The organism is Burkholderia sp. Nafp2/4-1b, assembly GCF_003635165.1.
Classification (GTDB): Bacteria; Pseudomonadota; Gammaproteobacteria; order Burkholderiales; family Burkholderiaceae; genus Burkholderia.
This window is the reverse complement of sequence record NZ_ML058628.1, coordinates 162975-203863: the sequence shown is the minus strand read 5'-3', so window position 1 is coordinate 203863 and position 40889 is coordinate 162975. Positions and strand designations below refer to the sequence as shown.

The window sequence follows — 40889 nt, the reverse complement described above, 5'->3', positions numbered from 1 at the left end:
AAAATCAAGTCGCCGCTGCGAGCGACGGAACCGTCGTTGTTCACGCCCGCGCCGAGCGTGCCGGTCGAATTGACGCTGCCGGCATTGACTGTCGTATTCTGCTGCGCCGCGAGCGTCCCGCTGTTCGTGAGATCGGCGGTGGTGTTCGCCGACAGCGATTGCTGCGCGTACGTCGTGCCGCTGTTGTGGATGCCGCCGGCCGCCGACAGCGCGAGGTTGCCGCTCGCCGTGGTCTTACCCGTGAGCACAAGTCGGCCGTTCGACTGCAATGTGAGATCACCCGCCTGCGCCGCAATCGTACCGGCGTTGGCCGCCCCCACGCCGTTCTCGTTCGATGCGAGGAAGATCCGATCGCTATACATGCCACCCAACTGGCTTACATCGATAGCAACCGACGGAGCAGGACCGTCACCGGCGATCGGCGTCGCGACAAGCGTGTCGTGATTAACCTGATTCGTACCGGCGATTACATTGAGGTTCTTCGCATAGACCGCCGCGTTCACCTGCACCGCGCGCGCAATCAGATCGACCCGATCGATATTGGCCGCATTCAGGCCTGCGCCTGCGACAGTCACGAGGCCGCGGTTAACGTTGTAGCCGGCAAGCGACCCATCGGTACCATAGAACGGCACGCCGGTTGTCAGGGTCGCGCGACTGGTATTGAGAAAGCCACCGCCGTCGACAAAAATCCCGGACGGATTAGCGATGACAAGCTCGGCCCGAGCGCCCGCGATCTCGACCATGCCGCGGATTTGGGACGCGTTCGGGCTGTTGACCTGGTTGACGATGATCCGCGCGGCCTGCCCGGCTCCGTAGTTCGGGTTGCCGTTGATCCAGCCTGCCTGCTGCGTCTGAACCATCGTGGCCGAATTGTTCAGGATCGCGCCGGCTTTTTGTACGTCGAACTGGTTGTAGGTGTTGACCGATACGCCCGCGCCAGAAGGCTTGGCCACGTTGACCTGAGGCAAGCCGTTCGGCGTCTGGATCACCTGTGTGCTGGTTCCCGGCGTCGGAACAATCTGCGCACCGGACAAAGCGGGCAACATGCCGAGCACGGTCACGCCCGCCGCGACGGCGCGCGTGCCGGACGTTGACGAACGCCGCCGCGTGCGCACCTCGCCCGTTGCCGATTTCCCTTCAGCAGTCGCCGTCTCCGCGACGGCCACTACCATTCCCCGAAGCCTGGAATACACCAGGCGGTGCGTATTCTTGTTCATTCTCGCCGACGCGGCCCGCGTCTATTCGTTAGTTATCGAGCGAGAGATTAACGAAACACCGGAAAACGACTGTCAAAAATTGCCAAGCCGTTGATTGAAAACCACAAATTTCCAATTTCAGATCTGTCTGATTGACATGCTCCGCGAACGCTTCAGTTGAGTCCCTAAGGCGTACTGACAGATAACCCTATCGACTTGTCGCACAGTTTTCGTTTGCCGATTTCTCACGCACGATTCTTGTCCGCAATTAATTGTTTCCGTATGCGGCGAATCAAACCATAGGCATTCGAGATCGATGGAAAGGCGCCGGTCCACTCGGTCACGATGAACCGGCGTATATCGGGGCGCACGTCTTCGCCGCCAAAAGCACGCCGCCGGGCGAGCCCGCGGGTGCAAGCTGCTCCGACTTCCTGACTTCTTCCGGCACGAAATGGCGCGCAATGCTTGCATTGGTTGGGGTAGAGACCTTCAATGCGTTCTCCCCGCCACGCGTCACCCGGCCGCGACCTCGATCACCGCTTCGCACCGGATCGGGAAATTCACCGAATTCGCGACGTAACACTTCGCATGCGCGTCGTGATGCAGCCGCTCGGCGAGCGCGCGATCGTCGCCCGCACGGATCGTCACGCGCGGATGCAGCACGATATCGGTGAAGCGCCCCGGCTCGGCGCTGTCGACCATCGTCCCTTCGGCATCGTCGACATACGCGAGCACGCGGATCCCTGCATCGGAACACAGATGCAGATACCACAGCTTGTGGCACGCCGAGGCCGACGCCAGCAGCAGGTCCTCCGGATTCCAGCGCGCCGCGTCGCCGCGGAACGCCGAGTCCGACGAGCCCGGAATATCGGGCTTCGAACCCGCGCGGATCACATGATCGCGGCTGTATTCGCGATACCCCGACGTGCCGGTTCCCCGATTGCCGATCCACTCCACTGCCACGCGGTACTTGTGTTCGCCATGCGCCATCTCGCTCTCCTTCGATATCGGAACGTGAGGCCGCCATTGTGGCACCGGAATGCCATTTGGTATACCATTATTCCAAAATGAGGGATCAAGGGATGGAAGCCAGACTCGATTCCACGGCGGACGCTGTGGCCGCATCGCTGCGGGAAATGATCATCAACGGCGAGTTGCAGGCCGGCGAGCGGCTCGTCGAGCGCGACCTTGCCGAGCGGTTCGGGATCAGCCGGATTCCGATGCGCGAAGCGATCCAGAGGCTGGAACGCGAAGGGCTGCTGGATATCTTCCGCAATCGCGGCGCGGTCGTGCGGATGCTGAGCGCGGCCGACGTGCAGGAGATCTACGACATGCGCGCGCTGCTCGAAGGCGACGCGATCTATCGCAGCGTGAAGCGGCTCGACGACGAAACGCTGGCACGCGCCGAACTCGTGCATCGGCTGCTCGGCGAATCGAGCGTGCCGCAACGGCAAGGCGAGCTGAACCGTGAATTCCATGCGCTGCTGTATTCGTGCTGCGGCAACGAGCGGCTGTTGAAGGCGATCGCGGAGCTGCGCAGCCAAGTCGAGCGATATGAGCGCCTGCAGGCCACGCTGCTCGCGGACACCCCGTCGTTCCAGGTCGAGCACGAGGAGATCCTGCAAGCATGCCGCGAACGCAATGCACGCGGCGCCCGCGCGATGACCGTCGCGCATCTCGATTCGGCTCGGCGCATCGTGTTGCGGCTTGTCGAAGGCGGGTGACGCAGGCCCGGGCCCAGCCGCAAGCCCCGAGCCCCGAGCCCCGAGCCCCAAGCCCCCAAGCCCCAAGCCCCAAGCCCTTCAGCCTAAACACAACAAGCTCAACTTACGATTGCAAATAGCTCTCATTTGCATTAGATTTCGGCGCGCAAATGTACTGTTTGGAACACGGTTGCCGGGGCAAGACGGCCCGCGGTGCCCGAACGCGGGCCAATCTCTGAAGGACGGGGTATGAGCAGGAAGAACTGGGCGGCCGCACCGATGGCCATCGTCGTCGGCACGGTCGGGCTGAGCGCCGCCGATGCTCAGGAGCTGTCGCTGCCCGCAATCGAAATCTCCGGGCAGCGCACGAAGGCGCCATTTCGCGCGTCCGAATCGACGAGTGCGACGCGCACCGAATCCGACGTGATGGAGATTCCGTTCGCGGTCAGCAGCGTCGATACGAAACTGATCCAGACCGTGGCCGCCACGCGCGGTGAAGACCTGTACGACTGGGTCGCCGGCGTCGCGCGGCAGAACAACTTCGGCGGGCTGTGGGACAACTATGCGGTGCGCGGCTTTGCCGGCGACGGCAACACGTCCGGCACCGACTACCTCGTCAACGGCTTCTCGTGGAACCGCGGCATCAGCGTGCCGCGCGACACCGCGACGCTCGAGCGCATGGAAGTCCTCAAGGGCCCGGCGTCCGCGCTGTACGGCCGCGGCGACCCCGGCGGGCTCATCAGCTACACGACGAAGCAGCCGCAGTTCGCGCGCTCGAACACGATCGGCGTGTCGGCCGGCAGCTACGGCGCGCTGCGCGAGACGCTCGATTCGACCGGCCCCGTCACGAAGTCGCTCGCGTACCGCTTCATCGCGATGAACGAGGACAACGGCAGCTTCCGCGATACGGTGTCGAGCAAGCGCTACCTGTTCGCGCCGTCGTTCACGTGGGATATCGGCGCCGACACGACGCTCCACTACGAATTCGAAACCGCACGCCAGCGCGCGCCGCTCGATCGCGGCGTGGTCGCGGTCAACGGGCAGCTCGGTGCGGTGCCGGCGTCGAGGTTCATGGGCGAACCGCGCGACGGCGACTACGACGTGCGCAACTCGGGGCACCAGTTCACGCTCGAACATCGATTCAACGCCGACTGGTCGGTCAACGCCGGCTTCGCACAGCGCGACACCGACCTGTCCGGCCGCTCGTCCGAAGCGTTCGCGCTGCAGCCGGACGGCCGCACGCTGTGGCGCCGCTACCGGCAGGTCGCATTTCACTCGAACGACGTGCAGGGGCGTGTCGAAGTGGCCGGCAAGGCCAGCACCGCCGGCGTCGGCCATTCGTTCGTGATGGGCGTCGACGCATATCGCTTCAACTACGACCAGTTCGTCTCGCGCTCGACGCCGACGGCCGCCGCGCCGTATGCGATCGACATCTTCGATCCGGTATACGGGCAGCCGGCGCCCGTGCCGCGCACCGCGACGAACCTGCTCGAGCGCGACGACGGCCAGGGCCTGTACGCGCAGGACACGCTCGCGTTCGGGCCGCACTGGAAAGTGCTCGCCGGGTTGCGCTGGGACCGCTTTCATCAGTCGGTCGAGAATCGCCTGAAGGGCGTGACGACGAGCCAGCTGCAAACCGCGCTGAGCCCGCGGCTCGGGATCGCGTACGAGGCCAGCCCCGCGCTGTCGCTGTACGCGAACACCGCGTACTCGTTCCGGCCGAACAACGGCGCCGACGTGAACGGCCGCGCATTCGATCCGGAGAAGGGGCACGGCTACGAAGCCGGCGTGAAATGGGCCGGCACGCGCTGGCTCGCGACCGTCGCCGCGTTCTACGTGAACAAGCGCAACGTGCTGACCGCCGATTCGGCAAATGCCGGGTTCTCGCGTGCGGCCGGCGAAGTACGCAGCCGCGGCGTGGAATTCGAATGGAACGGCGAACTGGGCCACGGGCTGCGCGGCATCGTCAACCTCGCGTACGTCGATGCGCAGGTCACGCACGACAGCGTGCTGACGCCGGGCGCGCGCCTCGTCGACATTCCGCGCGTGAGCGGCAGTGCGCTGCTGATGTACGAAACCGCGCTGCCGCTCGTCGACAAGGCCGGCGCGGGCGCGGGCGTGATCTACGTCGGGCGCCGCGCGGGCAACACCGCGAACACGCAGGACGGCTTCGACCTGCCGGCCTACGCCACCGTGCAGCTCAACGGCTACGTGCAGGTCAACAAGCATCTGCGCGCGTCGGTCGTGCTGAACAACCTGTTCAATCGCACGTACTACGTCAGCTCGTACAACAACCTGTGGGTCACGCCGGGCGCGCCGCGCAGCCTGTTCGCATCACTCGCGTATTCGTTCTAGGACGGCTGCAACGGCGCGCGCCGCACGGCGCAGGGACGCGACGACGCGACGGCACCACCGGCATCACGGACATGTCGATCCATTGCCCGCAACATGACGACATGCGGCGCGCATCGGCCACCGCTACGCGGCCGTGCGTCGCCGCGGCACCGCACCCGTCGTCCCCCGCACCACCAACCGCGGCAACGAAGCCGTCCGCACCCGCGACGCATCGTCCACCTGCCCACCCGCCTCGCGCAACGCATTGAGCAGTTCGACCGCGAGCCCCGCCGCCTCGCCGGTCGGGATCGCGACGGTCGTCAGCGTCGGCCGCGTGTCGCTCGCCAGATGAATATCGGTGATGCCGACGATCGACAGGTCGTCGGGCACGCGCCGGCCCCGATCGGCCGCCGCATGCAGCGCGCCGATCGCGGGCAGGTCGTTGGTCGCGACCAGCGCGGTCAGCTCGGCATGCGCATCGAGCAACTCGCTCGCCGCGCGCACGCCGCCTTCGATCGAATCGTGCCCGGCGCCGACGCGCGACGCATCCAGCCCGGCTTCGCGCATCACATCGACGAAGCCGTCGTAGCGCGCGGCCTGCACGCCGTTTGCCGACCCGCCGACGAGCACGCCGATCTCGCGATGGCCGAGTTCGAGCAGATGCCGCGTCGCGATCCGCCCCGCCTCGCGGAAATCCACCGCCACGCACGGCAACCCCGGCGGCGGCGCATCGGGCCGCTCCCACAGACACAGCACGACCGGCACGCCGCGCCGCGCGACGTCGACCAGATCGGGCAGGTGCAGGTTTGCATTGGTCACGAGAATGCCTTCGGAGATCGTGCCGGCGATCTGGTCGAGATAAGCGCGCCCCTGCAACGGATCTTCGTTCGTATTGCAGACGATCAGGAACTGCCCGTTGCGCCGCACCGCGCGCTCGACCGCGAGCGCGAACTCCGGATAGAACGGGTTCGCGATGCTCGATACCATCAGCGCGACCGTCGGCGCGCGCCCTTCCGCCAGCGCGCGCGCGGCGAGATGCGGCCGGTAGCCGAGCGCCTGCACCGCTTCGAGCACGCGCGCGCGGGTCGCTTCGCCAACCCGGCCGCGATTGCGCAGCACGTTCGAGACCGTCGCGGCCGTCACGCCGGCGCGTCGGGCCACTTCGTCGAGTGTCGCCATGACTTGCTCACTATATGAGACGTTGATCCAGTATTTGCTTCGCTCACCGAAGCGGCGCACTATCGCCGCACACCCTGCCGCCCGACCGACGGGCGCGACTCGGCCGCGATCGCCATCGGCTCTTTTTTTGATCGCGATGATTAAGCGCTTAAGCATCGACTCGAGCGCATTAAAACATGGAGCGGAGACAATGGCGAGCATCTCGATGCGACGCGTGCAGAAGGCTTATGGCGAGCACGCGCCGGTCATACGCGACGTCGATCTGGAGATCGGCGCGCACGAGTTCTGCGTGTTCCTCGGCCCGTCGGGCTGCGGCAAGTCGACCCTGCTGCGGATGATCGCCGGGCTCGAGGACCTGAGCGACGGCGAGTTGTCGATCGACGGCCGCCGCGTCGACGACGTACCGGCCGCCGAGCGCGGCGTCGCGATGGTGTTCCAGAGCTACGCGCTGTTTCCGCACATGACCGTCTACGAGAACATGGCGTTCGGGCTAAAGCTCGCACGCGTGCCGAAGGCCGAGATCGACCGGAAGGTGCGCGATGCCGCGCGCATCCTGCAGCTCGACACGCTGCTCGAACGCAAGCCGAAGGCGCTGTCCGGCGGCCAGCGGCAGCGCGTCGCGATCGGCCGCGCGATCGTGCGCGAGCCCGGCGTGTTCCTGTTCGACGAACCGCTGTCGAACCTCGACGCGGCGTTGCGCGGCCAGACGCGCATCGAGATCGCGAAGCTGCATCGGCAGTTCGAGCGCGCGAGCGTCGTCTACGTGACGCACGACCAGACCGAAGCGATGACGCTCGCCGACAAGATCGTGCTGCTGCACGCCGGCGCCGACACCGCGCAGCACGGCAGCATCGCGCAGGTCGGCGCGCCGCTCGACCTTTATCACCATCCGGCGAGCCGCTTCGTCGCCGGCTTCATCGGCTCGCCGCGGATGAACTTCCTGCCGGCCGTCGTCGCCGCCTGCGACGCGCGGCGCACCGCCGTCACCGTCGTACCGTCCGGCGAAACCTTCACGCTGGCGCGCGACGGCTCCGCGCTCGCGCCGGGCGCCACCGTGACGCTCGGCATCCGCCCCGAACATCTGACGCTCGGCACCGCCCCCGATGCAACGACGCTCGCGCGCGACGTCGCACTCGTCGAACGCCTCGGCGAGCAGACCTACGTGCACCTCGAGCAGCCGGGCCAGCCCGGCCAGCCCAACGCCATGCCGCTGATCGCGAAAGTGCCCGGCGACGCGCCGCTGCGGCGCGGCGAACGCGTGCACGCGCATGCGCCGGCCGCGGCCTGTCACCTCTTCACCGAAGACGGCCGCGCGGTGCCCGCGTGCGCCGACCTTCCCGTCCACCACTACGCATAAGGATCGGGCATGCGCCTCGGAGTCTGTTACTACCCGGAACACTGGCCGGAATCGATGTGGGCCGACGACGCCCGCCGGATGCAGGCCCTCGGCATCGCGCAGGTGCGGATCGCCGAATTCGCATGGAGCCGCATCGAGCCGTCGCCGGGCGAATACGACTGGGGCTGGCTCGACCGCGCCGTCGACGTGCTGGGCGCGGCCGGCCTCGAGATCGTGATGTGCACGCCGACCGCGACGCCGCCGAAGTGGCTGATCGACCGCCACCCCGAGATCCTCGCGATCGGCGCGGACGGCCTGCCGCGCAAGTTCGGCTCGCGCCGCCATTACGACTTTTCGTCGCCGACCTATCTGGAAGCGTCGCGCCAGATCTGCACCGCGGTCGCCGAACGCTACGGCCGCCACCCGGCCGTGCGCTACTGGCAGACCGACAACGAGCTCGGCTGCCACCAGACGGTCGTCAGCTACTCGCCGGCCGCCCTTGTGCGCTTCCGCGAATGGCTGAAGGCACGCTACGGCACGATCGACGCGTTGAACCGCGCGTGGGGCACCGTGTTCTGGAGCATGGAGTACCGGCATTTCGACGAAGTCGACGCGCCCGTCGGCACCGTGACCGAAGCGCATCCGTCGCACCGTCTCGACTACCGGCGCTTCGCGTCGGACGAAGTCGCGCGTTATCACCGGATGCAGGTCGACGTGATCCGCGCGCATTCGCCGGGCCGCGCCGTCGCGCACAACTTCATGCAGCTCTTCACCGAGTTCGATCACTACGAAGTCGCGCGCGACCTCGACGTCGCGACGTGGGACAGCTATCCGCTTGGCGCGCTCGAGGAGCTATGGTTCGCGCCCGACGTGAAGGCGCGCTGGCTGCGCACCGGCCATCCGGATTTCGCGTCGTTCAATCACGATCTGTATCGCGGCATGTCGAAGCTCCCGTTCTGGGTGATGGAACAGCAGCCGGGCCCCGTCAACTGGGCGCACTGGAACCCCGCGCCGCTGCCGGGCATGGTGCGGCTGTGGAGCTGGGAAGCGTTCGCGCACGGCGCCGGCTGCGTGTCGTACTTCCGCTGGCGGCAGGCACCGTTCGCGCAGGAGCAGATGCACGCGGGCCTGCACACGCCGGACAATCGGCTCGACGAAGGCGGCCGCGAAGCGCAGCGCGTCGCGCAGGAAATCGCCGCCGTGCTCGACGCGGGGGCCGATGCCGACGCGAACGGCGCGGTGCGCGCGCCCGTCGCGCTCGTGTTCGACTATGAAGCGAAGTGGCTGTTCGAAGTGCAGCCGCAAGGCGCCGATTTCCACTACCCGCGCTTCGCGTTCGAGTACTACTCGGCGCTGCGTTCGCTCGGCCTCGACGTCGACATCGTTTCCGCGCATGCACCGCTCGACGGTTACCGGCTCGTCGTCGTGCCGCCGCTTCCGATCGTGCCGGACGACTTCGCGACGCGTGTCGCCGCATCGAGTGCGCACGTGGTGTTCGGCCCGCGCACCGGTTCGAAGACCGTCGACCTGCGGATTCCGCCGACGCTGCCGCCCGGCCCGCTCGCATCGATCCTGCCGCTGCGTGTGTGGCGCGTCGAATCGCTGCGGCCGAACGTGACCGAGCGGGTCGTCGGCACGTTGCGCGACGGCGCGCCGCTCACCGGCGACGCGCGCCACTGGCGCGACCTCGTCGAACTGCGCGACGACGACGCACGCAGCGTCGTGCGCGCGCGCTTCGCCGACGGCCATCCGGCCTGCGTGTCGCACGGCACGCTGCACTACTGGGCCGCGCTGTTCGACGATGAGACCACCGCGCGCCTGTTCGCCGACGTCGCGACCGAAGCCGGCCTGACACCGACACCGCTCGCCGACGGCGTGCGCGTGAGCCGGCGCGGCGGCCTCACCTACGTATTCAACTACCGCAACACGCCGCACACGATCGATGGGGTGCCGCCCGCCGCATTCGTGGTCGGCGCCGCGCAGGTCGAGCCGCAAGGCGTCGCCGTGTATCGAAGCCGTTCGTAGCAACCGCCCCCGGCGCCATGACGCCATGACGCGCGCCGGTCACGCACAACGACATACAGGACTGGAGACACACATGACACATCGCCCCCTTCGCGTCGCCGCCCGACTCGCGACCGCCGCCGCCATCGCGTTCGCATCGTTCGGCGCCGCGGCGCCGGCCGACGCGGGCACGCTGACGATCAACATCGCGTTCAAGGGCGCCAGCCAGCGCGCCGTGTGGCAGTCGACGATCGAAGCGTTCCACAAGGCCCATCCCGACATCGACGTGAAGCCCACCTTCGTCGACGAGGAAGCGTACAAGGTGCAGTTGCCTGCATGGCTCACGACCGTCGCGCCGGACGTGGTGAACTGGCACGCGGGCGAGCGGATGGCGTACTACGCGAGGCGCGGCCTGTTCGAGGATCTGAGCGGCGACTGGACGAAGAACGGCTGGGACGCGATGTACGCGTCGACGCGCAGCGCATCGTCGTACAACGGCAAGCAGTACGCGGCGCCGACCGTCTACTACTCGTGGGGGCTGTTCTATCGCAAGGACCTCTTCAGCAAGGTCGGCATCGCCGACGAACCGAAGACGTGGGAGCAATTTCTCGATGCCTGCAAGAAGCTGAAGGCGGCCGGCATCACGCCGATCGCGGTCGGCGGCCGCGACGCGTGGACGCTCGCCGGCTGGTTCGACTATCTCGACCTGCGCGTGAACGGCAACGCGTTCCACCAGCAGCTGATGGCCGGCGACGTGCCGTACACCGACCCGCGTGTGAAGAAGGTCTACACGACGTGGAAATCGCTGATCGACTCGGGCTACTTCATCGACAACGCACTGTCCTACGATCTCGACGGCGCGCAGCCGTTCCTGTTCCAGGGCAAGGCCGCGATGATGCTGATGGGCACCTTCATCGCGGCGGGCTTTCCGCCGAACGTGAAGCAGCAAATGGGCTACTACCGCTTCCCGATCATCGATTCGAAGGTGCCGACCGCCGAGGACGGCCCGGTCGAGTCGCTGCACATCCCGACCAAGGCGAAGAACAAGGCCGACGCGCATACGTTCCTCGCGTTCGTCGAAACGCCGGAGATCGGCGCGAAGCTCGCGGAAGGGCTCGGTTCGCTGTCGGCCAACAGCAAGTCGCCGGAGCCGGCCGACCCGATCTCGCGGATCGGCTTCCGGATCCTTGCCGATACGAAGGGCGGCGTCGCGCAGTTCTACGACCGCGACATGACGAAGGAGATGGCCGACGAAGGGATGAAGGGGATGCAGCAGTTCGTCGCGAATCCCGCGCAGCTCGATACCGTGCTCGCTCAGCTCGAGCAGACCCGCAAGCGGATCTACAAGAAGTAATCGCGTGACCCCAGCGGCGGCCGTGTGCCGCCGCGTCCGCCCAGGAGGCTTGCCGTGTCCAGTCCGATCACGTCCAGACCCGTCGAAACGCCCGCCGCGCCTGCCGCCGCGCCGCCGGGCAGCAGGTTGCCCGCCGTACGATCCACGTGCTCCACGCTGCCTGCGCGGCGCCCGTCGCCGGCCGTGCGGCGGCAGCGCCGCGCCGCGTGGCTCTTTCTCGCGCCGGCGTGCGCAATGGTTGCCGTCTATGTGATCTGGCCGATCCTGTCGACGCTGTGGCTGAGCCTCTGCAACTGGGACGGGATGACCGAGCGCACGTTCGTCGGTGTCGCGAACTACGTCGAGCTGCTGCACGCGCCGACCTTCTACACCGCGCTGCGCAACAACGTGATCTGGCTCGTGCTGTTCATGCTCGCGCCGCCGCTCGGCCTCGCGCTCGCGCTGTACCTGAACCAGGCGGTCGCCGGCATCCGGCTCGTGAAGTCGCTGTTCTTCGCGCCGTTCGTGCTGTCCGGCGTGGTGGTCGGGCTGATCTTTTCGTGGTTCTACGATCCGACCTTCGGGCTGCTCGCGCTGCTCGCCGGACACGGGATCCCCGTGCTCGGCGATGCGCGCTATGCGACCTTCGGCATCGTGTTCGCCGCGCTGTGGCCGCAGACCGCGTACTGCATGATCCTGTACCTGACCGGCCTCACGTCGGTGGATCCGGAACAGATCGAAGCGGCGCGGATGGAAGGTGCTCGCGGCTTCGCGCTGCTGTGGCACGTCGTGCTGCCGCAGTTGCGGCCGACCACGTTCATGGCGATCGTCGTCACCGTGATCGGCGCGCTGCGCAGCTTCGACCTGATTTCGGTGATGACGGGCGGCGGCCCGTTCGAGAGTTCGACCGTGCTCGCGTATTACATGTACGACCAGGCGATCAAGTACTACCGGCTCGGCTATTCCGCGGCGATCGCCGTCGTGCTGTTCGCGATCATGCTCGTCTACATCGTGTTCCAGTTGCGCCGCCTGCTGCGCAACGAACAGTGACCTTTCGGGAGTTCATTCATCATGTTTCCGACACCCGTTGCCCACTGGAAACCGGTATCGCGCCGGCTGTACAAGCTGTCGCTGCCCGTCGCGCTCGTGATCTGGCTGCTGCCGATGATCGCGGTGTTCGTCACGTCGGTGCGCTCCACCGAGGAGCTCGCCGAAGGCCACTACTGGGGCTGGCCGCGGCATTTCTCGATGATCGAGAACTATCGCGACGCGCTGACTACGTCGCCGATGCTGCATTACTTCTGGAACAGCGTGCAGATCACGGTGCCGTCGGTGATCGGGTCGATCGCGCTGGCGGCGATGGCCGGGTTCGCGCTGGCGACTTACCGGTTCCGCGGGAATGCCGCGTTGTTCGGGACGTTCGTCGCGGGGAATTTCGTACCGGTGCAGGTGTTGATGATTCCCGTTCGTGATTTGTCGCTCAGGCTCGGGTTGTTCAATACGGTCGAAGCGTTGATTCTTTTTCACGTCGCGTTTCAGACGGGGTTCTGTACGCTGTTTCTGCGCAATTTCATCAAGCAGTTGCCGTTCGAGCTGATCGAGGCGGCGCGGATCGAAGGTGCCGGCGAGTGGACGGTGTTCTGGCGGATCGTGCTGCCGTTGATTCGGCCGGCGTTGGCGGCGCTGGCGATTCTCGTGTTCACGTTCGTGTGGAACGATTACTTCTGGGCGCTGTGTCTCACGCAAGGTGATGAGGCCGCGCCGATTACGGCGGGCGTGGCCGCGTTGAAGGGACAGTGGACCACTGCGTGGAATCTTGTTTCGGCCGGGTCGATTCTCGCCGCGTTGCCGTCGGTCGCGATGTTCTTCGCGATGCAGAGGCATTTTGTTGCGGGGCTGACGTTCGGGGCGACGAAGGGGTGAGCTGGCGGCGCCGCAACGGTCCCGCCGGTTTTTCCGCTCACCTGGCACGCCGCTCAGTTTGTCGTTGATGGCCGCAGCCGTCCGTTGGAAACCGGCGCCTGCCATTTTCAAGCGGGAATTGATTGACGCTGGCCGGCCTCTGCCTGTCAGGTCCACCCCTCAAGCCGCAGCGTCGAGCGCACGAGCCGCTGCTCCGCCTCTTCGATCTCGCGCGGATAGTCGACGCACTGCCGGACATGCTCGCTCGCGGCCTTGCGGCGACATCGACGCGTGGTGTCCGGCGATCGACGCCGGCGCGGACGCGGTCGTGCTGACGACGAGCGGCTGCGGCGCGTTCGTGAAGGAATACGGCAACTGCTGCGTTCCGACCCCGCCTATGCGAACAGCGCACGGCCGGACCTGATTGTCACGGCCAACATCGGCTGCCAGACTCACCTGAACGGCGCGGGCCGGACGTCCGTGCGCCACTGGATCGAGCTCGTCGACAACCGGCTCGTCAACTGACCGCCGATACCGGAGGAAATCCATGCAAACGAAACCCGAACTCGAACTCGCCGACGTCGAACGCATGCTCGCCGCCGCCCGTGCGGAAGCCGAACGTCACGGCTGGGCCGTGTCGATCGCCATCGTCGACGACGGCGGCCACCTGCTCGCGTTCGCGCGCCTCGACGGCGCATCCCCGGCCAGCGCCGCCATCGCGCAGGACAAGGCGCGCGCGGCGGCGCTCGGCCGTCGCGAGACGAAGGCGTATGAGGATATGATCAACGGTGGCCGCACCGCGTTTCTGAGCGCGCCGCTGACGGGCTTGCTCGAAGGCGGCGTGCCCATCACGGTGGACGGCCGCATTGCGGGCGCGATCGGTGTGTCCGGCGTAAAGTCCGAACAGGACGCGCAGATCGCCCGCGCCGGCACACAAAGCGTCGTGGCATAGCCAGCCAACGCGCGCGTTTTTCATTCCCCGGGAGGAATCACGATGATCGACCAAGCAGGACTGCAAGTCGCGCCAGCGCTGAGCCAGTTCATTGAAAACGAAGCACTGCCGGGCACCGGCATCGACAAGGCCGCGTTCTGGAGCGGTTTCTCCGCCCTGGTGCACGAGCTCGCGCCGCGCAACCGCGAACTGCTCGCGGAACGCGACCGCCTGCAGCAGGAACTCGACGCATGGCACCGTGCGCACCCCGGTCCGGTGCGCGACCACGCCGCGTATCGCGCGTTCCTCGAACAAATCGGCTACCTCGTGCCGGCCCCGTCGAACGTCGCGGCAGCCACCGCGAACGTCGACAGCGAGATCGCGACGCAGGCCGGCCCGCAGCTCGTCGTGCCGCTGTCGAACGCGCGCTATGCGCTGAACGCAGCGAACGCCCGCTGGGGCAGCCTGTACGACGCGCTGTACGGCACCGATGCGCTGCCGGAAGACGGCGGCGCCGAACGCACGTCGGCCTACAACCCGACACGCGGCCAGCGCGTGATCGACTACGCGCGCGGCGTGCTCGACAACGCGGCGCCGCTCGCGAGCGGCTCGCACCGCGACGCGCTGCGCTACCGCGTGCAGGACGGCCAGCTCGCCGTCGAAACCGGCAAGGGCGTCGTGCACCTCGCGCAGCCCGCGCAATTCGTCGGCTACCAGGGGTCGGCCGACGCGCCGTCCGCGATCCTGCTGAAGCACAACGGCCTGCACGTCGAGATCCAGATCGACGCGTCGACCCCCATCGGCCGCGCCGATCTCGCGAACGTGAAGGACGTCGTGCTCGAAGCCGCGGTCAGCACGATCATCGACTGCGAGGATTCGGTCGCGGCGGTCGACGCCGACGACAAGGTCCAGCTCTACCGCAACTGGCTCGGCCTGATGCAGGGCACGCTGGTCGAGGAAGTCGCGAAGGGTGGCAAGACCTTCACGCGCCGCCTGAACGCCGATCGCGAATACACGACGCCGGCCGGCGGCACGCTGTCGCTGCACGGCCGCTCGCTGCTGTTCGTGCGCAACGTCGGCCACCTGATGACCAACGGCGCGGTGCTCGACCGCGACGGCAACGAGATTCCGGAAGGGATCCTCGACGGCGTCGTCACGACGCTGTGTTCGCTGCACGACCTGAAGGCCAAGCGCAACTCGCGCACGGGTTCGATCTACATCGTGAAGCCGAAGATGCACGGCCCGGTCGAAGTCGCGTTCGCCGACACGCTGTTCGCGCGCATCGAAGACCTGTACAACCTACCGCGCAACACGCTGAAGATGGGCATCATGGACGAGGAGCGCCGCACCAGCGTGAACCTCGCCGCCTGTATCGCAGCGGCTGCCGCGCGCGTCGCGTTCATCAACACCGGCTTCCTCGACCGCACCGGCGACGAGATGCACACCGCGATGGAAGCGGGCCCGATGATCCGCAAGGGCGACATGAAGTCGTCGGCGTGGATCCAGTCGTACGAGCGCAACAACGTGCTCGCGGGCCTGTCGGCCGGGCTGCGCGGTCGCGCACAGATCGGCAAGGGCATGTGGGCGATGCCGGACCTGATGCATGCGATGCTCGAGCAGAAGATCGCGCATCCGCGCGCCGGCGCGAACACCGCATGGGTGCCGTCGCCGACCGCCGCGACGCTGCACGCGCTGCACTACCACCTCGTCGACGTGCAGGCCGTCCAGCAGGAACTCGAGAAGACGCCGTACGCGAGCGAGCGCGACGTGCTGCTCGAAGGGCTGCTGACCGTGCCGGTGGTCGAGCGCGCCGAGTGGAGCGAGGCCGAGATCCTGAGCGAAGTCGAGAACAACGCGCAGGGCATTCTCGGTTACGTCGTGCGCTGGGTCGAACAGGGCGTCGGCTGCTCGAAGGTACCCGACATCCACGACGTCGGCCTGATGGAAGACCGCGCGACGCTGCGCATCTCGAGCCAGCACATCGCGAACTGGCTGCGCCACGGCGTGATCACCGAGGCGTTCGTGCTCGACGTGTTCAAGCGGATGGCGCGCGTCGTCGACCAGCAGAACGCGGGCGACCCCAACTATCGCCCGATGGCGCCCGGCTACGACCAGTCGACCGCGTTCAAGGCGGCCTGCGCACTGGCGCTGCAGGGCACGGCGCAGCCGAGCGGCTATACCGAACCGCTGCTGCATCGGTTCCGGCTCGCGTTCAAGGCGCAGCACGGCGCGTAAGCGTTCGCACGCGGGGTGGGGTTTCCCGCAAGCGGTTTCACGAAACGGGCGGCCATCGCGGCGGCCCGTTTTCATATGCGGATTTCGGCGAACGTTGAAACAGATAATCGGCCCGTATCGCGCGAGTTCGGATTCCGGGTGGGCAGTCCGATAAAACGCGAAAGTCCGCGTTCGTGCCAAGCATGCCGCTCGAGCCCCACCGCAAAGCCTTGTGCCGCAACGCTGCGCAAGTTTCGGCGGTCGCGAAAATTTGATCCGGATCAAGCGGCCGCAACATTTTTCTCGCGTGCGAAGGCGCGCGTTATACTCGGACCCATTCGTGCCGCCCGATTCGTCGGATCGTCGAATCGCGGCAGGTCTTGCCGGTGCAACGCTGATCGAGGGATTTATCCAGCCGGGGCCCTCGATAATCGGCGACCGGCTCTTCGGGTCGGTCGGGCGCAATGCGCACCGAGAGCCGCATAAAAGGATTGCCGACAGCGAATCATACGAACAATTGCATCGCCTGCCGCCCGACGGCGATGCCCATCGATCCACGGACCATGGCAGAAACCGACTACGCAATGCCCAGCGAATCCGGCCGGACGAGCCGTATCGCCGCGCAACTGCGCCGGCTCCTGCTGCCGCACCTGATCTTTTATTCTGGGCTGCTGATCGGTCTGCTCCTGTTGCTGCTGTGCGGCATCGTGCTGTACGAAGCCCGCATCGACGCGCGCGACCGTGCGCGCACCACACAGCAGAACATCGCGCTGATGGCGTCATGGGACATCGAGCGCAACATCGAGTTCTATGCGCTGTCACTGCAGGCCGTCGTCGACGGCGCGAACGATCCGGCCGTCACCGCGCTGCCGATGGCGCTGCGTCGCCAGGTGCTGTTCGATCGCGCGACGTCGGCCAGGTATCTCGGCGGCATCTACGTGCTCGGCCCGAACGGCGACATCACGGTCGACGGCAAGAGCGACGTGCCGCGCAAGGCCAATTTCGGCAACGAACCCTATTTCACCGTGCACCGCGACCATCCGGACGTCGGCCTGTACGTCAGCGATCCGTACCGTTCGCGGCTGCGCGGCGGCTCGCCGAGCGTCGCGCTGAGCCGGCGGATCACGCGGCCCGACGGTTCGTTCGGCGGCGTCGCGGTGATGTCGATCCGCCTCGAATACTTCCAGAACCTGTTCTCGCGCCTCTCGCTCGGCGATCGCGGATCGATGGCGCTGATCAACACGAAAGGCCTGATGCTCGCGCGCCAACCGTACGATCCGGCGATCGTCGGGCGCAACATCAGCAAGGCCAGCACGTTCCGGCATTTCATGACCGCGAACGAAGGCAGCTTCGCCGATACCGCGTCGATCGACGGCGTGCGGCGCCTGTACGTGTTCCGGCACCTCGAGAACCTGCCGCTGATCATCATGGTCGCGCGCTCGGAAGCGGATACCTATGCCGCGTGGTACGACCGCGCGATCCCGATCGGCTCGGCGATGGCCGTGCTCGCGCTCGGCTTCGTCGCGCTGTCGCTGCTGCTCGACGTGCAACTGCGCAAGCGACACCGCGCGGAAACCGAGCTGCAGGCGCTGGCGCGCACCGACGGCCTGACCGGCCTCGACAACCGCCGGATGCTCGACGTGACGCTCGCGCGCGAATGGCGGCGCGCGGCGCGCTCGCAGCACGCGCTGTCGCTGCTGTTCGTCGACGTCGATCACTTCAAGCGCTACAACGACACGCAGGGCCACCAGGCCGGCGACGATGCGCTCGCCGCGGTCGGCCGCTGCATCGCCGGTTGCCTGCGTCGTCCGGCCGACTATGCGGCCCGCTACGGCGGCGAGGAGTTCGTCGTCGTGCTGCCCGACGTCGACACGGACGGCGCCGTGACGATCGCCGAAGCGATCCGCTCCGGCATTCTCGATCTCGGCATCCGGCACGACGCCGGCGCGTCCGGCCGCCTGACCGCGAGCATCGGCGTGACCACCTGCTATCCGGAACGCGACGACAGCATCCAGGCCGCGCTGAAGCTCGCCGACGACGCGCTGTACCGCGCGAAGGAAAGCGGGCGCAACCAGATCGCCGTGCTGACGGTCCCGTTCGCCGATCGCACGCCGCGGCGCGCGTGAGCCGATGCGGGCGCCGGCAGGCCGTCCGGCTGCCGCACCGCCACACCGACGTCGTCCGCAGGCAAAATCGCCGACAATGTCGGCTCGCCGCGCCGGCGCGCGCCCGCTTCGCACCACCATGAGACTCAAGGCAAAGATCTTCCTGCTGGCCATCGTGCCGTTCCTGCTCGCGATCGCCGGCATCGGCTTCGGCGTGCGCCAGCAGGCGACGTCGCTCGCGCGCACGCAGCACGCGACGATCCAGGCCGCGTATCTGTCGAGCAAGGAAGTCGAGCTCAAGCACTACGTCGAGCTCGCGACCAGCGCGATCATGCCGCTGTACGACGCGAGCGGCCGCAATGCGCGCGACGAGGGCATGCTGCGCACGCAGGCGCTCGCGATGCTGCAGAAGATGGACTTCGGCCCCGACGGCTATTTCTTCGTGTACGACCTGCACGGCAATGCGCTGATGCATCCGCGCGAGCCCGAGCGCGTCGGCCACAACTTCTGGTCGATGCGCGATCCGCAGGGCGCGCTGACGATCCAGCAGCTGATCGGCGCCGCGACGCACGGCGGCGGCTACGTGCGCTATACGTGGCAGCGTCCGTCGACGGGCAAGGCCGCGCCGAAGCTCGGCTACGTCGTCGCGCTCGAGCGCTGGGGCTGGATGGTCGGCACCGGCATCTATCTCGACGACGTCGACAACGCATTGCAGCGCATCGACGCGCGCGCGTCCGCGAACATCGAGCGCACGATGAGCTGGCTCACCGCGATCGCGCTGACCGGAGCGGCCGTGATCGCCGTCTGCGCACTGGTGCTGAACGTCAGCGAGTCGCGCAGCGCGGACGCGAAGCTCAAGCAGCTCGCCCAGCGCGTCGTCGAATCGCAGGAGCAGGAGCGCGAGCGGCTGTCGCGCGAACTGCACGACGGGATCAGCCAGATGATGGTGTCCGCGAAGCTGATGCTCGAATCCGCGCTCGCGCGTTTCGAGCGCGGCACCGCGCGCATGCCCGAAGCCGAGCAGGCCCTCGCGTCGGGTGTCGGGCGCCTCGGCGACACGCTGCGCGAGGTGCGGCGCATCTCGCATGCGCTGCGCCCGGCAATGCTCGACGACCTTGGCCTCGCGGCCGCGCTCGAACAGCTCGTGCGCGAGCTCGGTGCGGAAAGCGGCATCGACATCGGCTATACGCAGGTCGCGCACAGCGGCGCGCGGCCGTTGCCGGCGCCGGTCAACACCGCGCTGTTCCGGATCGCGCAGGAAGCGCTCAGCAACATCGTGCATCATGCGCGTGCGTCGCGCGCGGCCGTCACGCTCGACGTCGGCGCACATTCCGTCACGCTGACCATCGCCGACAACGGCTGCGGCTTCGATGCCGAGCGTACGCAGACCGATGCGCGCCGCGGGATCGGGCTGCGCAACATGCGCGAGCGCCTCGATGCGCTCGGCGGCGCGCTGACGATCACGTCGCAGGTCGGCCACACCGTCGTGGCCGCGCGCGTGCCGCTGCGCGGCGCCGCCTGACGACGCGCCACCCTGACCGGAGACCTTTGCCCATGAGCGCCCCCGACACCGCCCGGCCTGCTGCCCGACTGCTGCTCGTCGACGATCACCCGCTGGTGCGCGACGGCTTGCGGATGCGGCTCGAGGCGGCCGACCTGTCCGTGGTCGGCGAAGCCGGCAACGCGGACGAGGCGCTCGCGCTCGCCGCGTCGCTCGAGCCCGATCTCGCGCTGATGGACGTCGGCATGAACGGGATGAACGGCATCACGCTCGCCGGCGTGTTCCATGAACGCTTTCCGGCGATTCGCGTGCTGATGCTGTCGATGCACGACAACATCGAATACGTGACGCAGGCCGTGCGCGCGGGTGCGAGCGGTTATCTGCTGAAGGATTCCCCGGCGAGCGAGATCGTGCGCGCGATCGGCGCGGTGCTGGCTGGTCAGACGTTCTTCAGCGAAGGGCTCGCCGCGCGAATGATCCAGGCGAGCGCGATGGCGTCGCCGCTCGACCGTTTGACGCCGCGCGAGCGCGACATCCTCGATGCGCTGGCCGAGGGGCTGTCGAGCAAGCAGATCGCGCAGCAGACGGGGCTGTCGGTGCGCACGGTGGAAACGCATCGGCTCAACCTGAAGCGCAAGCTCGACATCGAAGGGCAGGCCGAGCTGATCAAGTTCGCGGTCGAGCATCGGCGGCGGTAGGGCGGCAACCGGGTGCCCGCCTCACGCGCAATTCGTCTTCCAATTTCATACTTGTCCAATCGACCTCACCGCGAGGGCAATGGAATCCTTTCGCTTGCCGGACCGAGCACCGTGCTCGTGATTCGCATGACGTGCGCGTGAACGCGTCACGCGGCCGCCGGCATCACCGGAGACAACGGTGACCTGACCGAGGAGCGAAGTCATGATGCGCCGCATCGCCGTCGTCGGCGACAAGCTGGAAACCGGGGGACACATCCTTCCCTATGCAGGGCCGATATTCACGTTCGGAGACGCCGGCCGCCAGGTTGCGCTGATCGGTGGCCTCGCTTTCTGCGAAGCATGTGAAAGCACCGGCCGAATCACCAAGACCGGCGGACCGAAGCGCATCGAATTCATGGGCGAGACGGCGGCCGACGGCGACATCGTTGAATGTCGATGCGCGAAACCGCCACGCATCGTCGCGCTCCTCTCCGGCAACTCATGGTGCGACGACGAAGCCGAAACGGCGGGCGCCATTGCCTCCGGAAAGAATCGGGAAGGCGATGTCCCGACCGTGATCACAGGGATCTACGACGAATGCGTTCGCGCCGTCGGAAGCGGCGCCTCTCCCGACTATCCGTACATCATCGAAACCTCGGACGGCCGCGTCCTCTCGGGCCGGCTTGACACCACCGGATGCCTGCCGCGCATCCATACAAGCGACAAGGACGAATACACGGTCTATTGGGGCGACGAAGCGCTCGCGAGATCGAACGGAGACGCCTAATGCCGAATGGAAAAACAGTCGTGAGGACCACCGCCGCGCGGAACTCGTACAAGGAAGTCGAGCTGAAGTCGGTGACGTTTTCCGAGCTGTGGAACAACTACGCGCACGGCAACCCGTTCGACGATCCGAACGGACAGTACAAGAACCAGTGTGCGATCCGGATGAGCGTGACACTCCATAAGATCGGCATCGCCATGAAGTCGTTTTCGCAGACGCGCATTCGGCCAATGCCAGGCAAACCGACGCTAGGCCGTCTTTTGCTCGACGGCAAGCCGACCGCCACACGTGCATACGAGTTCGCCGAGTGGTTGAAGCTGCGGCCGATCGCGGGCGTTCTGGCTCCCGAGAACATTACGGGACCGGATTGGGCGAGCAAGGTATCCGGCCGGACCGGAATCATATTCTTCGACGGCTATTGGCTGCAGGACGGCGATTCATCAGGCGACATGAGCGGCGGTCACGTCGACCTGTGGAACGGAAGCAAACTTACCGGCTTCGGATCGGGCGTACGGATTTCATGGAATATAGTCATACCGGGCATCTGGTCGGACTTCCGGAATTCGAAAACCATCTTGTTCTTTCCCGTCAAATGAAACTCGCGACTGCAATAGCAGCTGCATTCGTCGGCGCGGTGCTGGCGACGATAATCTGCTGGGGGGCGCTCACCGTTTACGGCGTATTCGTCCTGCGCGGCGAGGGAAGCCTTTTCGATACGAACCCCGAGATCGCGAATCTGTTTTTCGTCGGCTGGGGCGGGCTGATTGCCATTCTCGCGACGGCCGGCGCGACCGTCGTGATTCGCAGGAAATCCGCTAACCGCCCGACGGACAACTCAAAATGAGGCGTGTCGGATTTTCGCTCGTGTACTGGATCGCTGGCCTGATCACGACTTGGCTTGCATGCTGGATCGGAAGCCGAATCGATTGGGGCATTCATATCGGCTTGCGACTGCCTTGGGGCGGGGATGGTTGCTCTGAGATCGATCTTTGCTCACCGCCGTGGCCACTTGCCGCTCTGCTAATCGTATTTCTGCTCGGGCCATCACTTGGGTTTGCGTTCGCGGGATGGCGTATCGGACGCCGACGCGCAACACCGCAAACGGTACTCTGCACGCTGGCCAAGTTGGCTATGCCAACAATGCTGTTTTTTCTTGCTTCGTATGTGATGCGCTGAGTCACCATCGCGCGGTCGCGGGTGCCCTCTACCTGCGAACAAAAAAGAGCGCCCGAGGGCGCTCTTTATGCACGCTGAACAACAGACTTCCCGACGCTCAATTCGTCCGCGAATTGTGCTTCTGCAGATACGAGATCAGCCCGTCGATGCCGCCCGACGCGAGCTGGCTCTTGAACTGGCCCTGGTAGACCTGGATCAGCCACGCGCCTGACATGTCGATATCGTAGATTTTCCAGTCGCTGCCGACCTTGCCGAGCCGATAGCCGACCGACTGGCTGTCGCCCGGCGTCGTGACCGTCGACTGCACCAGCGCATCGGCGCCCGACGCACCGCCGGCCTTGAACGAGAACTTCGCGTCCTGGCTGCCGAGCTGCGCGAGCGACGCGGCATAGGTACGCGTCATCAGCAGCTTGAACTGCTTGTACAGCTCCTGCTGCTGTTGCGGCGTCGCCTGCTTCCAGGCATCGCCGACCGCGATGCGCGTCGTGCGCTCGAAGTTCGTTGCGGGCAGGAAGCGCTGCTCGACGACTTGCGTGACTTTTGCCATGTCGCCGCCGCGCGCACCCGGATCGGCCTTCATCGCGGTCACGGTGCCTTCGACCGCATTGCGCACGATGTCGACCGGCGCGCTCTGCGCGAAAGCGGAAACCGACACGGCGGCCGCCGCGACGAAAGCAAACAGATGACGTTTCATACGGATATCGCACTCGATGAGAAAAAACGGCCGGCGCATTGCATCGATCGCATCGGCCGGTGGGTCGAAGTATAGCGGCCCGGACGCCCGCCTGCCGCGCGGTGACCGACTGTTACCTTTGAGCCCCTTTTGTCACAGGGCCCGCTGCAGAGCGATTCCGATCGATTATGTAAATATCCGCTTACAAGTCGCGGGCCCGTCCGCACCCCATTCTGTGCGGCGGAGCAAATATCCTTCCCGCCCCATATCGTTCCAACGTCGCGACCGCCGCCACGTTGCGCCGGTATACTCGTTCCCTTGTCCTTGCCAGCCCCTTCCCACCGCCACATGGTGACATCTCTCATCGTCCGACTCGTCGCATGGTCGGTACGCCGCCCCGTCTGGGTCGTCGTGCTGTCGCTCGTCATCGCCGCCCTCAGCGGCGTCTATGTCGCGCAGCACTTCAAGATCAACACGGACATCAGCAGGCTCGTCGACGCCGAGCCGCAATGGGCCGCGCTCAGCAAGGCCGTCGACAAGGCCTTCCCGCAACGCAACGGCACGATCCTCGCGGTCGTCGAGGCGCCCGCGCCCGAATTCGCGACGGCCGCCGCGCACGCGCTCACCGAAGCGCTGCAGAAGCAGACCGACGCCGGCCGCATCGGTCAGGTCGCCGAACCGGGCGGCGGCCCGTTCTTCGAGCACAACGGGCTGCTGTTCCTGTCGCCGCAGCAAGTGTCGGATACGACGGCCCAGCTCGCGAGCGCGCGTCCGCTCGTCAACGAACTCGCGAAGAACCCGAGCCTGACCGGTCTCGCGACCACGCTGTCCACCACGCTCGGCCAGCCGCTCCTGACCGGCCAGGTGAAGCTGCCCGCATTGGCGAAGCTGCTCGCACGCAGCGCCGCGACGGTCGACGACGTGCTGGCCGGCAAGCCGGCCGCGTTCTCGTGGCGCGGGCTGGTCGACAGCGATGCCGCGCGCCAGCCCGCACGCGCGTTCGTCACCGTGCAGCCGGTCGTGAACTACGGCGCGCTGAAGGCCGGCGCGGAAGCGACGCAGGTGATCCGCGATACCGCGCAGGCGCTCGGCCTCGAGCAGCGCTACGGTGCGATCGTGCGCCTGACCGGCGAACAGCCGCTCGCCGACGACGAATTCGCGTCCGTGGAAGACGGCGCCGCGCTCAACGGCGTGCTCACGCTGCTCGCCGTGCTCGTGATCCTGTGGCTCGCGCTGCGCTCGAAGCGGATGATCGGCTCGGTGCTCGTCACGCTGTTCGTCGGCCTCGTCGTCACCGCGGCGCTCGGCCTCGCGATGGTCGGTTCGCTGAACATGATCTCGGTCGCGTTCATGGTGCTGTTCGTCGGTCTCGGCGTCGACTTCTCGATCCAGTACGGCGTGAAGTACCGCGAGGAACGCTTCCGCGATCCGCGCATCGATCACGCGCTGATCGGCGCCGCCCATTCGATGGGCATGCCGCTCGCGCTCGCGACCGCCGCCGTCGCGGCCAGCTTCTTCTCGTTCATCCCGACGGCGTATCGCGGCGTGTCCGAGCTCGGCCTGATCGCGGGCGTCGGGATGTTCGTCGCGCTGCTGACCACGCTCACGCTGCTGCCCGCATTGCTGCGCCTGTTCGCGCCGCCGGGCGAATCGAAGACGCCGGGCTTTCCGTGGCTCGCGCCGGTCGACGACTTCCTCGATCGCCACCGCAAGCCGATCCTGATCGGCACGCTCGCGGTCGTGATCGGCGCGCTGCCGCTGCTCATGTTCCTGCGCTTCGACTTCAATCCGCTGCACCTGAAGGATCCGCACAGCGAATCGATGGCGACGCTGCTCGCGCTGAAGGATTCGCCGGAAGCTGCCGTCAACGACGTCACGCTGCTCGCGCCGTCGCTCGCCGACGCCGACGCGGCCGCGAAGCGCCTCGACGCGCTGCCGGAAGTCGGCCGCACGACGACGCTCACGACCTTCGTCCCCGCCGACCAGCCGGCCAAGCGCGCGGCGATCGCCGCGGCCGCGAGCGAGCTGCTGCCCGCGCTGACGCAGCCGGCCGCGCCGGCCGCGACCGACGCGCAACGCGTCGCCGCACTCAAGCGCGTGTCGGACCTGCTGAGCTACGCGGCGGAAGATCACCCGGGCGCGGGCGCGGCCGCCGCGCAGCATCTGTCGGCATCGCTCGCGAAGCTCGCCGCCGCCGACAGCGCGACGCGCGACCGTGCAGAACGCGCGTTCTCCGACACGCTGCGCATCGCGCTCAACCAGCTCGCGACGCTGCTGCAGCCGCAGGACGTCACGCGCGAATCGCTGCCGCCGCAAATCGTGCGCGACTGGATCGCACCGGACGGCCACGCGCTCGTGCAGATTTCGCCGAAGGTGCCGAAGGGCGTCGACCCGGGCGACGACACGATGCTGCGCCGCTTCGCAAAGGCCGTGAAAGCCGCGGAGCCGGGTGCGACCGGCGGCCCGATCTCGATCCTGCATTCGGCCGATACGATCATCAACGCATTCCTGCACGCGGCGCTGTGGTCGATCATCTCGATCACGATCCTGCTGTGGATCACGCTGCGCCGCTTCGGCGACGTGCTGCGCACGCTGGTGCCGCTGCTCGTGTCGGGGCTCGTCACGCTCGAGATGTGCGTCGTGCTCGGCATGTCGCTGAACTTCGCGAACATCATCGCGCTGCCGCTGATGCTCGGCGTCGGCGTCGCGTTCAAGGTGTACTTCGTGATGGCGTGGCGCGCCGGGCAGACCGGCCTGCTGCATTCGAGCCTCACGCACGCGGTGCTGTTCAGCGCCGCGACGACGGCAACCGCCTTCGGCAGCCTGTGGCTGTCGCATCATCCGGGCACGTCGAGCATGGGCAAGCTGCTCGCGCTCGCGTTGACCTGCACCCTGATCGGCGCCGTGGTGTTTCAGCCCGTCCTGATGGGCAAACCGCGCGTCGGACGCGCCAAGAACCAATCGCAAGGAAACAATGAATAAGGTGCGAATCATTGCGGCGACCGTCGCTGCCAGCGCAGTGCTGAGCGGCTGTGCGACGGGCCCGAACCGCAACCCCAACGACCCGCTCGAGCCGATGAACCGGGCGATGTACAAGTTCAACGACACGGTCGACACGAACATCGCCCAGCCGATCGCGAAGGGTTACCAGAAGGTCACGCCCACGCCCGTGCGTACCGCGATCAGCAACTTCTTCTCGAACCTCGGCGATCTCGGCAACATGGCGAACAACCTGTTGCAGCTGCGCATCACCGATGCGACGCAGGATCTGATGCGCGTGACGATGAACTCGCTGTTCGGCGTCGCCGGCCTGATCGACATCGCGACGCCGGCCGGCCTGCCGAAGCATCACCAGGATTTCGGGCTGACGATGGCACGCTGGGGCATGCCGTCCGGCCCGTACCTCGTGCTGCCGGTGTTCGGGCCGAGCACGATCCGCGACGGCGTCGGCCGCGCGGTGGACGTCCGCTTCAACCTGCTCAACTACATCGAGCCGGCCGTGCGCAATCCGATGTACATCGCGCAGTTCATCAGCGCGCGTTCGGACCTGCTCGGCGCGACCGATCTGCTGAAGCAGGCGGCGCTCGATCCGTATTCGTTCGTGCGCGATGCGTACCTTCAGCAGCGCAAGTCGCTGACGTATCACGGCCAGTCGGCATCGGCCGCGCCGCCGAACTACGCCGAACCGGGCGAAGCGGGCGCGGTGCCGGGCGCGGTACCCGCCATGCCGGGCGGCTTGCCGAACTACGAGGATCCGGGCGACGGTGCCGCGCCGAGCAACGCGCCGGCCGCACCGGGCTTGCCGCAGTATGACGATCCGGGTGCGGACAGCGCGACGCCCGCGAGCGCGCCTGCTGCGGCTCCGGCGGCTGCATCGGCGCCTGCACCGGCAGCGGCGTCGGGAGCGACCACCGCGCCGGCCGCCAACGGCGCGCCGATCGCGCCGGCGATGCCGACAATGCCCGCGAGCACGCCGGCCGCGCAGTAACGCGGTACGGAATCCGCCGGCGAGCCAAAGAGCGCTGCATCATGCAGCGCTCTTTTTTTGCGCGTACGGAAAAGGAAAAGAGGAAGGGAGAGGGGAGAAACGAAACGCGGCGAACGCCGCTCAGACGATCCGCATCGCGCCCGCACGCTCGAACGCGTGCCGCGCCTGGATCAGCGTCGTGCGCGCCGCACGCGCATCGCCTGCCACCTGCAGCAGCGGGCCGAGCTGCGACGGCTGCTTCAGCAGTTCGCGCAGGATCGGCAGGATGGCCGTGCTGCCGTCGTCGCGCAGGCCGGCCGTCGCCGCACGCGGCAGCGTGCGCCACGCCGGGTCGACGATTGCGCGGCACACCGCAAACGGCACGCCGCGCGACGCGGCGAAGGCCGCGGCGATATGCGATTCCATGTCGACGGCGAGCGCGCCCTTCGCGCGATGCAGCGACGCCTTGTCCTGCTCGCTGACCACCGGCGCGCCGACCGCCGCCATCGTGCCGCGCGTGACGCGCGCCCATACCGGCGTGTCGTGCAGCGCGGCGACGAGCCGGGCACTCCAGCCCGGATCGGTCTGCACACGGCCGAACGGCCCGTCGATCGCATCCGCGATCACGAGCGCGCCGGGCGCGAGATCGGGCGCGAGCCCGCCCGCCGTGCCGAAGCTCACGATGCCCGCGCAACCGCGCGCGGTCGCTTCGGCCAGCGCGCGCTCGAGCCGGTCGGCCCGCGCGGCGAACACGGCCTCGACGCCGTGACCGCGCGCGATGCGCGCCTCGAACGCCATCCCCGTGACGGCGATGACGGGCAACGTGCCGTTGTGCTGCGTCGATGCCACGCGTTACATCCCGACCGTCACGCGCGTTGCATTGGCGCGCTTCAGGTTGCGATAGCGGGCGAGCGCCCACAGCGGGAAGAACTTGCGATAGCCGTGATAGCGCAGATAGAACACGCGCGGGAAGCCGGTCGCCGTGAAGCGCGTCTCGTCCCACAGGCCTTCTTCGTTCTGCTGCGCGATCAGGTAGTCGATACCGCGCGCAACGGCCGGGTTGTTCACCTCGCCGGCCGCCATCAGGCCAAGCAGCGCCCAGGCGGTCTGCGACGCGGTGCTCGGCGCCTGCTCGAAGCCGCGGTAGTTCAGCTTGTAGCTGTCGCCGTCCTCGCCCCAGCCGCCGTCCTTGTTCTGGATCGACAGCAGCCACTGCGCGCCGCGCTTCATGCGCGGATCGTCCGGCGTCAGCCCGGCCGCGTTCAGCGAGCACAGCGCGGTCCACGTGCCGTACACGTAGTTCATCCCCCAGCGGCCGTACCAGCTGCCGTCCGGCTCCTGCTCCTTCAGCATGTAGTCGAGCGCACGGCGGGCGGGCTCGCTGTTCAGCGGCGTCTCGCCGAGCTGCGACAGCATCGACAGGCAGCGGCCCGACACGTCGGAAGTCGGCGGATCGAGCAGCGCACCGTGATCGGAGAACGGGATGTTGTTCAGGTAGTACTGCGTGTTTTCCGGTTCGAACGCGCCCCAGCCGCCGTCGCTGCTCTGCATGCCGACGACCCATTCGCGTGCGCGCGCCATCGATTCGCGATACGTGTCCGATTGCTTGAGCTTCTGCGCGCGGTCCATCGCCATCACGACCACGGCCGTATCGTCGACGTCAGGGTAGTGCGCGTTCGCGTACTGGAACGCCCAGCCGCCGGGCCGCACGTGCGGGCGGCGCGAGATCCAGTCGCCGCGCACGTCGAGGATCTGCAGCGGGCGCAGCCAGTCGAGGCCGCGCAGCACGGCTTCTTCGGCACGCGCATCGCCGGTTTCGAGCAACGCATGCGCGACAAGCGACGTGTCCCATACCGGCGACAGGCACGGCTGGCAATACGCTTCGTCCTCATGCACGACCAGCAGCTTCTCGATCGACTTGCGCGCGATCGCGCGGTTCGGATGATCTTCCGCATAGCCGAGCACGTCGTACATCATCACCGCGTTGGCCATCGCCGGATAGATCGCGCCGAGGCCGTCCTCGCCGTTCAGGCGCTCGTCGACGAACGACACGGCCTGGCGGATCGCGCGTTCGCGCGTGTAGCTCGGGAACAGGCCATCGACCGCGCGCAGCGCATGATCGACCACGCGGAAGAACGCGAACCAGCCGGCGCTCTGGTGGCCCTGGCGCGGCAGCAGCCCGGCGTTGACGGGCGGGTCGATGAACAGTTCGTCGATCCGCACGCCGCGCGGGTTCTTCGCGAGCGGACGCTTTGCGTTCAGCACCAGCAGCGGCACGATCACGGTACGCGCCCAGTACGACACCTTCGACAGGTGGAACGGGAACCACTGCGGCAGCAGCATGATCTCGACCGGCATCATCGGCACCGCGCGCCACGGAATCGCACCGTACAGCGCGAGCTGGATGCGCGTGAACACGTTCGACATCTCGGCGCCGCCCATCGCGTGGATGGCCTTGCGCGCGCGCTGCATGTGCTCGGCGTTCTCGTCGTCGCCGATCACCTTCAGCGCGAAGTACGCCTTCACGCTCGCGCTGATGTTCGGCGCGCCGTCGGTGAACAGCGGCCAGCCGCCGTCGGCCTGCTGGATGCGGCGCAGATACTTGCCGATCTTCCGTTCGAGCTCGAGGTTCGGCGTCTCGCCGAGATAGTGGACGAGCAGCACGTATTCGGCGGGAATCGTCGAATCGGCCTCGAGTTCGTAGACCCAGTGTCCGTCCGCGTTCTGCGCGGCCAGCAGCGCATCGGTGGCGCTCGCGACGGCCGCGTCGAGCCCGGCCGGCACGGTGCCGGCGGACAGGGTGGCCATTTCGGTGAGATCGTTCATCGGTCCCTCTGTTGCTTACTGTGTCTGGAGCACGTCCGCGGCCAGCTGGCCGGAACGGATCGCGCCCTCGATCGTGGCGGGCAGGCCGGTGGCAATCCAGTCGCCTGCCAGCACGAGGTTGGTCCAGCGCGTACGCACGGCCGGACGTTTCATTTCCTGCGACGGCACCGCCGCAAAACCCGCGCGCGGCTCGACGACGAGCTGCCACGCGGGGATGGTTTCCGGGTTCGCGCCGGTCACGCGCGCGACGTCTGCCCAGATGCGCTGCGCGAGCACATTGTGCGGCAGGTCGAGCCAGCGGCCCGCGTCGCGGATCGTCGCGGCGAGCAGGCCGCTGCCGGTACGCACCGCGTCGACGACGCCGTTGACGACGGTCGTCTGCAGCGGGCTGCCGGCCGGAGCATCGGCCGTGAAATACGCGGTCACGACCGCGCCGAACGTGTCGGGCGCGGGGAGATCCGGGACGAGCGGCTGCGCGACCTCGGGCGGCACGGCCAGCACGACCGCATCGCCCGGCGCGAGATCGACGCGCTCGCCGCCGACGGTGATCGCATCGACCGCGTTGCCGTGCGCGCCGAATTCGAACGCATCGAGCCGCGAGTTCAACTGGATCTGCGCGCCGCCATGCTGCAGCATCCGCAGCGCCGGTTCGACGAAGGCGCTGCCGAGCCCGTGACGCGCGACGAGCGGGCGGCAGCCCGGGCCGCCCGCCGCAAACGTGCCGCACAGCGCCGCACGCGCGAGCTCGGCGCTCGCGTGGCGCGGCTCGACATTCAGCACGCCGAGGAAATACGGCCGCAGCCAACGATCCCATAGCACGCCGTCGCATCGCATCGTCTGTGCGAGTGAGCGGCCCGTGCGCGCGAACACGAGCGACGCCAGCGCGAGATAGTCGAGCGGCGTGGTGCCCGGCGCGCGCGACGCGGCGTCGAACAGCCACGACGGCCAGCGTCCGTTACCGAAGCGCAGCGTCCAGCGCTGCTGCGACGCGACGTCGACCACCGGACATTCCGATAGCGCGGGCCCGGCAAGCTGATCGGCCGCGCCGATCGTACGCAGGTAGCGCTGCGTCGCGGGCTGCCCCGCGAACACCTGATGCAGGCCGCTATCGAGCGTCGTGTTCAGCGTCCCGTCGAACCACGAGCGGCAGCGGCCGCCCGCATGCGCATGCGCGTCGTGCAGCACGATGCGCCGGCCGCGGCGTTGCAGCTCGACGGCAGCCGACAGGCCCGCGAGACCTGCACCGATCACGTGGACGGTTCTGGGCATCGGCTCAAAACAGCGCGTAGCGCGCGGCGATCATCAGCATGCGCGCCTTCGGCTTGCGCAGCGGCGCGCGCGGCGCGGCGAAACCGCGTGCGATCGCGGCTTCGAGAATGCAGCGATACGCACCCGACATGATGCGCGGCGCCTTCACCTGCGCACGCGTGCAGGTGTCCATCACGGCGTCCGCGTCGCGGAAGTGCGCGAGCGCGCGTTCGACGAGCGTCGCGCACACGCGCGGCAGCGCCGGATCGCGCACGATCGTCGCCGGATCGGTGATCGCGATGCCTTCGCGCGCGAGCAGCTCGCGCGGCAAATAGCAGCGGTTGATCGCTGCGTCGTCGTCGATGTCGCGCAGGATGTTCGTCAGCTGCAATGCGCGGCCGAGGTGGTGCGACAGCTTGATGCCTTCCGCTTCCGGGATCCCGAAAATCCTCACCGACAGACGGCCGGCCGCGCTCGCGACGCGATCGCAGAACAGGTCGAGCGTCGGTTCGTCGGGCGCGCAGATGTCTTCGGCGGCGTCCATCGCCATCCCGTCGATCATCGCGTGGAAGTCTTCGCGCTTCAGGTCGAACGCGCGGATCTCGCGCTCGAGCGCGACCAGATGGCGCGGCGGGTGGCCGGCAAAGCACGCGTCGATGTCCGCGCGCCAGCGATCGAGGCCCGCCTGGCGCTCGGCGCGCGGCAGGTCGCTGTCGGCGATGTCGTCGACCGCGCGGCAGAACGCGTAGACCTGGAACATCGCATCGCGCTGCACCGCCGGCAGGATGCGCATTGCCAGATAGAAAGAACTGCCCGATGTGACGGCAGCGGCGTCGGTTTCTTGTTCGTCCACGACGAGATTGGAAACGGCCAAGACGAGCTCCACGGAGACACCCACGCGGGGCGATTGAAGAAGCCATGCCCGGCTGGGTTGGTCAGGGCGTCAAATGCGTGCGAGATATGCGAACGATCGACGCAGACAGGCACAAATTACCGGCCGGAAGCCGGAATTGGGCGAAAGTATAGCAATCTTTGAAGTCCGATGGCGGACGCGCGGTGCGCCCGGCGGGCCGCCTGGGGCGTGGCGGGCGGGTGGGGGCGGCCCTGGCGGGGAACGGCGCCGCGCCGCCCGTCAGCCGTAGACGATGTCGCGCTGCAGATCGAGCGCGATGAGCCCCATTTCGCGGGTCAGCTGCAGCATCGAGCGGCGTTCGAGCCGCGAGCCCATGAAGCTCGTCACTCGCCCATCGGGCTCGGCCGTGAACTGGAACGACGGGCCGCCGGTGCCGAACCACGCGCCCGGCACGTCGGACGACTCGTGCCACGCGATCTCCTCGAACACGCGCGCGATGCCCGCGCGCACCACGTGGCTCGGGCCGATCGGCGGCGCGGTGTCGCCCAGATCGTCGAGCGAATAGGGGCCGGGTTTGTCCGGCCGCCGGTAGAAGAGGTAATCGACGTTCATGGGGCGCCATCGTGAGCAAAGCGTCAAATTAGCGCGGTTCGGCGCAAAATCAAATCAGATATGGACGAAATGTGGCCTGTACGAGACAAAAGGGCACCATCGCGACACTCGGTTCAAACGCAAGCACAGCCTGTCCGCGCGTTCAACCCAGGACACGCGCGGCTGCGTCCGCCCGGCTTCGTCTAAGATGAATATCCTTCTCGAAAAAACGGACACCATGGAGACGAACGTAACCGCCGCCCCGCCATCCGACCATCCCGTCTTCGTGCTGGTGCACGGCGCATGGCACGGGGCGTGGTGCTACGCGCACGTCGCGGCCGCGCTGGCTGCGCGCGGCTATCTGTCGATCGCGCGCGACCTGCCCGCGCACGGCATCAATGCCCGCTTTCCCGCATCCTATCTCGCCCGGCCGCTCGACAAGGACGCGTTCGGCGCCGAGCCATCGCCGGTCGCGAACACCACGCTCGACGATTACGCGACGCAGGTGATGCAGGCCGTCGACGACGCGTACGCGCTCGGCCGCGGCAAGGTCGTGCTCGTCGGACACAGCATGGGCGGCCTCGCGATCACGGCCGCGGCGGAACGCGCGCCGGAGAAGATCGCGAAGATCGTCTATCTCGCGGCGTTCATGCCCGCGTCGGGCGCGCCGGGCCTCGACTACGTGCGTGCGCCCGAGAACAAGGGCGACCTGCTGGCCCCGCTGATGCTCGCGAGCCCGCGCGTCGCCGGCGCACTGAGGATCGATCCGCGCAGCGGTGACGCCGCGTATCGCGAGCTCGCGAAGCGTGCGCTGTACGACGACGTGGCGCAGGCCGACTTCGAAGCGGTGACGAACCTGATGACCTGCGACGTGCCGGCCGCGCCGTTCGCGACCGCGATTCCGACGACCGCCGCGCGCTGGGGCGCGATCGACCGTCACTACATCAAGTGCCTCGCCGATCGCGTGATCCTGCCCGCGCTGCAGCAGCGCTTCATCGACGAAGCGGACGCGTTCACGCCCGGCAACCCGACCCACGTGCACCAGCTCGACAGCAGCCACTCGCCATTCATGTCGCAGCCGGCCGTGCTGGCCGGCGTGCTCGCGGATATCGCGAAAAGCTGAACGGTGTGCCCGGCGTGTGCATCGCACGCGCCGGGCCGTGACGAAGCAGTTGCGGTTACGCGTACGCGATCGACCGATCGCGCCCGAGCCGCTTCGCGCGATAGAGCGCGGTGTCCGCCTCGTTGACGAGTACGTCGCTCGCCGGTACGCCCGCCGTCGCGCATGCGCCGCCGACGCTCGCGGTCACCGGCACGCTGACGCCTTCCGCGTCGACCGGCGTGCTGCCGATCGCATCGCGCACCTTGTCGGCCACGAGCATTGCCTCGTCGAGATTCGTGCACGGCAGCAGCAGCGCGAATTCCTCGCCGCCGAAGCGGCCGAACGTATCCTGCGCACGCACGATCGACGCGACGCGGCGCGCCGTCTCGCGCAACACCGCATCGCCGACCGCATGCCCGTACCGGTCGTTGATCGTCTTGAAGTGGTCGAGATCGAACAGCAGCACCGACAGGTCGCCGCCGTAGCGCTGCCAGCGCGCGAACTCGTCGCCGAGCCGGGCTTCGAAGAAACGCCGGTTCGCGATGCCCGTGAGGCCGTCGCGGTTCGCGTGTTCGCGCAGCTTCGCGACCGCCTCCTCGCGCTCGCGCTGCATCACGCTCACGTGCGTGACATCCGAGATCGTCACGCACACGGCTTCGACTTCGCGGCCGCGCGTGAGCGGCATGAACGTGCAGTCCTGCTGCATGTAGTCGACGCCCCCTGTGATCGGCCGGTCGTGCTCGAAGCGGAACAGGTAGGGCCGCTGCTCCCACGAGCTGAACGCGAAGCTGCCGAGCTGGAACACGCTCTCGAGCTTGCGTTCGAGCCATGCGCGCGGCAGCTCCGGGAAGCAGTCGAACAGGTTGCGGCCGATCACGTCGTCGGCCGGGATGCCGCTGTGGTCCTGCATGAAGCGGTTCCACATCAACACGGTCATCGTGCGGTCGAGCACGAACAGGCCGAAGCCCACGCGCTCGATCACGAGGTCGCTCAGCGACGCGGCGGTGGCGGAGGGGGCGGCGGTAGTAATGGCATTCATAGCGCGGACAGCAACGCGTCGAGCGCGTCGCCCATCAACCGGATCGAATCCTCGGCCATCAGCATGACGAAATGTGCGCGGAACGCGTGGTCCTCGAGTCCGAAGTTCACTTCGAGCAGCAGCGCGACGTTCCACGCGAGCGCATTCGGCTCGAACACGTCGTCGAACGACACGTTCGCGCCGAGCAGCCCGGGCGGAAAGAACACCGGCTTGCGGCCGAGCTCGTCGAGGATCGACGCGACGCACGCGCTCATCAGCACGTTCGCGACATCGAACACGACTTCGTCCTGCGTCTCCATGCCGGCATATACGCCGTCGCCGAACGTGCGATCCATCAGCGACATCAGCCGCGCGACGCCCGCGCTGCGGCACAGCACGATGGCCTCGCCCTTGATGTCGGAACGGAAGCCCTGCCGCACGGCCGTGACGTTCTCGCGGATGCCCGTCATCTCGCGCAGCGCGTCGCCCGCATCGGCGGCCTTCACGACGCGCACGCGCGGGACCGACAGTTCGATGAAATGGCCGAGCAGCAGCGCGAGCCGTGCGGCGGCGCGGCCCATTGCGAGGTTGGCGATTTCCTGCAACGCATCGCGTTGCTCCGCCGTGAACACCGATTCAGGCATACAACCCATACTCCTTGAGAATGGGCAGCAACGCCTCCGACGTCACGGGCTTGGCTACGAATGCGATCGCGCCCAACTCGCGCACGCGTGCTTGCGCCTGCGGCTGAATATCGGCGGATACCACGATCACGAACGTGTTCAGATCTTCGTGGCGCAGTGTCTCGAGAACCTGATAGCCGTTCATGTCGGGCATCGTCAGGTCCAGAAACATCACGGAAGCTTTGCCGTCACGATAGAGCGCCAGGGCCTCGCGACCATTCGCCGCATATGCGACATCGACGTCCCAGTCTCCCGGCAGCGCCTTTGTCAGAAGCTTGCGAGCGAGCAAGGAGTCGTCGGCGATCACGATCGGCAAAGGCATGGCGGCGAAGCGGTATACGGAATGGTCTCTCTCGCGTTAACGACAGCGCGGCGCGCTTCTTGAGGGGCGCCTCGCAATCAAACGCGGCCACCGCCGTACGGCCGCGCGCGGGCGCCGCGGCATGACGCACGCGACACACCGCGCCGCAACTGCCGGCGGGCGCTTATATCTGTCATAGGGAAAGCAAGGCGCGATTCTCTGAGTAAACCGGAGGCGGTGCAACTCGCCATTTTCACCATTTCGAACAAAATCGATCGGATCATGCGGCATTCCGAAAACAGCCACGACCATTTTCGAGATAAGCACGCAAAATTTTTCTTTGTGTACGTTTGCGCTGCCGGATTCATAGCGTTTTCAATCTTTCACGTTACCCCTGTCGGAATCGTCAGGTAACCCACCGTGCCGAGGTACGGTAGGCGCGCGCAACTCGTTTATGATTGAACATCTCAGCCTGACCCGCTTTCTTCAATGACGTCCGAACGTCCCGCCGACTCCCGCCCCCCCGCCTCCTCGCCCGCCGACGACTGGCACGACGACGGCAGCTATGCGTCCGGCGCGCCCGAGCACGATTTCGCGGTGCGGCGCGTGACGCTGATCGTGCTGCTGGTCGCGGCGATCGTGCTGCCGTGCATCTATGTGTCGGTCATGGCGTACAACGACCTGAAGGCGCGCGAAGCAGCGGCGAGCGACGTGACGATGCGCACCGTGCGCGTCGCCGAGGAACATGCGCTCAAGGTGTTCGACCTGAGCGAGACGCTCGACGCGCGCATCGTCGACCTCGTGCAGGACATGGACGACGCCGCCGTGCGGCGCCAGGAGGCCGACATTCACGACGCGCTGAACACGATCGGCGGCGGCTATCCGCAGGTGGCGGCGGTGTCCATCTTCGGCGCGAGCGGGATGCTGCTCGCGAACAGCCTCTACTATCCGGCGCCGTATGCGTCGATCGCGAACCGCGACGACTTCGCCGGCATTCGCGACGGCAAGGTCATCGAACACATCTCGCGGCTGATGATGGGGCCGCTCAAGCTCGAGAACATCCCCGTGTTCAACACGGGCGTCGCGCGACGTCATAGCGACGGTTCGTTCGCCGGAATGGTGTCGATCGCGCTGAAGTCGTCGTACTTCAATGCGTTTTATCGCGACCTGCTCGGCGGCGTGTCCACGCCGATGACGATGGCGCTCGCGCGCTCCGACGGCGCGGTGATCGCGTCGTATCCGCCGCCGCCGTCGCTCTCGCACACCGATCGCACGGCGGCCACCTTCGGCAACGCGCGCACCGATCCGCGTGCGGGGGTCGTGCACGTGCATCACGAGGGTGGCAGCAGCGAGATCGTTGCGTACCGCCAGGTCGGCAGCTATCCGGTGTACGTGACCTGCTCGTACCGCACGTCGGCGATCTGGCGCGCGTGGGTCGAACACCTGAGCGTGCTGTTCATCTCGATGTTCGCGCCGTCGGTCGTACTGTGGTGGGTGATCTGGCTGTCGCTGAAACGGCTGAAGGCGGAAGAGGCGGCGTGGGACCGCTGGCAGGCCGAGGCGTCGATGCGGCGCTCGATCGAATCGGCATACCGGCAGTCGCGCAAGATGCAGGCGCTCGGCAACCTGGTCGGCAGCGTCGCGCACGACTTCAACAACCTGTTGATGATCATCTCGAGCAACGTGCAGATCGCGCGGCACCGCGGCGTCCAGCATCTCGACAAGGAACTCGGCGCGATCGAGCGCGCGCTGAAGAACGGCCAGTCGCTCACGCGCCAGTTGCTCGGCGTCGCGCGCAAGCAGCCGCTGCACAACGAGACGATCGACATCGGCCAGTGGCTCGGCACGTGCCGCGAACTGCTGAAGACGTCGCTCAGCTCGAAGTCATCGTTGGTCGTCGCGATCGAGCCGGGCGTGTGGCCGATCCGGGTCGACGTCGCGGAGCTCGAACTCGCGGTGATCAATCTCGCGGTGAACGCGCGCGATGCGATGGCGATCGGCGGCCGCTTCACGGTCAGCGCGCGCAACGTGACGCTGCGCCGCGAGGACGGCTTTCCGCTCACCGGCGACTTCGTGCAGATCTCGCTCGACGATACGGGCTCGGGCATGGCGCCCGACGTGCTCGCGCGTGCGTTCGAGCCGCTCTTCACGACGAAGCCGCAGGGGATGGGCACGGGGCTCGGGCTGCCGCAGGTGTTCGCGTTCTGCGAGCGTTCGGGCGGCCTCGCGACGATCGACAGCGCGGTCGGTGCAGGCACGTCGGTGCGCCTCTACCTGCCGCGCGCACGCGTCGAGGACATCGTCGCGCGGCCGCAACCCTCTGCGCATGGCACGGGCGCGCTCGCGGGCCTGCATGTGCTGCTGGTCGAAGACAACAGCGAAGTCGCGGCCGGCACCGAAGCGCTGCTCACGCTCCTCGGGCACCGCGTCACCTATGTGCCCACCGCCGACGACGCATTGCGCGTGATCGAGGGCGCGGCCGCCAACGACGGGTTCGACCTGGTGATCTCGGATATTCACATGCCGGGCCGCCTGAACGGCATCGACCTCGCCGAAGCGATCGACAAGCGCCCGGGGAAGCTGCCCGTGATCCTGGTCACGGGTTATGCGGAGGAGCTCGACCGCACGCGTACCGTCAACGTGCGCGTGCTGTCGAAGCCGTTCGACATCGCGCTGCTCGACGAGATCCTGCTCGGGATCCGCGAAGCGCGCGACGCGCGGCACGCCGGCGCCTGACCCGCGGGTCACGTCGCGGGCCGGCGCCGACAGCGGAAAGCAGGAAGCGGACGGCGATCAGGCCGACTTCAGCACGCGCACCCAGTCGACGTAGCGGTCGACGAAGCCCTGCAGGAACTTGCGGGTGTCCTCGCTGACGATCTGCCCTTCGTCGTCGATGCGTGCCGGGTCATGCTTGATGAACATTTCCGGCTGGCCGAGCGTCTTCACGTCGAGATACGCGAGCACGTTGCGCAGGTGCTGCTGCGCGAGCGCGGTGCCGACCGCGCCCGGCGACGTGCCGAGCACAGCACCCGGCTTGCCGGACCACGAATTGTGTCCCCACGGACGCGAGCCCCAGTCGAGCGCGTTCTTCAGCACACCCGGGATCGAGCGGTTGTATTCGGGCGTGACGAACAGCAGCGCGTCGGCGGCTTCGATCGACTGCTTGAAGCGCTTCGCGACTTCCGGAAAATCCGCATCGTAGTCCTGGCTGTACAGCGGCAGTTCGCCGATCTCGACGAATTCGAACGAGAAATCGGCGGGCGCGAGCGAGACCACGGCGTGCGCGAGCGCGCGGTTCCAGGAACCGCGACGCAGGCTGCCGACGACGACTGCAACACGATAGGGCATGGCTTTCTCCTTCCGGTGGGTGAGGAATCCAATAAATTGCTTCGGGACAGGCGACAAAGGTCTGTTTATAGGCAGGCCAGCCCGCGAGCCGTCCCACGGGGCCGAACGGCCGACTTTCCACAAGGTTTTCCACAGAAATTGTGGATAACTTCATCGTTATGGTCTGATGTTACAAACTGCCCGCGGCCTGTTTTCGCTGTGTGCGATGCGGAGTTCCGGCAAGCATAGCGCAGCGTACCGGCCCGCTTCATGAATTCGTGACGGAACATGCGTTGCAGCGTTGCGGCGTCACGGCGCGCCCAGTAAGCTGCTCGCACACCGCGATGCCGAGCTGCGCCTGCCCGGCGGCGCGGCATGCGATCGCGATCGCGCGTTTTCGCTTTTCGCTTTTTCGCTTCACAAGGCCTCCGACCCAACATGCTGTCCGCGTACGACGATCCCGCCTATCTCGCGCAATTGCGACGCGATCTGCTGCGCTTTGCGCGCCTGCAACTCCGCGATGCCGACGCTGCCGAGGACGCCGTGCAGGAGGCGCTGACCAGCGCGTGGTCGCATGCGGGAGAGTTCGCCGGACGTTCCGCCCACAAGACCTGGGTGTTCGGCATCCTGCGCAACAAGCTGATCGACGTGCTGCGCGCGCGGCAGCGGACGGTGAACCTGTCCGCGTTCGATGCGGAGCTCGACGGTGAAGCTGTGCTCGATCGCGAACTGTTCAAGGACAACGGACACTGGGCCGCGCACACGAAGCCGCGGCCGTGGCCGCGCCCGGAAACGCTCTTGCAGCAACAGCAGTTCTGGACGCTGTTCCAGGTCTGCCTCGACCATCTGCCCGAACACATCGGGCGCGTGTTCATGATGCGCGAATTCCTCGATGTCGAAATCGCCGATATCTGCAGCGAACTGACGTTGACGACCAATCATTGCAGCGTGCTGCTGTATCGGGCGCGCACGCGCCTGCGCACCTGCCTCAGCGAAAAAGGACTGACGACCGAAGATGCTGCCGGGGAAATGTAAGGACGTGACGCGACTGTTGTCGGATGCGCTCGACCGGTCGTTGACGTTGCATGAGCGCATGCAGGTGCGCGTGCACCTGCCGGTTTGCAGCGGCTGCAGGGCGTATCGCGGACAGATCGCGTTGCTGCGGACCGCTGCGCATGCGGCGGCGGGGCGGGCGGCGGCGGAGGGGGACGAGTCGTCGTCGGGAGACGGGCAGCGGTGAGTGGGTGGGTGGTAGTGCTGTGCGGGGTTAGGCGTTGCGGGGGACGGGCAGCTGGTACGGGCAGCTGGTACGGGCAGCACGGGAGATCAGCGGTGGAGCGCAAATTCGGCGAATCGATCCGGCACGCTCGCGCCGGATCGAAGCAATAAGAAAAATACGCCGGACAACTGTTATTCGAACAATACCTGCACCGACTCGGGCGGCCGGCCGATCGCCGCCTTGCCTCGATACACGACGATCGGACGCTGCAGCAGAATCGGATGCGCGGCAATCGCCTCGTAGGCCTCCGCATCGGTCAGATTCGCACGGGCGAGATCCAGCGTCTTGTACGGCTCCTCGCCATCGCGGAGCATGTCGCGCACCGGGCGGCCGAGCTGGCGATGCAGCGCTTCCAGTTCCTCGACCGTCGGCGGCGTCTTCAGATATTCAACGATGTTCACCGGCGTGCCGGTGGTGTTCAGCGTTTCGACCAGTGCGAGCGTCTCGCGGGACTTCGAGCAGCGAGGGTTGTGGTAGATCGTGATCATCATTCGGACCTGAATGGGAAAGGCCCGTATTGTAGCCAGTCTGGGTGGCGGGGTTTCGGCCGGGTACTGGCGCGTGGGCGGGTGGGGAATTGCGGGCTGGGGATGGTGCGTGAGGTGCTGCGAAGGTATCGCCGCGCGGTGAGTGCGGTGAGTGCGGT

Annotated in this window: 35 protein-coding genes and 2 pseudogenes; 22 read left to right on the top strand and 15 right to left on the bottom strand. The window is 67.0% G+C overall.

What is annotated here, in order from left to right:
* Both C7H84_RS33055 and C7H84_RS33050 read right to left on the bottom strand, forming a co-directional pair.
* Positions 1 to 1217 (bottom strand): filamentous hemagglutinin N-terminal domain-containing protein (locus tag C7H84_RS33055; RefSeq protein ID WP_121862758.1); only part of this gene is annotated, 1217 nt, incomplete at its 3' end.
* A gap of 492 nt (positions 1218 to 1709) precedes the next feature.
* Positions 1710 to 2186: an OsmC family protein gene (locus tag C7H84_RS33050; RefSeq protein WP_121862743.1), complete on the bottom strand. Its 477-nt coding sequence runs from the start codon at positions 2184 to 2186 to the stop codon at positions 1710 to 1712.
* 92 nt (positions 2187 to 2278) lie between these two features.
* Here C7H84_RS33050 and C7H84_RS33045 point away from each other — a divergent pair, with 92 nt between their 5' ends.
* Together C7H84_RS33045 and C7H84_RS33040 are read left to right on the top strand one after the other, a co-directional pair.
* On the top strand, positions 2279 to 2920 hold the full coding sequence (locus tag C7H84_RS33045) for a GntR family transcriptional regulator (protein ID WP_121862742.1): 642 nt from the start codon (positions 2279 to 2281) through the stop codon (positions 2918 to 2920).
* Positions 2921 to 3148: 228 nt separating this feature from the next.
* Positions 3149 to 5254 carry a TonB-dependent receptor gene (locus C7H84_RS33040; RefSeq protein WP_121862741.1) on the top strand — a complete coding sequence of 702 codons (2106 nt, stop codon included), beginning with the start codon at positions 3149 to 3151 and terminating at the stop codon, positions 5252 to 5254.
* 123 nt (positions 5255 to 5377) lie between these two features.
* Here C7H84_RS33040 and C7H84_RS33035 read toward each other — a convergent pair whose 3' ends face one another.
* Entirely contained in the window at positions 5378 to 6412 is a 1035-nt protein-coding gene (locus C7H84_RS33035; protein ID WP_121862740.1) for a LacI family DNA-binding transcriptional regulator, read from the bottom strand.
* A gap of 190 nt (positions 6413 to 6602) precedes the next feature.
* On the opposite strand from C7H84_RS33035, the gene ugpC reads away from it, so the two are divergent.
* From ugpC to C7H84_RS33010, 5 genes are all read left to right on the top strand, one after another.
* On the top strand, positions 6603 to 7769 hold the full coding sequence (gene ugpC, locus C7H84_RS33030; protein ID WP_121862739.1) for a sn-glycerol-3-phosphate ABC transporter ATP-binding protein UgpC: 1167 nt from the start codon (positions 6603 to 6605) through the stop codon (positions 7767 to 7769).
* Positions 7770 to 7778: 9 nt separating this feature from the next.
* Positions 7779 to 9773, top strand: coding sequence for a beta-galactosidase (locus C7H84_RS33025; protein ID WP_121862738.1), 1995 nt, complete (start codon positions 7779 to 7781; stop codon positions 9771 to 9773).
* A gap of 73 nt (positions 9774 to 9846) precedes the next feature.
* Positions 9847 to 11106: an extracellular solute-binding protein gene (locus tag C7H84_RS33020; protein WP_121862737.1), complete on the top strand. Its 1260-nt coding sequence runs from the start codon at positions 9847 to 9849 to the stop codon at positions 11104 to 11106.
* Between the two features lie 54 nt (positions 11107 to 11160).
* Positions 11161 to 12135 (top strand): sugar ABC transporter permease, encoded by a 975-nt coding sequence (locus C7H84_RS33015; RefSeq protein ID WP_121862736.1) that lies wholly within the window; start codon positions 11161 to 11163, stop codon positions 12133 to 12135.
* 21 nt (positions 12136 to 12156) lie between these two features.
* Complete coding sequence (locus C7H84_RS33010; RefSeq protein WP_121862735.1) at positions 12157 to 13008, top strand: carbohydrate ABC transporter permease; 852 nt, start codon at positions 12157 to 12159, stop codon at positions 13006 to 13008.
* A 146-nt stretch (positions 13009 to 13154) separates the two neighbouring features.
* Here the strand turns inward: C7H84_RS33010 and C7H84_RS37335 are convergent.
* Positions 13155 to 13265, bottom strand: a pseudogene (locus C7H84_RS37335) (transcriptional regulator GlcC); the annotation flags it as partial.
* Between C7H84_RS37335 and glcF the strand changes: the two are divergent.
* The 9 genes and pseudogenes from glcF to C7H84_RS32960 form a co-directional block, all read left to right on the top strand.
* Positions 13232 to 13512: pseudogene (gene glcF, locus C7H84_RS33000) on the top strand (glycolate oxidase subunit GlcF); the annotation flags it as partial. The pseudogenes C7H84_RS37335 and glcF overlap by 34 nt on opposite strands.
* Before the next feature lie 22 nt (positions 13513 to 13534).
* Positions 13535 to 13939 carry a heme-binding protein gene (locus C7H84_RS32995; RefSeq protein WP_121862734.1) on the top strand — a complete coding sequence of 135 codons (405 nt, stop codon included), beginning with the start codon at positions 13535 to 13537 and terminating at the stop codon, positions 13937 to 13939.
* Between the two features lie 42 nt (positions 13940 to 13981).
* Positions 13982 to 16153, top strand: a complete 2172-nt coding sequence (locus C7H84_RS32990) for a malate synthase G (protein WP_121862733.1) — start codon at positions 13982 to 13984, stop codon at positions 16151 to 16153.
* Positions 16154 to 16695: 542 nt separating this feature from the next.
* The gene (locus C7H84_RS32985) at positions 16696 to 18258 is read left to right on the top strand and encodes a sensor domain-containing diguanylate cyclase (RefSeq protein WP_121862732.1); all 1563 of its coding nucleotides are present in this window, start codon (positions 16696 to 16698) and stop codon (positions 18256 to 18258) included.
* A gap of 118 nt (positions 18259 to 18376) precedes the next feature.
* Positions 18377 to 19759 (top strand): cache domain-containing protein, encoded by a 1383-nt coding sequence (locus C7H84_RS32980; RefSeq protein ID WP_121862757.1) that lies wholly within the window; start codon positions 18377 to 18379, stop codon positions 19757 to 19759.
* A 32-nt stretch (positions 19760 to 19791) separates the two neighbouring features.
* The gene (locus tag C7H84_RS32975; RefSeq protein ID WP_121862731.1) at positions 19792 to 20436 is read left to right on the top strand and encodes a response regulator transcription factor; all 645 of its coding nucleotides are present in this window, start codon (positions 19792 to 19794) and stop codon (positions 20434 to 20436) included.
* Positions 20437 to 20638: 202 nt separating this feature from the next.
* Entirely contained in the window at positions 20639 to 21202 is a 564-nt protein-coding gene (locus C7H84_RS32970) for a PAAR domain-containing protein (RefSeq protein ID WP_121862730.1), read from the top strand.
* Positions 21202 to 21795 carry a type VI secretion system amidase effector protein Tae4 gene (locus tag C7H84_RS32965; RefSeq protein WP_121862729.1) on the top strand — a complete coding sequence of 198 codons (594 nt, stop codon included), beginning with the start codon at positions 21202 to 21204 and terminating at the stop codon, positions 21793 to 21795. The genes C7H84_RS32970 and C7H84_RS32965 overlap by 1 nt, the downstream gene beginning before the upstream one ends.
* Positions 21792 to 22043 carry a hypothetical protein gene (locus tag C7H84_RS32960; protein ID WP_121862728.1) on the top strand — a complete coding sequence of 84 codons (252 nt, stop codon included), beginning with the start codon at positions 21792 to 21794 and terminating at the stop codon, positions 22041 to 22043. The genes C7H84_RS32965 and C7H84_RS32960 overlap by 4 nt, the downstream gene beginning before the upstream one ends.
* A 429-nt stretch (positions 22044 to 22472) precedes the next feature.
* Here C7H84_RS32960 and C7H84_RS32955 read toward each other — a convergent pair whose 3' ends face one another.
* Positions 22473 to 23069, bottom strand: coding sequence for an ABC transporter substrate-binding protein (locus C7H84_RS32955; protein ID WP_121862756.1), 597 nt, complete (start codon positions 23067 to 23069; stop codon positions 22473 to 22475).
* A 327-nt stretch (positions 23070 to 23396) separates the two neighbouring features.
* On the opposite strand from C7H84_RS32955, the gene C7H84_RS32950 reads away from it, so the two are divergent.
* Together C7H84_RS32950 and C7H84_RS32945 are read left to right on the top strand one after the other, a co-directional pair.
* A complete protein-coding gene (locus tag C7H84_RS32950; protein WP_121862727.1) occupies positions 23397 to 26030 on the top strand; it encodes an MMPL family transporter in 2634 nt (877 codons plus the stop codon).
* Complete coding sequence (locus tag C7H84_RS32945; protein ID WP_121862726.1) at positions 26023 to 27036, top strand: VacJ family lipoprotein; 1014 nt, start codon at positions 26023 to 26025, stop codon at positions 27034 to 27036. The genes C7H84_RS32950 and C7H84_RS32945 overlap by 8 nt, the downstream gene beginning before the upstream one ends.
* A gap of 120 nt (positions 27037 to 27156) precedes the next feature.
* On the opposite strand, the gene C7H84_RS32940 is transcribed toward C7H84_RS32945, so the two are convergent.
* The 5 genes from C7H84_RS32940 to C7H84_RS32915 form a co-directional block, all read right to left on the bottom strand.
* On the bottom strand, positions 27157 to 27864 hold the full coding sequence (locus C7H84_RS32940; protein WP_121862725.1) for a phosphorylase: 708 nt from the start codon (positions 27862 to 27864) through the stop codon (positions 27157 to 27159).
* A 3-nt stretch (positions 27865 to 27867) separates the two neighbouring features.
* Positions 27868 to 29841: a squalene--hopene cyclase gene (gene shc / locus C7H84_RS32935; RefSeq protein ID WP_121862724.1), complete on the bottom strand. Its 1974-nt coding sequence runs from the start codon at positions 29839 to 29841 to the stop codon at positions 27868 to 27870.
* Between the two features lie 15 nt (positions 29842 to 29856).
* Positions 29857 to 31110 carry a hydroxysqualene dehydroxylase HpnE gene (hpnE, locus tag C7H84_RS32930; protein WP_121862723.1) on the bottom strand — a complete coding sequence of 418 codons (1254 nt, stop codon included), beginning with the start codon at positions 31108 to 31110 and terminating at the stop codon, positions 29857 to 29859.
* Between the two features lie 4 nt (positions 31111 to 31114).
* Positions 31115 to 31963: a presqualene diphosphate synthase HpnD gene (hpnD, locus tag C7H84_RS32925; protein WP_121862722.1), complete on the bottom strand. Its 849-nt coding sequence runs from the start codon at positions 31961 to 31963 to the stop codon at positions 31115 to 31117.
* A gap of 258 nt (positions 31964 to 32221) precedes the next feature.
* Positions 32222 to 32554 (bottom strand): hypothetical protein, encoded by a 333-nt coding sequence (locus C7H84_RS32915; protein ID WP_121862721.1) that lies wholly within the window; start codon positions 32552 to 32554, stop codon positions 32222 to 32224.
* Between the two features lie 217 nt (positions 32555 to 32771).
* Here C7H84_RS32915 and C7H84_RS32910 point away from each other — a divergent pair, with 217 nt between their 5' ends.
* Entirely contained in the window at positions 32772 to 33656 is an 885-nt protein-coding gene (locus tag C7H84_RS32910; protein ID WP_121862720.1) for an alpha/beta fold hydrolase, read from the top strand.
* Positions 33657 to 33711: 55 nt separating this feature from the next.
* On the opposite strand, the gene C7H84_RS32905 is transcribed toward C7H84_RS32910, so the two are convergent.
* The 3 genes from C7H84_RS32905 to C7H84_RS32895 are packed head-to-tail and all read right to left on the bottom strand — an operon-like array spanning position 33712 to position 35658.
* Positions 33712 to 34674: a diguanylate cyclase gene (locus C7H84_RS32905; RefSeq protein ID WP_121862719.1), complete on the bottom strand. Its 963-nt coding sequence runs from the start codon at positions 34672 to 34674 to the stop codon at positions 33712 to 33714.
* Complete coding sequence (locus tag C7H84_RS32900; protein WP_121862718.1) at positions 34671 to 35297, bottom strand: chemotaxis protein CheC; 627 nt, start codon at positions 35295 to 35297, stop codon at positions 34671 to 34673. Before C7H84_RS32900 ends, C7H84_RS32905 begins: the two co-directional genes overlap by 4 nt.
* Positions 35290 to 35658: a response regulator gene (locus C7H84_RS32895; protein WP_040138947.1), complete on the bottom strand. Its 369-nt coding sequence runs from the start codon at positions 35656 to 35658 to the stop codon at positions 35290 to 35292. Before C7H84_RS32895 ends, C7H84_RS32900 begins: the two co-directional genes overlap by 8 nt.
* 468 nt (positions 35659 to 36126) lie before the next feature.
* Between C7H84_RS32895 and C7H84_RS32885 the strand changes: the two genes are divergently transcribed.
* The gene (locus C7H84_RS32885) at positions 36127 to 38373 is read left to right on the top strand and encodes a hybrid sensor histidine kinase/response regulator (RefSeq protein WP_121862716.1); all 2247 of its coding nucleotides are present in this window, start codon (positions 36127 to 36129) and stop codon (positions 38371 to 38373) included.
* A 57-nt stretch (positions 38374 to 38430) separates the two neighbouring features.
* Here the strand turns inward: C7H84_RS32885 and C7H84_RS32880 are convergent, their stop codons facing one another.
* Positions 38431 to 38985 (bottom strand): NAD(P)H-dependent oxidoreductase, encoded by a 555-nt coding sequence (locus tag C7H84_RS32880; protein WP_121862715.1) that lies wholly within the window; start codon positions 38983 to 38985, stop codon positions 38431 to 38433.
* Between the two features lie 417 nt (positions 38986 to 39402).
* On the opposite strand from C7H84_RS32880, the gene C7H84_RS32875 reads away from it, so the two are divergent.
* Positions 39403 to 39999: an RNA polymerase factor sigma-70 gene (locus C7H84_RS32875; protein WP_121862714.1), complete on the top strand. Its 597-nt coding sequence runs from the start codon at positions 39403 to 39405 to the stop codon at positions 39997 to 39999.
* Positions 39980 to 40204, top strand: coding sequence for a zf-HC2 domain-containing protein (locus C7H84_RS32870; RefSeq protein ID WP_121862713.1), 225 nt, complete (start codon positions 39980 to 39982; stop codon positions 40202 to 40204). The genes C7H84_RS32875 and C7H84_RS32870 overlap by 20 nt, the downstream gene beginning before the upstream one ends.
* Positions 40205 to 40374: 170 nt before the next feature.
* Here C7H84_RS32870 and arsC read toward each other — a convergent pair whose 3' ends face one another.
* On the bottom strand, positions 40375 to 40731 hold the full coding sequence (gene arsC / locus C7H84_RS32865) for an arsenate reductase (glutaredoxin) (RefSeq protein WP_121862755.1): 357 nt from the start codon (positions 40729 to 40731) through the stop codon (positions 40375 to 40377).
* Positions 40732 to 40889 lie beyond the last annotated feature (158 nt).

Excerpts from the sequence above, each read along its gene's own strand:
- C7H84_RS33050 (WP_121862743.1), bottom strand. The coding sequence starts at position 2,186 with ATGGCGCATGGCGAACACAAGTACCGCGTGGCAGTGGAGTGGATCGGC.
- C7H84_RS33045 (WP_121862742.1), top strand. The coding sequence starts at position 2,279 with ATGGAAGCCAGACTCGATTCCACGGCGGACGCTGTGGCCGCATCGCTG.
- C7H84_RS33040 (WP_121862741.1), top strand. The coding sequence starts at position 3,149 with ATGAGCAGGAAGAACTGGGCGGCCGCACCGATGGCCATCGTCGTCGGC.
- C7H84_RS33035 (WP_121862740.1), bottom strand. The coding sequence starts at position 6,412 with ATGGCGACACTCGACGAAGTGGCCCGACGCGCCGGCGTGACGGCCGCG.
- ugpC (WP_121862739.1), top strand. The coding sequence starts at position 6,603 with ATGGCGAGCATCTCGATGCGACGCGTGCAGAAGGCTTATGGCGAGCAC.
- C7H84_RS33025 (WP_121862738.1), top strand. The coding sequence starts at position 7,779 with ATGCGCCTCGGAGTCTGTTACTACCCGGAACACTGGCCGGAATCGATG.
- C7H84_RS33020 (WP_121862737.1), top strand. The coding sequence starts at position 9,847 with ATGACACATCGCCCCCTTCGCGTCGCCGCCCGACTCGCGACCGCCGCC.
- C7H84_RS33010 (WP_121862735.1), top strand. The coding sequence starts at position 12,157 with ATGTTTCCGACACCCGTTGCCCACTGGAAACCGGTATCGCGCCGGCTG.
- C7H84_RS32995 (WP_121862734.1), top strand. The coding sequence starts at position 13,535 with ATGCAAACGAAACCCGAACTCGAACTCGCCGACGTCGAACGCATGCTC.
- C7H84_RS32990 (WP_121862733.1), top strand. The coding sequence starts at position 13,982 with ATGATCGACCAAGCAGGACTGCAAGTCGCGCCAGCGCTGAGCCAGTTC.
- C7H84_RS32985 (WP_121862732.1), top strand. The coding sequence starts at position 16,696 with ATGGCAGAAACCGACTACGCAATGCCCAGCGAATCCGGCCGGACGAGC.
- C7H84_RS32980 (WP_121862757.1), top strand. The coding sequence starts at position 18,377 with ATGAGACTCAAGGCAAAGATCTTCCTGCTGGCCATCGTGCCGTTCCTG.
- C7H84_RS32975 (WP_121862731.1), top strand. The coding sequence starts at position 19,792 with ATGAGCGCCCCCGACACCGCCCGGCCTGCTGCCCGACTGCTGCTCGTC.
- C7H84_RS32970 (WP_121862730.1), top strand. The coding sequence starts at position 20,639 with ATGATGCGCCGCATCGCCGTCGTCGGCGACAAGCTGGAAACCGGGGGA.
- C7H84_RS32965 (WP_121862729.1), top strand. The coding sequence starts at position 21,202 with ATGCCGAATGGAAAAACAGTCGTGAGGACCACCGCCGCGCGGAACTCG.
- C7H84_RS32960 (WP_121862728.1), top strand. The coding sequence starts at position 21,792 with ATGAAACTCGCGACTGCAATAGCAGCTGCATTCGTCGGCGCGGTGCTG.
- C7H84_RS32955 (WP_121862756.1), bottom strand. The coding sequence starts at position 23,069 with ATGAAACGTCATCTGTTTGCTTTCGTCGCGGCGGCCGCCGTGTCGGTT.
- C7H84_RS32950 (WP_121862727.1), top strand. The coding sequence starts at position 23,397 with ATGGTGACATCTCTCATCGTCCGACTCGTCGCATGGTCGGTACGCCGC.
- C7H84_RS32945 (WP_121862726.1), top strand. The coding sequence starts at position 26,023 with ATGAATAAGGTGCGAATCATTGCGGCGACCGTCGCTGCCAGCGCAGTG.
- shc (WP_121862724.1), bottom strand. The coding sequence starts at position 29,841 with ATGAACGATCTCACCGAAATGGCCACCCTGTCCGCCGGCACCGTGCCG.
- hpnE (WP_121862723.1), bottom strand. The coding sequence starts at position 31,110 with ATGCCCAGAACCGTCCACGTGATCGGTGCAGGTCTCGCGGGCCTGTCG.
- C7H84_RS32915 (WP_121862721.1), bottom strand. The coding sequence starts at position 32,554 with ATGAACGTCGATTACCTCTTCTACCGGCGGCCGGACAAACCCGGCCCC.
- C7H84_RS32910 (WP_121862720.1), top strand. The coding sequence starts at position 32,772 with ATGGAGACGAACGTAACCGCCGCCCCGCCATCCGACCATCCCGTCTTC.
- C7H84_RS32905 (WP_121862719.1), bottom strand. The coding sequence starts at position 34,674 with ATGAATGCCATTACTACCGCCGCCCCCTCCGCCACCGCCGCGTCGCTG.
- C7H84_RS32900 (WP_121862718.1), bottom strand. The coding sequence starts at position 35,297 with ATGCCTGAATCGGTGTTCACGGCGGAGCAACGCGATGCGTTGCAGGAA.
- C7H84_RS32895 (WP_040138947.1), bottom strand. The coding sequence starts at position 35,658 with ATGCCTTTGCCGATCGTGATCGCCGACGACTCCTTGCTCGCTCGCAAG.
- C7H84_RS32885 (WP_121862716.1), top strand. The coding sequence starts at position 36,127 with ATGACGTCCGAACGTCCCGCCGACTCCCGCCCCCCCGCCTCCTCGCCC.
- C7H84_RS32880 (WP_121862715.1), bottom strand. The coding sequence starts at position 38,985 with ATGCCCTATCGTGTTGCAGTCGTCGTCGGCAGCCTGCGTCGCGGTTCC.
- C7H84_RS32875 (WP_121862714.1), top strand. The coding sequence starts at position 39,403 with ATGCTGTCCGCGTACGACGATCCCGCCTATCTCGCGCAATTGCGACGC.
- C7H84_RS32870 (WP_121862713.1), top strand. The coding sequence starts at position 39,980 with ATGCTGCCGGGGAAATGTAAGGACGTGACGCGACTGTTGTCGGATGCG.
- arsC (WP_121862755.1), bottom strand. The coding sequence starts at position 40,731 with ATGATCACGATCTACCACAACCCTCGCTGCTCGAAGTCCCGCGAGACG.